Annotated in this window: 66 protein-coding genes and 1 riboswitch (1 of these 67 cut by a window edge); of the genes, 15 read left to right on the forward strand and 51 right to left on the reverse strand. The window is 37.9% G+C overall.

Annotated features, from left to right (window positions below):
• Positions 1–67: 67 nt before the first annotated feature.
• Entirely contained in the window at positions 68–1,354 is a 1,287-nt protein-coding gene (locus tag KSK37_RS08905) for a citrate synthase (RefSeq protein ID WP_088358779.1), read from the reverse strand.
• A gap of 77 nt (positions 1,355–1,431) precedes the next feature.
• Positions 1,432–2,727: a phosphopyruvate hydratase gene (eno, locus tag KSK37_RS08910; RefSeq protein ID WP_217200958.1), complete on the reverse strand. Its 1,296-nt coding sequence runs from the start codon at positions 2,725–2,727 to the stop codon at positions 1,432–1,434.
• A gap of 173 nt (positions 2,728–2,900) precedes the next feature.
• Here eno and KSK37_RS08915 point away from each other — a divergent pair, with 173 nt between their 5' ends.
• The gene (locus KSK37_RS08915; protein WP_217200960.1) at positions 2,901–3,332 is read left to right on the forward strand and encodes a hypothetical protein; all 432 of its coding nucleotides are present in this window, start codon (positions 2,901–2,903) and stop codon (positions 3,330–3,332) included.
• A gap of 91 nt (positions 3,333–3,423) precedes the next feature.
• Here KSK37_RS08915 and rplQ read toward each other — a convergent pair whose 3' ends face one another.
• The 28 genes from rplQ to rplC all read right to left on the reverse strand — a co-directional run bounded on the left by rplQ (position 3,424) and on the right by rplC (position 17,371).
• Positions 3,424–3,957, reverse strand: coding sequence for a 50S ribosomal protein L17 (gene rplQ / locus KSK37_RS08920; RefSeq protein WP_088358782.1), 534 nt, complete (start codon positions 3,955–3,957; stop codon positions 3,424–3,426).
• A gap of 6 nt (positions 3,958–3,963) precedes the next feature.
• The gene (locus tag KSK37_RS08925; protein WP_217200962.1) at positions 3,964–4,959 is read right to left on the reverse strand and encodes a DNA-directed RNA polymerase subunit alpha; all 996 of its coding nucleotides are present in this window, start codon (positions 4,957–4,959) and stop codon (positions 3,964–3,966) included.
• Positions 4,960–4,992: 33 nt separating this feature from the next.
• Positions 4,993–5,601, reverse strand: a complete 609-nt coding sequence (rpsD, locus tag KSK37_RS08930; RefSeq protein WP_088358784.1) for a 30S ribosomal protein S4 — start codon at positions 5,599–5,601, stop codon at positions 4,993–4,995.
• A 79-nt stretch (positions 5,602–5,680) separates the two neighbouring features.
• Positions 5,681–6,070 carry a 30S ribosomal protein S11 gene (gene rpsK / locus KSK37_RS08935; RefSeq protein WP_088358785.1) on the reverse strand — a complete coding sequence of 130 codons (390 nt, stop codon included), beginning with the start codon at positions 6,068–6,070 and terminating at the stop codon, positions 5,681–5,683.
• 12 nt (positions 6,071–6,082) lie between these two features.
• The gene (rpsM, locus tag KSK37_RS08940) at positions 6,083–6,460 is read right to left on the reverse strand and encodes a 30S ribosomal protein S13 (protein ID WP_055041710.1); all 378 of its coding nucleotides are present in this window, start codon (positions 6,458–6,460) and stop codon (positions 6,083–6,085) included.
• 9 nt (positions 6,461–6,469) lie between these two features.
• Positions 6,470–6,586 carry a 50S ribosomal protein L36 gene (gene rpmJ, locus KSK37_RS08945; protein WP_007839480.1) on the reverse strand — a complete coding sequence of 39 codons (117 nt, stop codon included), beginning with the start codon at positions 6,584–6,586 and terminating at the stop codon, positions 6,470–6,472.
• A gap of 139 nt (positions 6,587–6,725) precedes the next feature.
• Complete coding sequence (gene infA, locus KSK37_RS08950) at positions 6,726–6,941, reverse strand: translation initiation factor IF-1 (protein ID WP_031503426.1); 216 nt, start codon at positions 6,939–6,941, stop codon at positions 6,726–6,728.
• Between the two features lie 8 nt (positions 6,942–6,949).
• Positions 6,950–8,329 carry a preprotein translocase subunit SecY gene (gene secY / locus KSK37_RS08955; RefSeq protein ID WP_088358786.1) on the reverse strand — a complete coding sequence of 460 codons (1,380 nt, stop codon included), beginning with the start codon at positions 8,327–8,329 and terminating at the stop codon, positions 6,950–6,952.
• Between the two features lie 9 nt (positions 8,330–8,338).
• Positions 8,339–8,785, reverse strand: a complete 447-nt coding sequence (gene rplO, locus KSK37_RS08960; protein WP_088358787.1) for a 50S ribosomal protein L15 — start codon at positions 8,783–8,785, stop codon at positions 8,339–8,341.
• A 71-nt stretch (positions 8,786–8,856) separates the two neighbouring features.
• The gene (gene rpmD / locus KSK37_RS08965) at positions 8,857–9,033 is read right to left on the reverse strand and encodes a 50S ribosomal protein L30 (protein WP_031503420.1); all 177 of its coding nucleotides are present in this window, start codon (positions 9,031–9,033) and stop codon (positions 8,857–8,859) included.
• Between the two features lie 9 nt (positions 9,034–9,042).
• Positions 9,043–9,564: a 30S ribosomal protein S5 gene (gene rpsE / locus KSK37_RS08970; RefSeq protein ID WP_088358788.1), complete on the reverse strand. Its 522-nt coding sequence runs from the start codon at positions 9,562–9,564 to the stop codon at positions 9,043–9,045.
• A gap of 19 nt (positions 9,565–9,583) precedes the next feature.
• On the reverse strand, positions 9,584–9,931 hold the full coding sequence (gene rplR / locus KSK37_RS08975) for a 50S ribosomal protein L18 (RefSeq protein WP_088358789.1): 348 nt from the start codon (positions 9,929–9,931) through the stop codon (positions 9,584–9,586).
• Between the two features lie 17 nt (positions 9,932–9,948).
• The gene (gene rplF, locus KSK37_RS08980) at positions 9,949–10,494 is read right to left on the reverse strand and encodes a 50S ribosomal protein L6 (RefSeq protein WP_088358790.1); all 546 of its coding nucleotides are present in this window, start codon (positions 10,492–10,494) and stop codon (positions 9,949–9,951) included.
• A gap of 17 nt (positions 10,495–10,511) precedes the next feature.
• Positions 10,512–10,910: a 30S ribosomal protein S8 gene (gene rpsH, locus KSK37_RS08985; RefSeq protein ID WP_088358791.1), complete on the reverse strand. Its 399-nt coding sequence runs from the start codon at positions 10,908–10,910 to the stop codon at positions 10,512–10,514.
• A 117-nt stretch (positions 10,911–11,027) separates the two neighbouring features.
• Positions 11,028–11,297 (reverse strand): 30S ribosomal protein S14, encoded by a 270-nt coding sequence (rpsN, locus tag KSK37_RS08990; RefSeq protein WP_088358792.1) that lies wholly within the window; start codon positions 11,295–11,297, stop codon positions 11,028–11,030.
• A 3-nt stretch (positions 11,298–11,300) separates the two neighbouring features.
• On the reverse strand, positions 11,301–11,852 hold the full coding sequence (gene rplE / locus KSK37_RS08995) for a 50S ribosomal protein L5 (RefSeq protein ID WP_088358793.1): 552 nt from the start codon (positions 11,850–11,852) through the stop codon (positions 11,301–11,303).
• Between the two features lie 12 nt (positions 11,853–11,864).
• Positions 11,865–12,191: a 50S ribosomal protein L24 gene (gene rplX / locus KSK37_RS09000; RefSeq protein WP_088358794.1), complete on the reverse strand. Its 327-nt coding sequence runs from the start codon at positions 12,189–12,191 to the stop codon at positions 11,865–11,867.
• An 18-nt stretch (positions 12,192–12,209) separates the two neighbouring features.
• Positions 12,210–12,578, reverse strand: coding sequence for a 50S ribosomal protein L14 (gene rplN / locus KSK37_RS09005; protein WP_031503404.1), 369 nt, complete (start codon positions 12,576–12,578; stop codon positions 12,210–12,212).
• Positions 12,578–12,835: a 30S ribosomal protein S17 gene (gene rpsQ, locus KSK37_RS09010; RefSeq protein ID WP_088358795.1), complete on the reverse strand. Its 258-nt coding sequence runs from the start codon at positions 12,833–12,835 to the stop codon at positions 12,578–12,580. The genes rplN and rpsQ overlap by 1 nt, the downstream gene beginning before the upstream one ends.
• A 12-nt stretch (positions 12,836–12,847) precedes the next feature.
• Positions 12,848–13,036, reverse strand: a complete 189-nt coding sequence (rpmC, locus tag KSK37_RS09015; RefSeq protein WP_088358796.1) for a 50S ribosomal protein L29 — start codon at positions 13,034–13,036, stop codon at positions 12,848–12,850.
• Between the two features lie 12 nt (positions 13,037–13,048).
• Positions 13,049–13,474, reverse strand: a complete 426-nt coding sequence (rplP, locus tag KSK37_RS09020; protein WP_088358797.1) for a 50S ribosomal protein L16 — start codon at positions 13,472–13,474, stop codon at positions 13,049–13,051.
• Between the two features lie 81 nt (positions 13,475–13,555).
• Positions 13,556–14,299, reverse strand: coding sequence for a 30S ribosomal protein S3 (gene rpsC / locus KSK37_RS09025; protein ID WP_088358798.1), 744 nt, complete (start codon positions 14,297–14,299; stop codon positions 13,556–13,558).
• Between the two features lie 7 nt (positions 14,300–14,306).
• Positions 14,307–14,708, reverse strand: a complete 402-nt coding sequence (gene rplV / locus KSK37_RS09030; protein ID WP_088358799.1) for a 50S ribosomal protein L22 — start codon at positions 14,706–14,708, stop codon at positions 14,307–14,309.
• A gap of 2 nt (positions 14,709–14,710) precedes the next feature.
• The gene (gene rpsS, locus KSK37_RS09035) at positions 14,711–14,989 is read right to left on the reverse strand and encodes a 30S ribosomal protein S19 (RefSeq protein WP_088358800.1); all 279 of its coding nucleotides are present in this window, start codon (positions 14,987–14,989) and stop codon (positions 14,711–14,713) included.
• 2 nt (positions 14,990–14,991) lie between these two features.
• On the reverse strand, positions 14,992–15,813 hold the full coding sequence (gene rplB, locus KSK37_RS09040) for a 50S ribosomal protein L2 (RefSeq protein ID WP_088358801.1): 822 nt from the start codon (positions 15,811–15,813) through the stop codon (positions 14,992–14,994).
• Between the two features lie 17 nt (positions 15,814–15,830).
• Entirely contained in the window at positions 15,831–16,121 is a 291-nt protein-coding gene (rplW, locus tag KSK37_RS09045) for a 50S ribosomal protein L23 (protein ID WP_088358802.1), read from the reverse strand.
• A gap of 3 nt (positions 16,122–16,124) precedes the next feature.
• Positions 16,125–16,754, reverse strand: a complete 630-nt coding sequence (gene rplD / locus KSK37_RS09050) for a 50S ribosomal protein L4 (RefSeq protein ID WP_088358803.1) — start codon at positions 16,752–16,754, stop codon at positions 16,125–16,127.
• Entirely contained in the window at positions 16,745–17,371 is a 627-nt protein-coding gene (gene rplC, locus KSK37_RS09055) for a 50S ribosomal protein L3 (protein ID WP_088358804.1), read from the reverse strand. Before rplC ends, rplD begins: the two co-directional genes overlap by 10 nt.
• A 951-nt stretch (positions 17,372–18,322) precedes the next feature.
• Between rplC and KSK37_RS09060 the strand changes: the two genes are divergently transcribed.
• Positions 18,323–18,727: a hypothetical protein gene (locus KSK37_RS09060; RefSeq protein ID WP_217200964.1), complete on the forward strand. Its 405-nt coding sequence runs from the start codon at positions 18,323–18,325 to the stop codon at positions 18,725–18,727.
• A 78-nt stretch (positions 18,728–18,805) separates the two neighbouring features.
• On the opposite strand, the gene KSK37_RS09065 is transcribed toward KSK37_RS09060, so the two are convergent.
• The 7 genes from KSK37_RS09065 to KSK37_RS09095 form a co-directional block, all read right to left on the reverse strand.
• A complete protein-coding gene (locus tag KSK37_RS09065) occupies positions 18,806–21,031 on the reverse strand; it encodes a zinc-dependent metalloprotease (protein WP_217200966.1) in 2,226 nt (741 codons plus the stop codon).
• A 324-nt stretch (positions 21,032–21,355) separates the two neighbouring features.
• Positions 21,356–21,838, reverse strand: coding sequence for a low affinity iron permease family protein (locus KSK37_RS09070; protein WP_088358807.1), 483 nt, complete (start codon positions 21,836–21,838; stop codon positions 21,356–21,358).
• A 254-nt stretch (positions 21,839–22,092) separates the two neighbouring features.
• On the reverse strand, positions 22,093–22,398 hold the full coding sequence (gene rpsJ / locus KSK37_RS09075) for a 30S ribosomal protein S10 (RefSeq protein WP_031503579.1): 306 nt from the start codon (positions 22,396–22,398) through the stop codon (positions 22,093–22,095).
• A 19-nt stretch (positions 22,399–22,417) separates the two neighbouring features.
• On the reverse strand, positions 22,418–24,535 hold the full coding sequence (gene fusA, locus KSK37_RS09080; RefSeq protein ID WP_088358808.1) for an elongation factor G: 2,118 nt from the start codon (positions 24,533–24,535) through the stop codon (positions 22,418–22,420).
• Positions 24,536–24,541: 6 nt separating this feature from the next.
• A complete protein-coding gene (gene rpsG, locus KSK37_RS09085) occupies positions 24,542–25,018 on the reverse strand; it encodes a 30S ribosomal protein S7 (RefSeq protein ID WP_088358809.1) in 477 nt (158 codons plus the stop codon).
• 26 nt (positions 25,019–25,044) lie between these two features.
• On the reverse strand, positions 25,045–25,458 hold the full coding sequence (gene rpsL / locus KSK37_RS09090) for a 30S ribosomal protein S12 (protein WP_015806756.1): 414 nt from the start codon (positions 25,456–25,458) through the stop codon (positions 25,045–25,047).
• A gap of 114 nt (positions 25,459–25,572) precedes the next feature.
• Positions 25,573–27,183, reverse strand: coding sequence for a glycosyltransferase family 39 protein (locus tag KSK37_RS09095; RefSeq protein ID WP_217200967.1), 1,611 nt, complete (start codon positions 27,181–27,183; stop codon positions 25,573–25,575).
• A 75-nt stretch (positions 27,184–27,258) separates the two neighbouring features.
• Between KSK37_RS09095 and KSK37_RS09100 the strand changes: the two genes are divergently transcribed.
• From KSK37_RS09100 to KSK37_RS09120, 5 genes are all read left to right on the forward strand, one after another.
• Positions 27,259–28,890, forward strand: coding sequence for a leucine-rich repeat domain-containing protein (locus KSK37_RS09100; RefSeq protein ID WP_217200969.1), 1,632 nt, complete (start codon positions 27,259–27,261; stop codon positions 28,888–28,890).
• A gap of 93 nt (positions 28,891–28,983) precedes the next feature.
• On the forward strand, positions 28,984–30,162 hold the full coding sequence (pncB, locus tag KSK37_RS09105; RefSeq protein ID WP_217200971.1) for a nicotinate phosphoribosyltransferase: 1,179 nt from the start codon (positions 28,984–28,986) through the stop codon (positions 30,160–30,162).
• Between the two features lie 41 nt (positions 30,163–30,203).
• Positions 30,204–30,677 carry a YciI family protein gene (locus tag KSK37_RS09110; protein WP_088359427.1) on the forward strand — a complete coding sequence of 158 codons (474 nt, stop codon included), beginning with the start codon at positions 30,204–30,206 and terminating at the stop codon, positions 30,675–30,677.
• A 103-nt stretch (positions 30,678–30,780) separates the two neighbouring features.
• A complete protein-coding gene (locus tag KSK37_RS09115) occupies positions 30,781–32,298 on the forward strand; it encodes a DNA recombination protein RmuC (protein WP_217200972.1) in 1,518 nt (505 codons plus the stop codon).
• 18 nt (positions 32,299–32,316) lie between these two features.
• Positions 32,317–33,084 (forward strand): TrmH family RNA methyltransferase, encoded by a 768-nt coding sequence (locus tag KSK37_RS09120; RefSeq protein ID WP_217200974.1) that lies wholly within the window; start codon positions 32,317–32,319, stop codon positions 33,082–33,084.
• 59 nt (positions 33,085–33,143) lie between these two features.
• On the opposite strand, the gene KSK37_RS09125 is transcribed toward KSK37_RS09120, so the two are convergent.
• Positions 33,144–33,431, reverse strand: coding sequence for a hypothetical protein (locus tag KSK37_RS09125; RefSeq protein ID WP_217201324.1), 288 nt, complete (start codon positions 33,429–33,431; stop codon positions 33,144–33,146).
• A 181-nt stretch (positions 33,432–33,612) separates the two neighbouring features.
• On the opposite strand from KSK37_RS09125, the gene KSK37_RS09130 reads away from it, so the two are divergent.
• Positions 33,613–34,782, forward strand: coding sequence for a hypothetical protein (locus tag KSK37_RS09130; RefSeq protein WP_217200975.1), 1,170 nt, complete (start codon positions 33,613–33,615; stop codon positions 34,780–34,782).
• A complete protein-coding gene (locus KSK37_RS09135; protein WP_246566405.1) occupies positions 34,766–35,350 on the forward strand; it encodes a hypothetical protein in 585 nt (194 codons plus the stop codon). The genes KSK37_RS09130 and KSK37_RS09135 overlap by 17 nt, the downstream gene beginning before the upstream one ends.
• On the opposite strand, the gene KSK37_RS09140 is transcribed toward KSK37_RS09135, so the two are convergent.
• The 6 genes from KSK37_RS09140 to KSK37_RS09165 all read right to left on the reverse strand — a co-directional run bounded on the left by KSK37_RS09140 (position 35,287) and on the right by KSK37_RS09165 (position 40,305).
• The gene (locus tag KSK37_RS09140; protein WP_217200977.1) at positions 35,287–35,874 is read right to left on the reverse strand and encodes a 5-formyltetrahydrofolate cyclo-ligase; all 588 of its coding nucleotides are present in this window, start codon (positions 35,872–35,874) and stop codon (positions 35,287–35,289) included. The two genes, KSK37_RS09135 and KSK37_RS09140, sit on opposite strands and share 64 nt — an antisense overlap.
• A 2-nt stretch (positions 35,875–35,876) precedes the next feature.
• Positions 35,877–36,107 carry a ferredoxin gene (locus KSK37_RS09145; protein WP_088358818.1) on the reverse strand — a complete coding sequence of 77 codons (231 nt, stop codon included), beginning with the start codon at positions 36,105–36,107 and terminating at the stop codon, positions 35,877–35,879.
• Positions 36,107–37,354, reverse strand: coding sequence for a peptidase U32 family protein (locus KSK37_RS09150; RefSeq protein WP_217200979.1), 1,248 nt, complete (start codon positions 37,352–37,354; stop codon positions 36,107–36,109). Before KSK37_RS09150 ends, KSK37_RS09145 begins: the two co-directional genes overlap by 1 nt.
• Positions 37,354–38,709, reverse strand: a complete 1,356-nt coding sequence (trhO, locus tag KSK37_RS09155; protein WP_217200981.1) for an oxygen-dependent tRNA uridine(34) hydroxylase TrhO — start codon at positions 38,707–38,709, stop codon at positions 37,354–37,356. The genes KSK37_RS09150 and trhO overlap by 1 nt, the downstream gene beginning before the upstream one ends.
• An 87-nt stretch (positions 38,710–38,796) precedes the next feature.
• Positions 38,797–39,957, reverse strand: coding sequence for a GlmU family protein (locus KSK37_RS09160; RefSeq protein ID WP_217200983.1), 1,161 nt, complete (start codon positions 39,955–39,957; stop codon positions 38,797–38,799).
• Between the two features lie 96 nt (positions 39,958–40,053).
• Entirely contained in the window at positions 40,054–40,305 is a 252-nt protein-coding gene (locus tag KSK37_RS09165) for a type B 50S ribosomal protein L31 (protein WP_088358822.1), read from the reverse strand.
• 185 nt (positions 40,306–40,490) lie between these two features.
• Between KSK37_RS09165 and KSK37_RS09170 the strand changes: the two genes are divergently transcribed.
• From KSK37_RS09170 to KSK37_RS09190, 5 genes are read left to right on the forward strand one after another with little or no spacing between them, the layout of a single operon-like run.
• Positions 40,491–41,873 (forward strand): hypothetical protein, encoded by a 1,383-nt coding sequence (locus KSK37_RS09170; protein WP_217200984.1) that lies wholly within the window; start codon positions 40,491–40,493, stop codon positions 41,871–41,873.
• A 3-nt stretch (positions 41,874–41,876) separates the two neighbouring features.
• A complete protein-coding gene (locus KSK37_RS09175; protein WP_217200986.1) occupies positions 41,877–42,203 on the forward strand; it encodes a nucleotide pyrophosphohydrolase in 327 nt (108 codons plus the stop codon).
• Between the two features lie 9 nt (positions 42,204–42,212).
• The gene (locus KSK37_RS09180) at positions 42,213–43,445 is read left to right on the forward strand and encodes a 3-phosphoshikimate 1-carboxyvinyltransferase (RefSeq protein ID WP_217200987.1); all 1,233 of its coding nucleotides are present in this window, start codon (positions 42,213–42,215) and stop codon (positions 43,443–43,445) included.
• A 4-nt stretch (positions 43,446–43,449) separates the two neighbouring features.
• Positions 43,450–44,238 (forward strand): SDR family oxidoreductase, encoded by a 789-nt coding sequence (locus KSK37_RS09185; protein WP_217200989.1) that lies wholly within the window; start codon positions 43,450–43,452, stop codon positions 44,236–44,238.
• A 46-nt stretch (positions 44,239–44,284) separates the two neighbouring features.
• Positions 44,285–44,935, forward strand: coding sequence for a hypothetical protein (locus KSK37_RS09190; RefSeq protein WP_217200991.1), 651 nt, complete (start codon positions 44,285–44,287; stop codon positions 44,933–44,935).
• 113 nt (positions 44,936–45,048) lie between these two features.
• Here the strand turns inward: KSK37_RS09190 and KSK37_RS09195 are convergent, their stop codons facing one another.
• From KSK37_RS09195 to KSK37_RS09225, 7 genes are all read right to left on the reverse strand, one after another.
• On the reverse strand, positions 45,049–45,663 hold the full coding sequence (locus tag KSK37_RS09195) for a phosphatase PAP2 family protein (RefSeq protein ID WP_217200993.1): 615 nt from the start codon (positions 45,661–45,663) through the stop codon (positions 45,049–45,051).
• A 54-nt stretch (positions 45,664–45,717) separates the two neighbouring features.
• The gene (metF, locus tag KSK37_RS09200; protein ID WP_217200995.1) at positions 45,718–46,677 is read right to left on the reverse strand and encodes a methylenetetrahydrofolate reductase [NAD(P)H]; all 960 of its coding nucleotides are present in this window, start codon (positions 46,675–46,677) and stop codon (positions 45,718–45,720) included.
• 200 nt (positions 46,678–46,877) lie between these two features.
• Entirely contained in the window at positions 46,878–49,535 is a 2,658-nt protein-coding gene (gene metH, locus KSK37_RS09205; RefSeq protein WP_217200996.1) for a methionine synthase, read from the reverse strand.
• Between the two features lie 79 nt (positions 49,536–49,614).
• Positions 49,615–50,625, reverse strand: a complete 1,011-nt coding sequence (locus KSK37_RS09210) for a homocysteine S-methyltransferase family protein (protein ID WP_217200998.1) — start codon at positions 50,623–50,625, stop codon at positions 49,615–49,617.
• A gap of 190 nt (positions 50,626–50,815) precedes the next feature.
• The gene (locus KSK37_RS09215; RefSeq protein WP_217200999.1) at positions 50,816–51,976 is read right to left on the reverse strand and encodes a trans-sulfuration enzyme family protein; all 1,161 of its coding nucleotides are present in this window, start codon (positions 51,974–51,976) and stop codon (positions 50,816–50,818) included.
• 19 nt (positions 51,977–51,995) lie between these two features.
• Complete coding sequence (locus tag KSK37_RS09220) at positions 51,996–53,537, reverse strand: ACT domain-containing protein (RefSeq protein ID WP_217201001.1); 1,542 nt, start codon at positions 53,535–53,537, stop codon at positions 51,996–51,998.
• Positions 53,538–53,539: 2 nt separating this feature from the next.
• On the reverse strand, positions 53,540–54,484 hold the full coding sequence (locus tag KSK37_RS09225; protein WP_217201003.1) for an alpha/beta fold hydrolase: 945 nt from the start codon (positions 54,482–54,484) through the stop codon (positions 53,540–53,542).
• A 54-nt stretch (positions 54,485–54,538) separates the two neighbouring features.
• Positions 54,539–54,643, reverse strand: a riboswitch (SAM riboswitch).
• A gap of 110 nt (positions 54,644–54,753) precedes the next feature.
• Here KSK37_RS09225 and KSK37_RS09230 point away from each other — a divergent pair.
• A protein-coding gene (locus tag KSK37_RS09230) for an MGH1-like glycoside hydrolase domain-containing protein (RefSeq protein ID WP_217201005.1) crosses the window boundary here: on the forward strand, positions 54,754–56,433 show its 5' portion. 951 nt of this gene lie beyond the right edge of the window; only the first 1,680 of its 2,631 coding nucleotides appear in the window; its start codon is at positions 54,754–54,756; its stop codon lies off the right edge, out of view.

Consider the following 56,433-nt stretch of genomic DNA (forward strand, 5'->3'; position numbering starts at 1 on the left):
CTGAGATATGCGCCAAAAAAAATCCCCTTCAAAATAAATTGAAAGGGATTGTATAAGAATTTGCAAATTATCTTGCATTCAAATCAATATAATCGCGTTTTTGCGAGCCTTGATAAACCTGTCTCGGTCTTCCGATAGGGTCGTTGTGCAGACGCATTTCTTTCCATTGCGAGATCCATCCCGGCAGTCTTCCTAATGCGAACATTACGGTGAACATTTCGGTTGGAATTCCCAATGCTCTGTAAATGATTCCTGAATAGAAATCTACGTTTGGATACAATTTTCTGCTTACGAAATATTCATCTTCGAGTGCTACTCTTTCCAACTGCATTGCGATGTCCAGTGCTTTATCTTCAATTCCTAACGAGTTCAGGATGTCATCCGCCGCTTTTTTAATAATGGTAGCTCTAGGATCGAAGTTTTTGTAAACTCGGTGTCCAAAGCCCATCAAACGGAAGTTATCGTCTTTATTTTTCGCTTTCTCAACATATTTGGCAACGTCGCCGCCGTCTTTTTCGATCATTTCCAGCATCTCGATTACAGCCTGATTTGCGCCACCGTGAAGCGGACCCCAAAGTGCAGAAATACCCGCGGAAACTGAAGCAAAAAGACCTGTATGAGCGGAACCAACCATTCTTACGGTAGATGTAGAACAGTTTTGTTCGTGATCTGCGTGAAGGATTAATAATTTATCCAATGCTCCAACTACGACAGGATCCAATTCGAATTCTTCGTTTGGTCTGCGGAAACACATTTTGTAGAAATTCTCAACATAATTAAGACTGTTATCTCCGTGATTGATTGGTAAACCTAATTTTTTTCTGTAAGTCCAGGCACAAAGGTGTGAGAATTTAGCGATCAGCATTTCTGCTGCGTGATCTAAGTCTTCTTTAGAAGTTACATCAACTGCTTTTGGATTAAAAGCGGTAAGCGCTGAAGTAAGGGAAGACAAAACTCCCATTGGGTGCGCGGAACGCGGGAAAACATCGATAAGACGTTTCATTTCATCCGCAACGAAATTATATTTTTTGATTCCCTTTTCGAAACCCTGAAACTGGTCGTTTGTAGGTAATTCGCCGTGAAGCAAAAGATACATTACTTCGGTGAAGTTGGATTTTTCGGCAATCTGTTCGATTGGATAACCTCTGTAATACAGCTCGCCATTATCACCATCAAGATAGGTAATATCGCTTAATGTTGCTCCTGTGTTTTTGTATCCTAAATCTAATGTAATTAAACCAGTCTGGTCTCTAAGCTTTGAAATATCGATTCCTCTATCCCCGATAGTGCTATCTATAATGGGATATTCGAAAGATTTCCCGTCATAGTTCAATACAACTTTGTTATCTGACATTGTTTTTAATTTTTTACTAATTTATGAATATTGATAGAGAACGGCAAATGATTTTAGCCGTCCTCCATTTATTTTATCTATGATCTTTTTATTTTAAAAGCGTCCAAACCTGGGAATACTGCAGTTTCTCCCAAAGCTTCTTCGATTCTCAGTAACTGGTTGTATTTTGCCATTCTGTCGGAACGGGAAGCAGATCCTGTTTTGATCTGTCCACAGTTCATCGCTACTGCTAAATCAGCAATTGTAGAATCTTCCGTTTCTCCGGATCTGTGAGACATTACTGAAGTGAAACGGTTATGTTGCGCCATTTGAACAGCAGCCATGGTTTCAGAAAGAGAACCGATCTGGTTAACTTTTACCAATATAGAATTCGCGATTCCTTCGTTTACTCCTCTTGACAATCTTTCAACATTGGTTACAAAAAGGTCATCACCAACCAACTGTACTTTGTCACCGATTTTATCAGTTAACATTTTCCAGCCTTCCCAGTCGTTTTCCTGCATTCCGTCTTCGATGGAAATGATTGGATATTTGGCAGCAAGTTCCGCAAGATAAGAAACCTGCTCGCTGCTGCTGAACTGAGCTGCGTCCGGCGTCTGGAATTTTCTGTAATCGTAAATGCCGTCTTTATAAAATTCTGAAGCTGCACAGTCTAAAGCAATCATGACATCACCGCCCGGTTTGTAACCTGCTTTTTCAATAGCCTGAAGCAAAGTATCCAAAGCATCTTCAGTTCCGGTAAATGTAGGTGCAAAACCACCTTCGTCACCTACTGCAGTAGATAAACCTCTTGAATGAAGAATTGATTTAAGGCTGTGGAAAATCTCAGTACCTTTTCTTAGAGCGTGAGAGAAAGAATCAGCTTTTACCGGCATTACCATGAATTCCTGAAATGCGATAGGGGCATCTGAGTGAGAACCGCCATTGATGACGTTCATCATCGGAACGGGAAGTGTATTTGCGTTAACACCGCCAACATACTTGTAAAGCGGCATTTTCAATTCATTGGCAGCAGCTTTTGCAGCAGCAAGCGAAACACCGAGAATAGCGTTTGCTCCAAGATTTCCTTTATTTTTGGTCCCGTCAAGTTCGATCATAATCTGATCGATGAAATTCTGGTCATAAACCGGAAGTCCTACCAATTCGGGAGCGATTACTTCTCTTACATTTTCAACAGCCTTCAGGACCCCTTTTCCCATATAATCGGAACCGCCATCACGTAATTCTACTGCCTCATGTTCCCCTGTAGATGCTCCGGAAGGAACTGCAGCACGACCCATCGCGCCACTTTCTGTGAAAACATCCACTTCGATTGTAGGATTACCTCGGGAATCCAAAATCTGCCTTGCTTCAATGTAAGAAATGTAACTCATTGTTTAATTTTTTAACTTTTAATTTTGAATTACAAATTTAATGAAAATAGAACTATTTTTTGGGTTTCAGCACATGATTTTATTAATGTTTGCGTTAAATTTTAGTTAATTACGGCGGATATTTTAAGTTAAGAAAACTAATCGTAAATTTGATTGTAATAAAACAATCAGTTATGAAAAAAATAATTTATTTAGGCGCAATAGTGGCACTTTCAGCAAACTTCAGCTGCAAGAAATCCACAGAAGGAAACAAAAGTGTTATCGTCACCGAAAGTCAGGAGAAAGAATTAAATACGGAAAACGGGAAAACCGACAGTTCATATTCGAGTTCTACAGTAATCAAAGACGAAAAAGGCATTAATGAGGAACATACGGACCGCTACGTAGCAGAAGACGGATCTTCAGCGCTGGTGACTTTTAAAAACACCGGTAAAGAAAACACCATCAGCATCCGAAGCAATAATAAAACGATTTCAGCACCACGAAAGGCAGAAAAGGGAGAAGGAGTTTACGGTAATTATGATTTTCAGATCGTGTCGAAAAATGACAGCATAACGATTAGCCAGGGAAACAATATTATTAGGCTTAAAAAGGCGAGAAAATAGGTTTACTGCAGATTAAATAATTGAAACAGGAAAATAAAAAAGCCGTTCAAAAAAATTGAACGGCTTTTTATGTATAAAAAACTTTGGAGTATTACTCAGCAGTTTTTTCTTCTGTAGAATCAGCAGCTTCTGCTGTAGGCTCTTCAGTTTTAGCTTCAGCTTTTGGAGCTTCCTTTACTTCAGCAGCAACTGCCTCAGCTTTAGGAGCAGCAGCTCTTCTGCTTCTTCTTGTTACTTTTTTCTCTTCAGCATTCGGGTTGTAAAGTTCATTGAAATCTACAAGTTCGATCATTGCAGTATCTGCAGCATCGCCCGGTCTGAATCCAGTTTTGATGATTCTTGTGTAACCACCGTTTCTTTCTGCAATTTTAGGAGCAACTGTTCTGAATAATTCAGTAACTGCTTCTTTGCTTTGCAGGTAAGAGAAAACTGTTCTTCTGTTGTGAGTTGTATCTTCTTTCGCTTTTGTTAAGATAGGTTCAACATATACTCTTAAAGCTTTCGCTTTAGCAACAGTAGTGTTGATTCTTTTATGCTCAATAAGAGAACAAGCCATATTAGAAAGTAAGGCACTTCTGTGTGAAGCGGTTCTTCCTAAGTGATTGAATTTTTTACCGTGTCTCATTGTTTGTTATTTATCAGCGTCTAATTTATATTTAGCAACGTCGAAACCGAAGTTAAGACCTTTTGCATGCACTAATTCTTCTAATTCTGTTAAAGATTTTTTACCGAAATTTCTGAATTTCATCAAATCAGACTTTGTATAAGAAACCAGTTCTCCTAAAGTTTCCACTTCAGCAGCTTTCAAGCAGTTTAGCGCTCTTACAGAAAGATCCATATCTGTTAATTTAGATTTAAGGAGCTGTCTTGTATGTAAAGTTTCTTCGTCGTATTGGATGGATGCTTTTACGGCTTCAGTTTCCAGGGTAATTCTCTCATCGGAGAACAGCATGAAGTGATAGATTAATATCTTAGAAGCTTCAGTTAAAGCATTTTGAGGGCTGATGGAACCATCAGTTTCAATATCCAAAACAAGTTTTTCGTAGTCTGTTTTTTGCTCTACACGATAGTTTTCAACACTGTACTGCACTTTCTTGATCGGCGTAAAGATAGAGTCAATCGCAATGGTACCGATAGGAGCATTGTTGGATTTGTTTTGATCCGAAGGAACATAACCTCTTCCTTTTTCGATGTTGAATGTGATTTCAAATTTAACATCTTTATTAAGATTGCAGATCACCAATTCCGGATTCAAAACATCAAATCCCTGAATTGCTTTTCCTAAATCTCCTGCCGTCACAGTATTCTGTCCGGAAACTTTAGCAGTAACCACTTCTGCCGCAGCAGTTTCGGATTTAGCTTTAAGTCTTAACTGTTTGAGGTTCAGAACAATTTCTGTTACGTCTTCAATTACACCGGGAATCGTTGAAAATTCGTGCTCTACGCCTTCTATTTTGATAGAGGAAATAGCATATCCTTCAAGAGAAGAAAGCAATACTCTTCTCAAAGCATTACCGATGGTAAGTCCGAAACCTGGCTCTAATGGTCTGAATTCAAATTGACCTTTGAAATCATCAGAGTTAATAAGGATTACTTTATCGGGTTTAATAAATGTTAAAATTGCCATATAATTTGGGGTTGAGCAAAAATTTGAAAAAAATTATTTAGAGTAAAGTTCGACGATCAACTGTTCTTTGATATCTTCCGGGATTTGGATTCTCTCCGGAGCTGATACGAAAGTACCTTGTTTTGTTTCGTCGTTGAACTGTAACCACTCATAGTTTGCTTTAGAAGCCAATGAATCAGCGATTACCTCAAGAGATTTAGATTTTTCTCTTACTGCAACAACGTCTCCGGCTTTAAGCAAATAAGAAGGAATGTTTACTAATTCTCCATTTACTGTGATGTGTCTGTGAGAAACCAGCTGTCTTGCTCCTGCTCTTGTTTTACCAAAACCAAGCCTGTAAACAACATTGTCTAATCTAGATTCACATAACTGTAAAAGAACTTCACCAGTAACGCCTTTTGCTCTTTGCGCTTTTTCGTATAGGTTAGCAAATTGTCTTTCTAAAATACCGTAAGTATATTTAGCTTTCTGCTTTTCCATTAACTGAACAGCATACTCAGATTTCTTTGATCCTCTTCTTTTATTCACACCGTGTTGTCCCGGCGGTTGGTTTTTTCTTTTCTCGAAGTTTTTATCATCTCCGTAGATTGCAACACCAAATTTTCTTGCAATCTTAGTTTTAGGTCCAATATATCTTGCCATAATTCTTTAGATTTAAAGATTCAGGATTCAAGATTCAAGATTTCACAATTTTGAATTTCAAATTCTGAAAGTTCAATTGTTATACTCTTCTTCTTTTTGGTGGTCTACATCCGTTGTGTGGCATTGGAGTCACGTCAACGATTTCACTAACTTCAATACCTGAATTGTGAATAGTTCTGATTGCAGATTCTCTACCTGCACCAGGACCTTTCACAAACACCTTTACTCTTCTAAGCCCAGCTTCGTGCGCTACTGTAGAGCAATTTTCTGCAGCCATCTGAGCTGCGAAAGGAGTATTCTTTTTAGAACCTCTGAATCCCATTTTTCCGGCAGATGCCCAAGAGATTACTTCTCCGTTTTTATTCGTCAAAGAAATGATGATATTGTTGAATGATGCCTGGATGTGAGCTTCCCCAATCGCTTCAACTTTTACTTTTCTTTTTTTAACTACTTTAGTCTGTTTTGCCATAATTCTTACCGATTATTTACTTGCTTTTTTCTTGTTAGCAACAGTTTTTCTCTTTCCTTTTCGGGTTCTAGAATTGTTTTTTGTTCTCTGGCCTCTTAAAGGTAATCCTAGTCTGTGACGTATTCCTCGTTGGCAACCAATGTCCATCAATCGTTTGATGTTCAGTTGTGTTTCAGAACGCAATTCACCTTCTACTTTGATGTTTTCAGTGATGTAGTTTCTGATCAATGCCAATTCATCGTCATTCCATTCGTTGACTTTCTTGTCTTCGCTGATGCCGGCTGCTTTCAGGATTTCGGATGAAGTGCTTCTTCCGATTCCGTAGATGTAAGTTAAGCCGATAACGCCTCTTTTGTTTTTTGGTAAATCAATACCGGAAATTCTCGCCATAATTTAATTTTAGCCTTGTCTTTGTTTAAATTTTGGGTTTTTCTTGTTGATTACAAACAGAACGCCTTTTCTGCGAACGATTTTGCAATCAGCACTTCTTTTTTTGATAGATGCTCTAACTTTCATTTGTTTTGGTTTAATTTTCCAACGGTTAGATGAACTCCAAGTGATTCCACCCCCTTTTGTTTAAATATTTAAATGACTAATAAAACCGTTATGATTTTATTCGTTTTCTTATTATAATAATTTCCAGATCTCTCTGTAATTAGTATCTAAATGTGATTCTTCCTTTCGATAAATCGTAAGGAGAAAGTTCTAATTTTACCTTATCACCAGGTAAAAGTTTAATGTAGTGCATTCGCATTTTACCTGAGATATGAGCAATTAATACATGCCCATTCTCAAGTTCAACGCGGAACTGCGCATTCGAAAGAGCTTCCGTAATGACGCCGTCTTGTTCTATATGTTTCTGTTTAGCCATTTATCTGATTACAGGTTTGATGTTCTGGATAATTTCGATTGCATCAGGCCATCATAATGGTGGTTCAGCAAATACGTGTTGATTTGTTGAACAGTGTCCAGGATTACTCCCACCATAATTAACAGCGATGTACCCCCAAAAAAGAGGGCGAATCTATCCGTCTGAACAAACGCTCCGTGCACTATTGCCGGAAGGATTGCAAAGATAGCTAAAAACATTGATCCAGGCAAGGTAATTTTTGACAAAATATCATCGATATAATCTGCGGTCTCTTTACCGGGTCTTACTTTAGGAATCAATCCGCCATTTCTCTTTAAATCGTCTGCCATCTGATTCACCGGAATGGTGATCGCTGTATAGAAGAAAGAGAAAATAATAATTAACAATGCAAACAGTACATTGTACTGCCAGCTGAATACATTTTTGAATCCGGCAAGGAAGGTATTGGTCTCATCAACTTTCGTTAAAAGTCCCGGAACAAACATTAAAGCCTGGGCAAAAATGATCGGCATTACTCCCGAAGCATTCACTTTAAGTGGAATCCACTGTCTTGCACCCTGCATTAAATTTCTGTTTGCACCGCCTCTTGCCTGTGCTCTGCTTACATACTGAATAGGAATTTTTCTTACCGCAACCGATAGTACAATTGCCAAAAGAACTACGAGCATCCAGAATAACACTTCAATTAAAATCATGATCGTTCCTAAACCGCCTTTACCGGTTTGTGTAGCGATTTCCTGGATGAATGATCCCGGAAGATCTGCCAAGATCCCCACCATAATCAAGATTGAAATACCGTTTCCGATACCTTTATCCGTAATTTTCTCTCCTAACCACATTGCAAATACCGAACCTGCTACTAAAATTACGATGCTCGGAAGCCAGAACATAATGGAGTCCGGATGTACATAATATGCCGAAGCAAACTGCGCATGCGGCAGGAACATCTGTGTAATTGAAGTAAGGTAAGAAGGTGCCTGCACCAAACAAACTGCGATCGTTAACCATCTTGTAATCTGGTTCAAAGTATTTCTGCCGCTTTCACCATCTTTCTGAAGTTTCTGAAGATAAGGAATAGCCATACCCATCAGCTGAACGATGATGGATGCAGAAATATAAGGCATGATACCGAGAGCCATAATAGAAGCTCTACTGAATGCACCTCCCGTAAACGAAGAAAGCAACCCAAGAAGACCTGCTCCCTGCTTGTTGCCACCTTGGTTCTGGTAATGTTCCAAAAGATTCCCTACCTCGGCCATGTTGATGGCAGGTAGGGAAATATAAGATGCGAATCTATACACGAGGACCAATCCAAGGGTAAAAAGTATTTTCTCCCTAAGTTCTTTAAGACTCCAAATGTTTTTTAGTGTTTGTATAAATTCTTTCATTCCTAATAATTATAGAGTAATTGCTTTACCTCCTGCCTTCGAAATAGCTTCTTCTGCAGATTTCGTGAATTTGTGTGCAGAGATTGAAACTCCTGATTTCAATTCTCCTCTACCCATAATTTTCACGATCTCGCTTTTTTTAGCTAATCCGTTTTCCACTAAGATGTCTTTAGTGATTTCGGTGATGTTTTTCGCATCAGCCAAAAGTTGGATGGTATCAAGATTGATTGCTCTGTACTCTTTTCTGTTTACGTTGTTGAAACCGAATTTAGGAAGTCTTCTTTGCAAAGGCATCTGTCCACCTTCAAAACCGATCTTCTGAGAGTATCCGGCTCTGGCTTTCTGACCTTTGTGACCTTTTGCTGAAGTACCACCTTTTCCGCTTCCCTGTCCTCTACCAAGTCTTTTTGAATTGTGAGTTGCACCCGATGCAGGTCTTATATTATTTAAATTCATTATTTTAAAATTAAAGGTTAAGGTTAAGGCAGAGGTTGAGCTTTAACTCAACCTAATCCTTTTCCTAAAAATTATTTTTGAACTTCTACTAAATGACTTACCGCAGCTACCATACCTAAGATAGATGGTGTAGCTTCGTGTTCAACAACTTGGTGAAGTTTTTTCAATCCTAATGCTTCAAGCGTTCTTTTTTGGGTTTTAGTTCTACCAATAGCGCTTTTTACTTGTTTTACTGAGATTTTTGCCATTGTTTTATATTAACCGTTAAACACTTTACTTAATGAAACACCTCTTAATTTTGCGATGTCTTCAGGTCTTCTGATATCCAACAATGCTTTGAAAGTAGCTTTCACTACATTGTGCGGGTTAGAAGAACCTTTAGATTTTGACAAAATATCGTGTACCCCTGCAGACTCCAATACCGCTCTTACCGCACCACCGGCGATTAGCCCGGTACCGTGGGAAGCTGGTCTAAGATAGATATCAGCACCACCGTATCTTGCAGAAGACTGGTGAGGGATGGTATGATTGATAACAGGAACTTTTACTAAATTTTTCTTTGCATCTTCTACTGCTTTTGCAATAGCTGAAGCAACTTCTTTAGATTTACCTAAACCGAAACCTACAGTTCCAGCTTCGTCTCCTACAACAACGATTGCAGAAAATCCGAAAGCACGTCCCCCTTTGGTTACTTTGGTAACTCTGTTTACTGAAACGAGACGATCTTTAAGTTCTAATCCTCCCGGTTTTACTTTTTCTATATTATCTAGTCCTAACATATTTTCCGAAATTTAATGATTAGAATTTTAGTCCGCCTTCTCTCGCACCGTCAGCAAGAGCTTTCACTCTTCCGTGGTATACGAAACCGTTTCTGTCGAACACTATATTTTCAATACCTGCAGCTTTAGCTTTTTCAGCGATTGCTTTACCAACTTCAGCAGAGATTTCAACTTTATTGCCTTTTGCGTTCAGACTTCTTGAGGAAGCAGATGCTAAAGTTTTACCGTCTTTATCGTCGATTAATTGCGCGTAAATTTCTTTATTACTTTTGTAAACAGATAATCTTGGCAATTCTGAAGAACCTGAGATTTTTCCTCTCACTCTTCTTTTAATTCTATTTCTTTTTTCTAATTTGCTTAGTGCCATTTTCTTAAGTTTTAAAATTAAGCAGATTTACCAGCTTTACGTCTAACAATTTCTCCAACGAATCTAACTCCTTTTCCTTTGTACGGTTCAGGTTTTCTGAAAGATCTGATCTTAGCAGCTACCATCCCAAGAAGTTGTTTGTCGTATGAAGACAAAGTAATAATAGGGTTTTTACCTTTTTCAGATAAAGTATCTAAAGTAATTTCTTTTGGAAGATCCATCACGATACCGTGGGAGAATCCTAAAGCCATATCCAGTCTGTTACCTTGGTGTGAAGCTCTGTATCCTACCCCTACCAATTCCAGTTTTTTTGTAAAACCTTCGGCAGTTCCCTGGATCATGTTATTGATTAACGCTCTATAAAGACCGTGTAATGCTTTGTGTTGTTTTGATTCGGACGGTCTTTCTAAAGTAAGTATTCCGTCTTCTTGTTTTAGAGTGATTCCTTCACTGATCTGCTGTGTAAGTTCTCCTTTCGGTCCTTTCACAGTTACCAAACCGTCTTTTTCGGTTACGGTAACATTAGCGGGAATTTCTATAATTGATTTACCAATTCTTGACATTTTCCTTTGATTAAAAATTAATAAACATAGCAGATTACTTCTCCACCAACTTTTTCTTGTCTGGCTTTTTTATCTGTCATTACTCCTTTTGAAGTTGAGATAATAGCCACTCCCAAACCGTTCAATACTCTTGGCAGTTCCTCAGAACCTTTGTATTGTCTCAAACCTGGTCTAGACGCTCTTTGGATCGACTTGATTGCTGGTTTGTTAGTTTGTTTGTCATACTTTAAAGCGATTTTGATATTTCCCTGAACAGCGTGATCTTCGAACTTATAGTTCAAGATATAACCCTGGTCAAACAAAATTTTCGTAATCTCCTTTTTGATTTTCGATGCAGGAATGTCCACCACTTTATGGCCTGCGCTTTGTGCGTTCCTTACTCTGGTTAGGAAATCTGAAATTGGATCTGTTACCATTTTTCTATTTTAAATTATTGGTTTATGACAGTTAGTTTTGTTTCTGGTGCTTCGCTTTTAGCTGGGCTGGTCGCTCGTCACCAGGAACAACTTTACTGTCTCGATTATTCTAAATTGTTACCAACTAGCTTTTTTAACACCTGGGATAAGACCTTTGTTGGCCATTTCTCTGAAAGTAACTCTGGAAAGTCCGAAAGTTCTCATGTATCCTCTTGGTCTTCCTGTTAATTTACATCTGTTGTGTAATCTTACAGGGGAAGCGTCTTTAGGCAATAACTGAAGTGCTGCGTAATCTCCGGCTTCTTTCAAAGCTTTTCTTTTCTCAGCATATTTTGCTACTGTAGCTTCTCTTTTGCGCTCACGCGCTTTCATTGATTCTTTAGCCATCTTTTAATTCTTTTTAAAAGGCATACCAAAATGCGTTAATAATGCTTTTGCTTCTTTGTCAGTTTTCGCGGTTGTAACGAAAGTAATGTCCATCCCCTGGATTTTTTTTACTTTGTCGATTACGATCTCTGGGAAAATGATCTGCTCAGTGATTCCTAAGTTGTAATTTCCTCTTCCGTCGAAACCGTCAGCTTTGATACCAGAGAAATCTCTGATTCGCGGTAAAGCTGAAGAAGTAAGTCTGTCTAAGAACTCATACATTTGATTAGCTCTTAAAGTTACTCTTGCTCCTACAGGCATTCCTTTTCTTAGTTTAAAGGCTGCTTCATCTTTTTTAGATAAAGTTCCTACTGCTTTTTGACCGGTGATTGCTGTAAGTTCTTCGATTGCATAATCCACAATTTTTTTATCGGCTGTAGCAGCTCCTAAACCTTGTGAAATAACGATTTTTTCTAATTTAGGTACCTGCATAACAGATTTGTACCCAAATTCTTCCATCATCGCAGGAACAATCTTTTCTTTATATATTTTCTTTGGTCTTACTATATATTCCATCGTCTTTTATAATTATAAAGTTTCCCCGGTTGTTTTAGCAACTCTTACTTTTTTATCACCTTCCACTTTTACTCCTGTTTTGGTAGCTTTACCGTTTTTGTCGATCAATGCTACGTTAGAAATATGGATAGATGCTTCTTTCTCTACAATTCCGCCCTGTGGGTTTCCTGCTGATGGCTTGGTATGTTTTTTAACGATATTTAAACCTGCAACAATTACTCTTGCGTCTTTGCCTTCTTTTCTGATCACTTCAATAACTTCACCTTTTTTACCTTTAATTTCTTTCTTACCGGTAGTGATGATTACGTTATCTCCTCTTTTGATTTTTAACTTTGTCATTTTCTGTAAATTTTAAAATTAAAGTACTTCAGGAGCTAATGAAATGACTTTCATATATTCTTTATCTCTCAGTTCACGGGCAACAGGTCCGAATACACGGGTACCTCTCATTTCGCCGGCTGCGTTAAGAAGAACACAAGCGTTATCGTCGAATTTGATGTATGAACCATCTTTTCTTCTTACTGCTTTTTTCGTTCTTACTACAACTGCTTTAGAAACAGTTCCTTTTTTTGCGTTCCCCTGTGGTGTAGAATCTTTGATAGTAACTACGATCTTATCACCAACTGAAGCGTATCTTCTTCTGGTTCCTCCCAGAACTCTGATAACTAGTACTTCTTTTGCACCTGTGTTATCAGCAACTTTTAATCTTGATTCGGTTTGTAACATTACTTAGCTTTTTCAATGATTCTTACTAATCTCCATCTCTTACTTTTACTTGTAGGTCTTGTTTCAGTAATTAATACTGTGTCGCCTTCAGTACACTCGTTGTTCTCGTCATGAGCGGTATATTTTTTCGTCTTAAGAACGAATTTACCGTACATCGGGTGTTTTACTCTCGTAGTTTCACTTACAACAATGGTCTTTTCCATTTTATTGCTGGAAACAATTCCGATTCTTTCTTTTCTTAAATTTCTATCCATGATAAAATGAAATTCTTATTGTTGTTTTAGTGTTAATTCAGTTTCAAGACGTGCGATTGTTTTTCTCATGTCTCTGATTTGAATAGGATTTTCAATCGGGCTGATTGCGTGTGACAATTTCAGTTTATTGAAATCTGCCTTTACTTCAGCTAATTTGTTTTGAATGTCTCCTGCGCTTAGATTTTTGATGTCAGCTTTTTTCATAATAATTTCAGATTATTGAGGTTGAACAAAATCGTTAGCGACTACAAATTTGGTAACTACCGGTAATTTTTGAGCGGCAAGTCTAAGTGCTTCTTTCGCAACATCGTAAGGAACACCTCCAACTTCGAACATAATTTTTCCTGGTTTCACTACAGATACCCAATATTCTACGGCACCTTTACCTTTACCCATCCTTACTTCGGCTGGTTTTTTGGTAATTGGCTTATCCGGGAAAATTTTGATCCATAGCTGACCTTCTCTTTTCATATATCTTGTAGCAGCAATACGCGCTGCTTCAATTTGTCTTGCAGTGATCCAAGCACCTTCTGTTGCTTTGATACCGAAGGTTCCGTAAGCGAGTTGATTCCCTCTTTGGGCAATCCCCTTCATCTTCATCTTGTGAACTTTACGGAATTTGGTTCTTCTTGGTTGTAACATAATTTCTTAAATTTTAGATTTTAGATTTTAGCTTTTAAAAAAGTAACGGTCATTTAAAACTGTCCTCTAAAATTTTATTAATTATTTTCTATCTCTTGGTCTTCTATCGCCTCTGTCCCCTCTGTCATTACGATCATTTCTGTCGCCTCTTCCTCCAGCTGCTTTCTTTTGTTGTCCTACTAATGGGGAAAGGTCTCTTCTACCGTATACCTCACCTTTCATGATCCAAACTTTTACTCCCAATTTACCGTATTGAGTAAGTGCTTCACCGATATGATAATCGATATCTGCTCTAAAAGTTGACAATGGAATTCTTCCGTCTTTGAAAGATTCGCTTCTTGCCATCTCCGCTCCGTTCAATCTACCAGAAATCTGTACTTTGATTCCTTCTGCTCCCATTCTCATGGTGCTTTGAATTGCCATTTTCACGGCTCTTCTGTAAGAAATTCTGTTTTCAATCTGTTTTGCGATACTGTCAGCAACTAATACTGCATCAAGTTCAGGTCTTTTGATTTCGAAGATATTGATCTGGATGTCCTTATCGGTAATCTTTTTTAATTCTTCTTTTAATTTATCAACTTCCTGTCCTCCTTTACCGATGATCAATCCCGGTCTGGCTGTAGTGATTGTTACTGTTACTAATTTCAGGGTTCTTTCAATATAGATTTTTGAAATACCGCCTTTAGATAATCTTGCTTCAAGGTATCTTCTGATTTTGTAATCTTCAGCGATTCTGTCGCCGTAGTTTTTACCACCAAACCAGTTTGAATCCCATCCTCTGATGATACCTAATCTGTTACCAATTGGATTTGTCTTCTGTCCCATACCTTGATTATTTGTTTTCTTTAGTACCTAAAATTAACGTAATGTGGTTTGATCTTTTTCTGATTCTATGGCCTCTACCTTGTGGTGCAGGTCTTAGTCTCTTCAATTGTCTTGCACTATCAACCATAATTTCTTTTACGATTAAGTTTGCTTCTTCAATATCAGCACCTTCATTTTTCGTTTGCCAGTTAGCCATTGCAGAAAGAAGAACTTTCTCCAATTTGTTAGAAGCATCCTTTTTTGAAAATTTAAGGATAGCTAAAGCTTTATCTACTTCAACTCCTCTGATGATATCAGCAACTAATCTCATCTTTCTTGGAGAAGACGGGCAATCATTATGTAACGATTTTGCCACATCCTGGTTTGCTATTTTACGTGCTAATGCACTTTCTCTTTTTCTTGATCCCATGATTATCTACCTCCTTTATTTTTGTTACCACCGTGACCTCTGAAAGATCTTGTCGGAGAAAATTCGCCTAACTTGTGACCTACCATGTTTTCAGTTACATATACAGGGATAAAAGATTTCCCGTTGTGTACTGCGATGGTTTGTCCTACGAAGTCCGGGGAGATCATTGATGCTCTGGACCAAGTTTTAATTACTGTCTTTTTATTAGCTTCTATATTAGCCTGAACCTTCTTATCTAAAGTATGATGGATGAAAGGTCCTTTTTTAAGTGATCTTGCCATAATTATTTTCTTTTAGATACGATAAATCGGTTAGACGCTTTGTTTTTCTTTCTTGTTTTGTAACCTTTAGCCGGTTTACCGTTTCTAGATCTTGGGTGACCACCTGATGATTTACCTTCACCACCTCCCATTGGGTGATCTACAGGGTTCATTACAACCGGTCTTGTTCTAGGTCTTCTTCCTAACCATCTGCTTCTACCTGCTTTACCTGAAACGGTAAGCTGATGGTCGCCGTTGGAAACAGATCCGATCATTGCCATACATTCAGTAAGAATCATTCTGGATTCTCCTGAAGGTAATTTTACGATCGCGTATTTACCGTCTCTTGAAGTTAACTGTGCTGAAGATCCTGCACTTCTTGCCATTACTGCTCCCTGACCAGGTCTCAGCTCGATACAAGAAACAACAGTTCCCAAAGGAATGTTCTTCAATTTCATTGCATTACCTACGTTAGGCTCTGCAGTTTCCGCAGCGATTACTTTCTGGTCCACTTTGATACCGTTTGGAGCGATGATATATCTCTTCTCTCCGTCTGTGTATTCTACTAGCGCGATGAAAGCAGTTCTGTTCGGATCGTACTCTACAGTTTTTACCGTTCCTTCAACATCAAACTTGTTTCTTTTGAAGTCGATAATTCTGTATTTTTGTTTGTGTCCACCTCCGGTGTAACGCATGGTCATTTTACCAGTATTGTTACGACCACCTGACTTTTTAATACCAACAGTTAGAGACTTCTCTGGTTTGTTGGTAGTAATTTCCTCAAAGTTGTTAACAACTCTGAATCTCTGTCCCGGGGTGATAGGTTTTAATTTTCTAACAGACATTACTATTGATTATTTAATTAATTCGTTGCAAAAATATCAATCACTTCACCTTCAACAAGGGAAACAACTGCTTTTTTCAATTTGTTGGTTTTCCCAACCTGTAATCCTTTTTTGGTGTGTTTCGAGGAAACTTTAGGAGCGTAAATCATTGTTCTTACGTCTGCTACTTTTACACCGTAAGCTTCTTCTATCGCTTTTTTGATTTGGATTTTATTCGCTTTTGTATTCACAAAAAAAGAATAAGCTCCTCTCAAATCTGTAAGATAGTTTGCTTTTTCTGAAATGATAGGTTTAATAATAATAGACATGATTTATTTTCTTAAGTTTTCCTGAAATTTTTCGATAGCACCTTCTAAAAATACAATCTCGCCAGCGTTTACTAAATCATAAGAACTGATCTCGTTATAAGTCAAAACTTTAGTTTTAGGTAAATTTCTTGATGACAGATATACATTCTTGTTAGCTTCCGGTAAAATATAAAGAGATTTTTTACCTTCAAATCCTAATGCATTGTTCAGTGTGATAAATTCTTTAGTTTTCGGAGCTTCAAAGTTGAAAGCTTCTAAAACTTTAATTGAATTGTCTCTCATTTTCTGAGAAAGCACAGATTTTTTTGCTAATCTTTTCAAAGCTTTGTTCAGTTTGAATCTGTAGTCTCTTGGTTTTGGACCGAAAACTCTACCTCCACCTCTGAAAGTTGGCGATTTGATATCACCGTATCTCGCAGATCCAGATCCTTTTTGCTTTTTAAGCTTTCTTGTAGAAGCAGTAATTTCGCTTCTTTCTTTTGATTTATGTGTTCCCTGACGCTGAGCAGCAAGGAATTGTTTCACTTCTAAGTAAACCGCGTGCTGATTTGGCTCAATTCCGAAGATTGCCTCATCTAACTGAACTGTTCTTCCGGTTTCTTTTCCTGATGTATTGAATACTACTAGTTCCATTTTCTGATAATTACATAAGAATTTTTTGCTCCCGGAACAGCACCTTTTACTACTAAAAGATTTTGTTCTTCATCTACTCTTAACACTTCAAGGTTTTGAACGGTAACTTGCTTACCACCCATTCTACCTGCCATACGCATTCCTTTGAATACTCTTGACGGGTCGGAACCTGCACCAATAGAACCTGGGGCTCTAAGTCTGTTGTGCTGTCCGTGAGTCGCTTGCATTACCCCACCGAAGTTGTGTCTTTTAACAACCCCCTGGAAACCTTTTCCTTTTGAAGTTCCTGTAACGTCAACATACTCGCCTTGCGCGAACAGATTAACTTTTACTTCATCTCCTACAGATAAGTTGTCTACGAATTCATGATAGAATTCTACCAACTTAGCTTTTGGAGCAGAACCAGCCTTTTTAAAATGGCCAGCTAACGCTTTACCAACGTTCTTTTCACTCTTGTCATCGAAACCAAGCTGAGCAGCTTTGTACCCATCTTTTTCTACGGTTCTGACCTGTAAAACCGAGCAAGGACCTGCCTGAATAACAGTACACGGCATGTTTTTGCCGTTCTCGTCAAACAAGGAAGTCATCCCGATTTTTTTACCAATAATACCTGACATTGTTTATATATATTATTTAAAATTCACTATTATCAATCGAGGTTTAGGTGATTTCTATTTCTGAAATAGGCATACTTCTTCCCTAAATTGAGTGTGCAAATGTATGAAGTTTTTTTGAATTGACAAACAGGCAGTTAAAAATATTTTGATATTTAATACAAAAAACTTCAGATACTCTGAAGTTTTTGAAATGTCTGACTGTGAAACGGTTAATTATAACCCGGCAAATTTTCAACTTTAAAAATAAACTGACTGAAATTTGAGTAAAAACTGAATCTTTCAGGAAATCGGAAAGAGCTACTGGTCTTCTTTTTTTATTTCTTTCTTTATTCTAAGATTAGCATCTTTCAATTCCTCATCGTATTTCGCAACGTCGTTCGAGTATCACATATGCAAATCATAAAATAGGTCCTAAATGCAGTTTGGGAAGTTGACCGGACAATTAGTCATTAAAATTCGTGAAGAAAAAGGAACTCAACATTTATTCGATCAACTGTAAACTTGAGAACTAATTTTGAGAAATGGAAGATGTTGAAATTCTGAGGTTAATGAAGATTGCGACTGGACTACGGGAATTAGTAAAGAAACCAATCACAGATTTTTCGGTAGGAAGAGCTCACTTGTACTTTAAGATTTAATCAAGTAAAAAAAGCAAACTGTCGGAAATTCCATCGGTAAAAAAGTATATTTAATCTGCTACTCCACTTCTTCCCGTTTAGAAAAAACGATTGAGATACGATTTTGGACATTCCTACTTTAAAACTATCTGGAAAATATCGATCTTTACCATATATAAAGCAGAGATTTCTGACCAACAATTAAAAGAAGTGAAAAAACATTTAAACAGAAACTACCCAATTAATATATTGCATAGCCAAAATCATACTTCGAAAGCTTTACATGGAACCTGTTCTTATCATAATCACTTTAGAGAAAAATTAAATTAAAAATATGAAAATTATATTGCTACTACACTGCTGTTTCGTTTTGCTCCTCAATTGTCAAACTGCGACATTTCAAAAAAACAGTAATAATCAAAATCCAGATCAATCTTTTGTTGGAACCTGGAGCGGAGCTTTACCCAACAGTAAAAGTCCAATTCATAAGAGTTGGCAAATTACAAGAAAATCAGATGGAAGCTTTACTAAATCTGAAATTTTGTCCATCAAAGGAAGAATGCAAAAAATAAACAGAAAAGGTACCTGGTGGATAAAAGATGGGATGTATTATGAAAAGTATGACTTAGATGAAATCTACCAAATTATGGAATATAAGTTACTGAAAGATCATAAAATTCAATTCACATCGAAAGAAGATGGTTCTGTTTCTGTAGAATCGCCAGAACTACAGAAATAGATTTCCAATTGATTGTTAAAAAAAAATGGCTGCTTCCCTTATGGTGAAGCAGCCATTTGTATCCACGAAAAGCTCTAGTTATTTTTTAATAAATTTAGTTTTGGTTACACTGCCATCATTTGCAAATGAAATCACGTAGGATCCCTTTAGTAAACTGCTTACATTGATCTCCCCGTCATCAATCTGTCCTTTTGCGACTAATCTTCCTGTTGCATCATAGATTGTATAAGTCGATTTTGCCGAAATGTTTTTAACGAAAAGAACATCAGTTGCAGGATTAGGATAAATTTGAACTATATTTTTCCCAATTTCTGAGGTTGCAAGTGCTGCGGTTAAAGTTACCTTATTCACTGCGTAAAATACGTTTCCGATTGCAGAAACTCTTACGTAAGGAGTCGAAGCCCCTAAAGATGAAGGGAAAGTAACAGCCGCTGTTCCATTATTGGGAGCAGAAGCAGAAAGAACTGTCCAAGTGGCACCGTTATCAGTAGTATAATCAATTTTTACATTTGCAACATTGTATGGAGCAGCTGTAGTCCCTGAAACAACCCAAGTCACATTTACAGGACTTCCAGCAGCACCAGAAGCTGCATTTACTTTAAAAGCTGCGGCGGCACCTACTACAACAACCTGATTTGCAGAGACTGTTTGAGCTTGTCCTCCAATTTTATTATCGCGTACGGTAACACGGAAATTGGTAGTTCTTGCTACAGTAGAAGCAGCCTCAAAATCGGCTGTATTTTTTACAGCACCACCTAATACAGTAGATAATTTGGGGAAATATCTGGTTGGTGAACTTACTGCAGGCAAAGATCTAAAGCTAGCTCCAGAAGCAGTATTTCCGATATTTGATTTTGTAACACCATTACTCAGTTTACTATAATCTACTTGTTCCCAAGAATAGGTAAGTGCATCCATATCTGGATCAGTAGCCACTGCGGTGAGAACAAATGCAGTTCCTTTTGGAATTGTATAAGTGGTAGACATTGGCGTAATTACTGGTGGATTATTTGAAATAGGTGTTTCTACATCAACACTAGTTGCAGCAAGAACAGCTTGAACCTGATCAATACTTACACTATGAAAGTAAGGGTCAGAATGCGCTTGTACATCGGTAGTAGAACCTGTAATACCTGCATATCCCATAATAGTAGAACCAGAACCTGGCTCCATTTCTTTATTTAAGTAATTTTCATAAAAACTGTATGTATGGCTATCACCTAACTGATGGCCCATTTCATGTGCTACATAATCAATGTCAAAATTATCACCGAAAGGCTGATTATCTGCCGGAGAGGTAATACCACTTCCTTTGTAATTATCTGGTGATAAATAGGCATAACCACAATCTTGCGGATCTGCGGGATAAGAGGTAAAAGCGGTATCATTACTTCCGATACAACCGATACATCCAGCATTACCACCACCACCAGTCGCGCCGAATAAATGACCAATGTCAAAATCATTATCATTAACCCCAAAAGCTCCATTATGCAGGGTGTTCATCAATTCATAATTCCATTTGCAAAATTCTGAGGCAGGGCTGAAAGGGTCTGTTGCAGCATCAGTGAAAATTAAATTGGGAGCATTAATAACATTTAGATGTAAATTAAACTCTTGTTCAAAAACCCCATTAACCCTCGTCATCGTTGCATTGATTTGAGCTAGTGCACCTGCTGTCCCATTAAAGTACGTCGTGTATTCTCCTGTTACTGCCATTGCAAGTCTCAATGTATGGAATTTTTTGTTATTGGACTTACCCTCGGCATCATCCATGAATTTCTGTAATCTAGCAACAGAAGCAACACCCTCTTTGGTTTTGCAGGCAAATGCATGTCCTTCTTTACTGGTTTTGCTGTGTAATGAGTAAATCGATTTCTCACCGTTGGCTGCTTCGATAAATTCATATTTCCCGTTGCTGATCATCATCGACTGAAAATCATTGGGAGCCACACTGAAGCGGATGTATTTAGAAGGATCATCTATCCCGGTTCCTACATAAGATCCCAGTTGGTACTGCGCAGCGACAGCTTCATCAAAAACCGGAAAACTATTTACTGCAAACCTTTCCATTTTACCTTCAGCATTCGGAATTTCAATCGTTACAGGTTTGCTCAGGTCACCCACTTTCTGGGCAGACAAAAGTTGCATCCTGATCTTGTTCATGTCTAATTTGTAATAGACAGAATTGTCGCTTTTTCTAGTGATAGATTCGTTTCCTGCTGTTTTGCTCCATTGCGCCTTTGCAGTGAAAGAACATAAAGTAAGTAATCCTAGAAATAAAGAAGTAATATTCTTATTCATGTTAAATTTTTAAGGCGACAAATGTAAATAAAAACAGTCTATATTTTTAATAAAATATTGAAATATCTATCATATTTATTACACAAGTATTATTTAAATAAATTAAACCTTACAGAAAAGTCCAACGGTTATGAAAAATAAAAAAGTCCCATCAAAAAATGAATAGTATTTTGATATTTAATGCAAAAAACTTCAGGGTATGCTGAAGTTTTTGGAATGAACTGAATTTGAAACGGTTAATTATAACCCAGCAAATTTTCAACTTTAAAAATAAACTGACTGAAATTTGAGTAAAAACTGAATCTTTCAGGAAATCGGAAAGAGCTACTGGTCTTCTTTTTTTATTTCCTCCTCTATCCTCCGGTTCCGCATTTTCAGCTGCTGATTGTCTTCCGCGGCATCAATGGAGTGTGACATATGCAGATCCTCATCCTCCTCGGCGAGCGATGACAGCTTTTCATAATATTTATGCAGCTTATCGAGTTCCTTTTCGGTCAAATCCTCGATATCGACGATTCTGTTGCTTGCTTTTTCATGGGCTGCAATCAGTTCGTTCAGTTTGATCTGTATGGCTTTAGAATCTTTATTCTGCGCTTTCTGAATGAGGAAAACCATGAGAAAGGTAACGATCGTTGTACCGGTGTTGATCACCATTTGCCAGGTCTCAGAAAATTTGAATATAGGACCCGTAGCCGCCCAGATAATTACCAAAATTGTAGCGCCGATAAAAGCGCCGGCACTTCCGGTAAATTTACTTGCCCAATTCGCAAAATCGTCAAAAAAACTTTTGTTCTGTCCGTTTTCCATTTGTATTAATTTTTGATCACGAAGTGTGCGAACAAATAGTGTGCTAATATTATCCGTCCTAAAATGTACTGCAATCCGAAATATGACAGCTCTCAAGTAAGATTAAGGAAAAAACAAAGCAGCTGTATGTTTTTGGTATTAAAAATAGAATTAATAAACCGGAGGATTTTATCAATAAATCCTGATCCCCGAAAACAAAAAAAATTCCCTCTTCTTTCGAAAAGGGAATTTCTATCATAGCAAAGTGCAAATTATCACACTTTAATTTCTACGTCAACTCCTGAAGGAAGCTCTAATTTCATTAGGGCATCTACAGTTTTAGAAGAAGAAGAATAGATGTCCATCAGTCTTTTGTGAGCTGAAAGCTGGAACTGTTCTCTTGCTTTTTTGTTTACGTGCGGAGATCTCAATACGGTGAAGATTCTCTTGTTCGTTGGCAAAGGAATCGGGCCGTTTACCACAGCGCCGGTTGCTTTTACCGTTCTCACGATTTTCTCAGCAGATTTATCTACTAAATTGTAATCGTAAGATTTTAATTTTATTCTGATTCTTTGTGACATTTTAATTTAGATTTAAAGATTAACCTCTTGCTTTTTCGATTACAGATTCAGCTACGTTTGAAGGTGCTGCTTCGTATTTCTCGAATTCCATAGAAGATGTAGCTCTACCTGAAGAAAGTGTTCTCAATGTAGTTACATAACCGAACATTTCAGAAAGCGGAACGAATCCTTTGATTACTTTCGCATTGTTACGGTCATCCATACCATTTACAGTACCTCTTCTTTTGTTAAGGTCACCTACGATATCACCCATGTATTCTTCTGGAGTTACCACTTCAATTTTCATGATTGGTTCCATGATTACAGGTTTAGCTTTTCTACCAGCTTCTTTGAAGCCCATCTTCGCTGCAAGTTCGAAAGAAAGTGCATCTGAATCCACAGGGTGGAAAGATCCGTCTTTCAAAGTTACTTTGATACCTTCAATTTCGAAACCTGCTAAAGGACCATTCTTCATCGCTTCTTTGAAACCTTTTTCTACGGAAGGAATAAATTCTTTAGGAATGTTACCCCCTTTGATTTCATTGATGAATTCAAGACCTGGTTTGTTGTCATCAGCCGGAGCCAATTCGAACACGATATCAGCAAATTTACCACGTCCACCAGATTGTTTTTTGTAAACTTCTCTGTGGTTAGCAGACATTGTAAGGTTTTCTTTGTACTCTACCTGTGGCTGTCCCTGGTTAACTTCAACTTTGAACTCTCTTCTCATACGGTCAACAATAATGTCGAGGTGAAGTTCACCCATACCGGAGATGATTGTCTGTCCTGAAGCTTCGTCAGTTTTAACCTGGAAAGTAGGATCTTCCTCAGCAAGTTTTGCTAAAGCGTTACCCATTTTATCCTGGTCAGCTTTAGTCTTAGGCTCTACCGCGATACCGATTACAGGATCAGGGAATACCATAGATTCAAGAACGATAGGATGTTTCTCATCACAAAGGGTATCACCAGTTTTGATGGATTTAAATCCAACTGCTGCACCAATATCCCCAGCTTCGATGAATTCAATAGGCTCTTGCTTATTGGCATGCATCTGGAAGATACGGGAGATTCTTTCTTTATTGTTTGATCTTGTGTTCAAAACGTAAGATCCAGCATCAAGTCTTCCTGAATAAGCTCTGAAGAATGCAAGTCTTCCTACGAAAGGATCTGTTGCAATTTTAAAAGCTAATGCCGCGAAAGGCTCAGTAACTGAAGGTTTTCTGGAAATAGGCTCATCTGTTCTTGGATCTGTACCGTCGATTGCCTCCTTGTCCATTGGTGAAGGAAGATATCTACAAACAGCATCAAGCATGAACTGTACTCCTTTGTTTTTGAATGAAGAACCACATGTCATCGGAATGATGCTCATATCCAAAGTTGCAGCTCTAAGTGCAGCATGAATTTCCTCTTCAGTAATGGAGTTTTCGTCTTCCATAAACTTCTCAAGAAGATTTTCGTCATATGCAGCGATTTCTTCAATCAGCTGTGCTCTGAACTGCTTCACTTCGTCAGCCATCTCAGCCGGGATCTCTACGATATCAAAAGTAGAACCATGATTTTCATCGTGCCATACAATCGCACGGTTTTTCACTAAATCTACAACACCTTTGAAATCAGCTTCGTCACCGATTGGCAATACGATTGGAACTGCATTAGAACCAAGCATTTCTTTTACCTGCTTACAAACGTTCAGGAAATCAGCTCCCTGTCTGTCCATTTTATTTACGAATCCCATACGTGCAACTTTATAGTTGTCCGCAAGTCTCCAATTGGTTTCAGACTGAGGTTCTACTCCATCTACTGCAGAGAAAAGGAATACAAGTCCGTCAAGTACACGAAGGGAACGGTTTACCTCTACGGTAAAATCAACGTGTCCCGGTGTATCGATAATGTTGAAGTGATAATCTTTGGCTTCCGGAAGAGCTTTTCCCTGCTCAGTTGGGAATTTCCAGTCTACAGTTACTGCTGCAGATGTAATGGTAATCCCTCTTTCAGCTTCCTGCTCCATCCAGTCGGTAGTAGCACCACCTTCATGGGTTTCACCAATTTTGTGATTCTTTCCGGAATAAAATAAAATTCTTTCTGTAGTGGTGGTTTTCCCTGCATCAATGTGCGCAGCGATACCAATGTTTCTTGTAAGTTTAAGATCTCTTGCCATTTCAGATTAGAATTTAAAGTGTGAAAATGCTTTGTTTGCTTCAGCCATTCTGTGAGTGTCTGTTTTCTTTTTGTAAGCAGCACCTTCTTCTTTTGCAGCAGCGATAACTTCAGCAGCTAATTTCTGAGCCATTGATTTATCGTTTCTTGCTTTTGAATATTTAATTAACCATTTCATTGCCATAGAAATTTTTCTGTCAGCTCTGATTGGCATTGGAATTTGGAAGTTAGCACCACCGATTCTTCTTGAACGTACTTCTACGTGAGGCATTACGTTGGTTAAAGCATCTTTCCAGATCTCCAAAGAAGTTTTTTCGTTTTCTCCTTTTTTACTTTCTACAAGGTCTAAAGCATCATAGAAAATTTTGAATGCGATAGATTTTTTACCATCCAGCATCAAATTGTTTACAAATCTCGTTACCAGCTGATCATTAAATTTAGGATCCGGTAACAACGGTCTTTTTTTCGCTTTCGTCTTTCTCATTGTTTCGTTTCTTTAAAAATTAATGATTACTTTTTCTTACCTTTTGCTGGTGCTGCAGCTGCCTGACCTGGTTTTGGTCTCTTAGCTCCGTACTTCGATCTTCTCTGTGTTCTGCCGGCTACTCCAGCGGTGTCCAAAGCTCCACGAACAATGTGATAACGTACTCCCGGTAGGTCTTTCACCCTTCCTCCGCGTACCAATACTATCGAGTGCTCTTGAAGATTGTGTCCTTCGCCCGGGATATAAGCGTTGACTTCTTTACCGTTAGAAAGTCTTACCCTTGCAACTTTTCTAAGTGCAGAGTTAGGTTTCTTAGGTGTGGTAGTATATACTCTTGTACATACACCTCGTCTTTGTGGACAGGAATCAAGTGCAGCCGATTTACTCTTCTTGGTAAGTGCGACTCTTCCTTTTCTAACTAATTGTTGAATAGTAGGCATTTAATTGCTTTTTATTTTAGGGTGCAAAACTAATGATTATTTTTTAATCTACAAAACACAATTATCTAATTTATAAGAATTTGCGATTTGCGTTTCATCATAATCATTTTAGTGTCATTTCTGATATATATAAAACCATTGCTTTACATTACTATCAAGATTAAATTTGGAAAGATTTCTCTGAAGAGGCGCCACCTCTTCAGGTTTTAAGGCATAGAAAACAATCCTGCTGATAGCCGGTCCATAATTTGCGAAAGATGTCCATGAAGAAACAGGAATCCAATTTGCTGGCGGGCTTCCCGGAAACCATTCAGGGTAAATTACAGCAATTCCGCATTTTTTTTCTTTGGCATAATCTGTAATATACTTTTTGTTTTCTGTAATGTAACGCTCCCGCGAATGATGCTTATTATTAATTTTTATTGTTGCAATATCTGTACTTCCAAGGCCCACCATATCCAACAGCTGCACATGACTGAAATAGGAAATGGCACCGATATCATTAGCCAATACTTTTTCTCCTTTGTAATATTCCCCCAAAAACCTGGACATTTCTATTTGCTGCTCATTGATACCTTTGCTTGAGTATTTCAGCGGTAAATGATGATAAACAAAACGGTATGCAGAAACCATAATCACAACGGTCACGCTGCCAATCATTAAGAGATCAGATAAATTAACTTTTATGTTTTTGAATGAAAATCCTTTAAAAAAGTCAGCAATAATCGGGATAATGACCAGTAATACAGCAATCATCACGTAATTCTCGTACCTATATTTCAGGAAAGCAAAAAGAGAATGCAAAACCGCCATCGAAACCACCGTTATGATTAATGTTTCAGATTTAAAAAGCACAGTGATTTTTGACTTTCTGTATTTATTAATTAAATAAACCACAATAATTACAAACGGAAAGAAAAGACATTTATAAAAACTGGAATTAAGCAAAATTCCTTTCTCCAGAATATTCCATATACTATATAAGAAATGTTCATCTGAAGGATAACTTCCCTTTATCATGACAGAATTGGGAAAAAAGTATCCGCCACTTTTTACAGAGATTAAGCCGAAAATAACAATAGGCAAAAAGCCGGTGATCAAAACCAACACCGATTTCCAAATTTCTTTTCTCAGCGAAAGTGCCAGAGCTAAACTCACTGTAAAAAACATGCTTTCAAACCTTATAACCGAAATGAAAAATACAACAGCAAGCATTTTCAAAAAGTCTCTTCGATCGAAATCAGAATTTACGTTTTGATGAATTAGATAAACTGCCACAGTTATTAAGAACATGTGAAGCGTATGCTCCATACCCAATAAAGCAGAAAAATATAACATAGAAAAAGGAAGAAGCAATACAATTGCCCACTTCATCTCGCGCTCCCCATAATTTTCTTTGAAATACCTGTACACCATATATACAGTGAGGTATCCAAAAAAGACGTTAATAATTAATGGGTAATATTCCCAGTCTCCAAAGACTTTTATTAATGCAGTAAGTAACAATGTGTATAGTATGGAGGAAGAGGCGCTGTCAAAGCCACTGGTGTTAACACTCCATATTCCATAATCTGCAAAATTCCTTGCTAAAGCTAAATGAATATATACATCATCAATAGGATAAATATAGCGATGACCTTCCGGCAACTGCCACCAACCAAGAAAAAAATAAAAACCAGTGACAATTGTGAAAATTAGTAAAAACGCATATAAATACTTCCTCATGGTGCAAATATGCAAAATTTAATTCCTTATCTCAACTTTTACTATATATTTGTACTCCGAAAACACAAATATCTGATGAAAAAAATTCTACTTTTTTTATTCTTTTCGCAATTCTGCTTTTCCCAACAATGGAGCATCTCATTTGCCGAAAGATCAGCCCTTATAAGCATCTACAATTCCACTTCCGGTGAACAGCTGTGGAGCCAAAAATGGGACCTCACAAAAGATCCAAAAACCTGGTACGGAATTAAAATAAAGAACGGAAACGTTACCGAAATTAATCTACGCGGGAATGCACTGAAAGGCAGTTTTCCATCAGTGTCCGGATTTTCAAAACTTCAGAAGCTGGATTTAAGTTCCAATCAGCTTTACGGAGATATTTTGCCGGCGATTTCTTCACTTACTAATCTAGTCCGTTTAGACATCAGCAATAACAGATTAACCGGTGATCCTACCACTGCTATTCTTCCGCTTTCAAATCTTCAGGAAATTTCTGTCGGCAACAATCAGTTTGTCTTTGCGGACATCAATACCTTTCTGCAGAATTTTCCTTCCCTAAAAGTCCTGGATCTTTCGCATACCAGTTTAACTGCAGTTCCACAAAACATTTCAACTCTAACCAATTTAGAGTCGCTGAACTTAAGCAATAATACGCTCTCACAAAATTTCAGCAAGTTGTCGCCGCTGATTAAACTTACGGAACTCAATCTTTCCGGAAATCAGCTTACAAGAATTCCGACAGAACTCGCCTCTTTAACGTCACTCACTTCTTTGGATGTAAGCCACAATTTATTTTCAACTAATTACGCAACAGTTTTAACCAGTCTAAAAAAACTCGAATGGTTATCACTGGGAAGCAACCAGATCACAATGTTCCCGGCTGAGCTTACTCAGTTGAAAGATTTAATACACCTTAATATTTCTGACAATAAAATTTCCGGCGGTTTTGAAAGCTTATTGCCTTTAAAGCAGCTGGAGCAGATCTATCTGGATAAAAATTTAATTTCGGGCAATTTTCCTCCGGCGCTTCTTCAGTTCGAAAAACTTCAGATGGTTTCGCTTACAGGAAATCAGCTTTCTGGGGAAATCCCGGAAAATATTCCGGCACTTACTTTTCTGGAAAATAACAGATTTACCAAGCAGGAAATTAAAAATTTCATTCTTAGAGAAAAAGCGCTGGCCGATTTCACTTACTCGCCTCAACGTTATGATGAACCGAAAACGGTCTACGCATCTTTAGGCGGTTCAGCTTCTTTGCCGCAGTCGATTTCCGGGAGTGATTATCAGTTTGCCTGGTTCAAAAATCTTGACCAAAAAACCGCTGCCTCGGCAGAAAGTTATTACATCAGCCGTGTGGAGGAAGAAGATTATACCGATTACATCTGTGAAGCTTATGTTTTCGAGAAACTACCGCGCGAACTGATGGAAATTTCCTTTTTCAGAGAACCTGTGACACTGGTGAAAGATTTGGCAACCGCGGAAATAAACCGTGATTTGGTTGTTTATCCTAATCCGGCCACAGATTTTATCAATATTAAAACTACAAAATTAGATATCGAGAAAGTATTTATTTTTGATTTGAGCGGCAAACTTTTAATTTCAGAAAAATCAAGAAGAATAAACATAAGCCACTTACCTTCTGCTACTTATGTTATTTCCATTAAAACTTCCGACGGATTAAAATCTTTCAAATTCATCAAACAATAAATTACACATTGACTTCATATTTACAAAAATCGTCTTTTCAGAGGCGATTTTTTGTTTTGAATATTTACATTTGTTAAAACATATTCTCCTGAAATGAATGAAGTTCGGCTTAAATCAATCCTCGACAACGATTTCTATAAAATCACGATGCAGAATGCGGTGATCAAACTTTTTCCTAACGAAAGAGTAAAATACGAGTTTATCAACCGCGGAAAACATCTCTTCCCCGCGGGCTTTGATACTGAACTCAGGAAATGCGTGAATGCAATGGCGGAACTGAAGCTCACCAAGGACGAAAAAGAATTCCTCCGCATCACCTGTCCATATCTCGATTTGCCTTACCTTGATTTCCTGGGCGGTTATCATTATGATCCAGCAGAAGTTCAGATTCGGCAGACAGGAAACGACCTCAGCGTTACTGTTGAAGGCGAATGGTACCGTACGATCTTATGGGAAGTCCCTCTTTTGGCTTTAATTTCCGAACTGTATTACGCAATGCACGGTATGGAAAGAGATTCCGACGAAAGTGTTATCATGAATACGCTCGAAAAAGCCCGTGAACTGAATGATTTAGGAGTAACTTTCGCTGAGTTCGGAACCCGTCGGAGACATTCCTATAAAGTGCATGATTTGGTAATGGATGCTTTGACGCAAAATAAATCCTCAAAATTCACCGGTTCCTCTAATATACATTTTGCGATGAAATATGGCGTAAAACCGATCGGTACTCACGCGCACGAATGGTTTATGTTTCACGGTGCCGAATACGGTTTTAAGATGGCCAACGCACTTTCTTTGGAACATTGGGTGGATGTTTACCGGGGAGATTTGGGCGTTGCGCTGTCTGACACTTATACTACAGACGTTTTCTTTCAGCAGTTTGACAAAAAATTCGCGAAACTTTTCGACGGCGTCCGTCACGACAGCGGCGACCCAATCGAATTTGCGTACAAAACCATTGAACATTATAAAACTAACGGCATCAATCCTTTATTTAAATATATTATTTTTTCCGACGGATTAAATATGGAAAAAGTTGCAGAAATCACCCACGCCTGTAACGGAAAAATCGGGATCTCTTTCGGAATCGGAACCAACCTGACCAACGATGTGGGGCTGAAACCCATGAACATCGTTATGAAACTCATCGCGGCAAAATCAATCAATGGCGATTGGATTCCTACAGTAAAACTTTCCGACGAGCACGGAAAATACACAGGTGACCCCAAAATGATTGAACTGGCGAAAGAATTTCTGAGAATTAAAGATTAAATCACTTGCCGAAAATAGAAAACAAACCAAAACCAAATACCATGAAAATTCTGATTTCTGCTCTGATATTTTGCGCTTTTACTCTTTGCAGTGCACAGCAAACCGTTCAGCAAAATCCTAAATTTGATCAAAAACTTGCCGATTCTTTAGGAGCTGACCGGTTGGGAATGAAAAATTATATGCTGGTCATTCTTAAAACAGGCCCGAAAGACAAAGAAATAACCGATAAAAGCAAACGCGAAGAATTGTTTAAAGGACATTTTTCTAACATGAAGGAAATGGGAAAATCCGGGAAACTGAAAATGGCAGGCCCATTTGCTACCAGTAACAAACTAGGTTACCGGGGAATTTTTCTTCTTGATGTAAAAACCGAAGACGAAGCCAGAACGCTCATACAAAATGATCCCACGATAAAAAACGGAATTTTCGATGTAGAAATTTTACCCTGGTATGGTTCTGCAGCTATTCCGATGCACCAGAAATATCACGAGAAAATTGCAAAAGAAAACCCTTAGAAACTTTCAGAATAAACCTTCCTTCAACTCTGTTCTGGAATAATTTGTAAGAACTTTCCCGCAAAACAAAAAAAACAATATTTTTTCTTCCTATTTTTGAAATATGGAAATCACGACTTTATTTACTGGTATTATTCTCGGTGCAATTCTGGGTGCCGTAATTTTATATTTCATCTTAAAATCTGCAAATGTTCCCCGAAAAGATTTTGACGAACTTAATTATAATTTCATCCGCACAAATGCTGATTTACAAAACTCAAACCTGAAAAACAGCGAATTAGACCAAATTATTCAATTCGAAAAACAGACAAATCTTCAGCAAACTGAGACAATTAATAACCTGAAAAGCAATCTCGCTCAACTATCAGCTGAAAATAATGCACAGCAACAAAAAATTAGTGAACAGGCAGAAATCAATAATTTTCAGACTTCGGAAATTAAAAATCTTCAGGCCGAAAAAAACAATCTGATTGCCGCAAAATCTCAGCTTACCGCTCAAAACGAAAACTTGCAGAAACTTCTCGACAGTCAGAAAGAAGAAATTTCAAAAATGCAGGAAATGGCAAAAGCTGAGTTTCAGAACCTTGCCAATAAAATTTTAGAAGAAAAAACCGAGAAATTCACCACTCTAAACCAAAATAATTTAAAGACGATTCTTGAACCTTTTCAGGAAAAAATGCAGGAACTGAAAAACAAAGTCGGTGAAACTTATGATAAAGAAGCTAAGGAAAGATTTTCTTTAGGCGAAAAAGTGAAAGAGCTCGCAGAACTGAATCAGCAGATTTCTGAAGATGCCAAAAAATTAACCCGCGCTTTAAAAGGTGAAAGCAAAACCCAAGGAAACTGGGGCGAAATGATTTTGGAAAGCATCCTTGAAAAATCCGGTTTGGTAAAAGGAAGAGAATATTTCCTCGAACATGAACTTCGCGACGAAGACAACAAGGCTTTATTTTCTGAATTTTCCGGCAAGAAAATGCGTCCTGACGCAGTGATAAAATATCCCGATGAAAGAAATGTTATCATTGATTCAAAAGTTTCCTTAACAGCATTTACGGAATTGGTTGATGAAAATGATTCCGAAATCTATCACATCAAAGTTAATCAGCATCTTTCTTCAGTGAAAAACCACATCAACCAGCTGAGCCAGAAAGCGTATGATGATTACGGCAAATCGCTGGATTTTGTGATGATGTTCATTCCCAGCGAACCGGCTTATATCGCGGCCATGCAGGCCGATCAAAACCTGTGGAATTTCGCCTACGAAAAAAGAATCCTGCTCCTGAATCCAAGCAATTTAATTACTTCTTTAAAGCTTATCGCCGACTTATGGAAACGCGAATACCAAAGTAAAAACGCGATGGAAATTGCAGAACGCGGTGCAAAACTCTACGATAAATTTGTAGGCTTTATTGATAATCTTGAAAAAGTCGGCAAAAATATCGATCAGGCCAAAAATGTCTATGATGAAGCTTTTAAACAGCTTTCTACAGGAAACGACAATCTTGTTCTGCAGACTCAAAAACTAAAAACTCTGGGCATCAAAAACAAAAAAGAACTTCCAAAAAGTCTGCTGGAAGCAACGGAAACCGAAAATCACATCAGTTTTTTCAAAGAAAACTAAAAATACTATTTTTGCAGAATGCTAATTGAAAGTCTTCACAACGAAAAAATAAAAAATTTAACCCGTTTAATAAGCGACAACCGCTTCCGGAAAAAATCCGGTGTTTTTGTGGTGGAAGGAAAACAGGAAAATGAAAGAGCCGTGAAATTCGGTTTTGAGATTCAGGAGTTTTTCATCTGCGAAAGTATTTTTGATGAGGACTTTCCGAAAGGGAAAATCCACCTGGTTTCAGAAAAAGTTTATGAAAAACTGGCATACCGGGGAACTTCCGAAGGAATTATCGGGGTGTATAAAACAAAAAGTGCCGAGCTTAATGAGTTTAAACCCAACAGCAATTCTTCGGTTATCATTGTGGAGAGCGTTGAAAAACCAGGAAATCTTGGAGCAATTCTCAGAAGTTGCGAAGCATTCGGGATCGATGCATTAATTGTTACCGATGCAAGAATAGATTTTTATAACCCAAATGTAATCCGGTCAAGTGTGGGCTGTTTATTCGGAATGAACGTTTTCCAATCCAGCAACGAGGAACTTTACGGATTTCTGCAGAAAAACAGCTTCTCAATATTCACCACTTTGATGGATGAAAGCGCAGAAGATCTTTACAAGAAAGATTTTAAGGGAAAAAGTGCATTACTTTTCGGTACAGAACATTCAGGCCTCAGTGACTTCTGGATCGGAAAAGGAAAAAACACACTAATTCCGATGGCAGGAAGTATAGATTCACTGAACCTGAGCAATGCAGTAGCTATCAGCTGTTACGAAATATTAAGACAAAAGCTTCAGTAATAGCAAAAAAAAACCGCTTCTCTGAGAGAAACGGTTATTTTGTTAAGCGTAGCTAATAATTATTTAGCGTCTTTAGCAGCATCTTTAGCAGCATCAGCAGCACCTTTAGCAGCTTCAGCAGCTCCTTTAGCAGCGTCAGCAGTAGTAGCAGCAGCACCTTGAGCAGCATCAACAGTAACAGCAGCAGCAGAATCAACAACAGCAGCAGCAGAATCTACAACTACAGCAGCAGAATCAACAGTTACAGCAGCAGAATCAGCAGCGTTAGCAGTTTCTACAGTTTCAGTTTTTTTACAAGCTACAAGAGCTAAAGCAGCGATACCAGCTACGAATAATGACTTTTTCATAATAAAATTAAATTTAATTGTTTTGTTATATTCTAATTTGTTGTTCTCATTTATCATTTCGAACAGGACAAAGGTATAGCGACATTTAAATTTGTTTTAGAAAATTAATTGTAATATATTTGTAAAACTGTTTTACAAAAAACAGATATTGATAATCAATACATTACGTAAAATTTAGCAATTGAGCGATTTAGATTTATTACACTTTGAACAGCTGAAAACGGAGGTACAAACTCAATATTTGGTGAATCACACTCCTTCTTTCGAAAATATTTCGAAATGGAAAGGTATAGATATCATTTATTTTCAGGAAGACCTGCGGAAAAAAGCCAAAGGTAACATCAGTGAAAAGTCTTTTTATACCTATTTCAAAAACTCCCCGGTTACTAAACTTCCACGGATCGACATGCTCAACATTCTCTCTGTTTATGCAGGTTATGTATCTTGGTACGACTTCAAGAAAAACCATCTTTTTGCAGACGAAATCTTGAAAGATTACGAAGAGAATATGGATTTGGAAGCGGAAGAACCGCAAAAAGAATCCGAAAATCTTCGAATTTCAGAATCTGAAAGCAAAAAAAGTGAAAGCACACCCGTTTTGGCTGAAAAAGATAACAATTCAGTTAGCGAAAATCTGGATTTACAAAAATCAAATACTGTAAATCAATTAGTTAAAGAAAAAACTACAAATTTATCAACTTATGATACGGCGGAGCAAAAATCAACTTTTTCTCTTGTAAAAAAATATATTTGGTTGGGAATATCGGCAATTCTAGCAGTTCTGGTTGGTCTTTTGGGTTTCAAGGATGAACTGTTCAGTAAAAAATACTATTACAGTTTTATTGATGCTGACCGAAACTCAAAAATCAATGCGGAACTTCAGGTTCAGATTCTCAAAGAAAATGAATCACCTATACTTTATGTCGCAAAACCGAACGAGCCGTTTGTTTATACGACGAAATCGAAAACACTAACAATGGTCGTTTCTTCTCCTTATTACAGAACAGATACCATTCAGAGAAATCTGGAAACTGCGCCGGAGGCGGAAAACATCGAACTGAAGCCGAATGATTACGCAATTATGCTTTTCTATTATTCCAAATCATTAAAAGATTTAAAGAAGAAAAGGGTAAGTTTAAATTATTTAATTAGTGATAATGCATTAATCTACCAGGTTTTTGACAATCAGTTTTATGGTGTGGAAACGATGGACAAACAGCGGTATATCAATCTGGTAACCTTACCTTCCACTTCCCTGGAAAAACTCGATGTAATTGATACTCAAGCTGATAAATCAGGAAAAATAGTAATGATCAAATTTAAAATTGACACTGATGATGAAAAAAAGTAACATAGTAGGCGTACTTATCGTTTTGTTTTTTGCGCTTATTGCCTGCAAAAAAGAGAAAACTGAAGTTTCCGATCTTGAAAAATTGAGAAATAACACCAATAAAGTTTCGTATCCTGTAGCAAAAATGGACAGCGCACAGGCGATTTCTTTTATTACAAAACAGAAGATACAGGAACTTCTGGACCTTTCTACGCTCTATACTTCCGGAAACCGTGACACTGAAATTGATTCCGTAATTTATGCGCAGATGCAAAGCTATTTCGCTGAAAACGATTCGAATAAACTAAAACCGATCCTAAAACAGCTTGACAGTTTTAAAGTAAAAACAGCAAAGGTTGGAAATATTTTCGTGAAGAAGGAAATCAAAGGACACGATACTTTAGATTTCGCAAAATTCGATGTGGAATATTTCGATCATAACGATAAACTGATCGGTAAATTCCAGAAAAATGCACAGTATATGCTGAAGCTTTCACCTGTGAAATTCAAAAAAGAATTTAAATTTTACTTTGTAGATTTTGACTCGGTTCCGGCGAAAGACAGCACTGCAGTAGGCGTGACCAAATAATCCAACGGAATATCGTTTTTCCAGACATCATCAATTTCTTCGTCAGGATTAAAGAAACCTATCCCAACTTTTACGGATTCCGGACTGATATTTTCAAAAAAACCGTCATAATAACCTTTGCCGTAACCTACTCTATTGCCGTGAAAATCACAATACAATAATGGAGTAATGACAAAATCAAAGTTTTTCTCGCCTGAATCTTTATTGCTTTCAGGCTCAGAAATTCCCCAGGAGTTTTTAATTAAAGGCGTTTCAGAACTAATTTCCACGGAAATCAGCTTATTCCGGAAAATTTTAGGAACAAAAACTCTTGCCTCACTTTCAAAAGCTTTATCTAAAAACAGCTTAGTATTTACTTCCCCTTTTTCAGGAATGGATAGAAAACAATGTATTTTCTTGCTTTCAGACAGTTTGAATTCACGGATGAAATTTTCAAAAATAGTTTCAGATAAAAGCGAAATCTGCTCCTGCGAAAGGTTTTCCCGCTTTTTCACATACTTTTTTCTCAGTTCAGCTTTTGTCATTTTTAAATTTCTTTTACCGAAATAATTTTTACAGGACAGGCTTTCGCAGCTTTATCACAAGGTTCCAAAGCCATATGATTAGGAGTTTTCAAGGTATAAAAACCCTTTCTGTCTTCCGTCTTTAAAAGCACTGATTTGCCGTCTTTTTTTGACATCCTGAAATATTCCGGTGCGAATTCTGCACAATAATTACAGCCGATGCATTTTTCGCGCTGAAGCGTAACGATAATCATCAGTTATTCTCAACGATTTTATACAGTTTATCGCTCGGTCTCATTCTGAAATCTGTTTTAAAGGTAATGATATCCGACTTCGAGGCTTTCTCAGCATGTGGTTTTTGATCAACCTGCATGGCTTCAAGAACCATTTCCTGCGAACCTGTAGTCGGTCCCTGAATCAAAATTCGATCTCCAACAGCAATATCGTAAGCTTCAATCAAAAATTCCGCGACATCCGATTTTGGATAGAAATGTCGGCCTTTTCCAATATAAACTTTCTTCTGCGTTGCACTGGAGCCGGAAGTATCGGACCATTCTCCCAATTCCTGGCCTAAATAATAACCATCCCAAAAACCTCTGTTATAAACGGTTTCAAGCTGCTTCATCCACTGCTCCACTTTTTCGGGACTGAATGTTCCTTTAGCAACAGCATCTATTGCTTCTCTGTAACATTTAGTCACCGTTGCGACATACTCCGGAGCTCTTCCGCGGCCTTCAATTTTTAAGACTTTCACGCCTGCTTCAACAATCTGATCCAGAAAACTGATTGTGCAGAGGTCTTTTGGTGACATCATGTATTCGTTTTCCAGTTCGATTTCGAAGCCGGTTTCCTGATCGATGACGGTATATTTTTTTCTGCAGTTCTGTTTGCAGGCGCCTCTGTTTGCGGAAGAATTTGCAGAATGCAGACTTAAATAACATTTTCCGGAAACAGCCATGCAAAGCGCACCGTGCCCGAAAATTTCTATTTCAACCAATTTTCCGGAAGGCCCTTTCACCTCATCCTTATCAATTTGGTCGCAGATTTTTTTGATTTGAGTTATGCTTAATTCCCGGCTCATTACCATCGTATCGGCGAAAAGCGCGTAGAATTTCACGGTTTCAATATTCGTGATATTGATTTGGGTCGAAATATGTACTTCAAGCCCAATCTGTCTCGCATAGGAAATCACTGCCTGATCCATCGCGATTACTGCTGTAAGATCTGCAGCTTTTGCTTTATCTAAAAGCGTTTTTATTAAAGATAAATCGTGATCGTAAATAATCGTGTTTAAAGTAAGATATGATCTTACCCCTTTTTCAGAACATCTTCTTGCAATTTCAGGCAGGTCGTCGATCGTGAAATTCATCGAAGCTCTGGCTCTCATATTCAGCTGTTCCACGCCAAAGTATACAGAATCTGCGCCGTTATCCAGTGCCGCCTGAAGAGATGTAAAATCACCAGCAGGAGACATTAACTCTATTTTTCCTGATGCTGTCATTATCCTAAAATTTTATATAATTTGTCAGATAACCTGATTCTGAAAGGGACTTCGAAAGTAATTTGATCTCCTTTTTTTGCTGTTTCACACGGACCTCCGTTGGCGAAAATTTCGGTAATCGTAAATTCCTGCTCTCCCGTTGTCGGACCGGAAATCAGCACTTTATCACCGATAGAAAGTTCATTGTTATCAATTAAAAACTGAGCTATTTTTGACTTCGTATAATAATGCTCGGCCTTTCCAACCAATATTTTTTTAACGGATATTTTCTGACGGATATTTTTCGTGCTTACTTTTGCCAAAGGCTTATCCGGTAAATCCCCAGACTTTTTAAATTTCAAGGCATCGGATTTTCCTTTTTTGAAAATTTTATTTCCAACCTGTAATCCTTTTCTCAGTTTTGCCTGTTCTTCCAAAGGCAAATGGATTGTTTCCAAACATTCTGTCGAACAGCAGTTTTCCATGGCGGCTTTACATTCGTCGCACTGAATAAACAGCAGGTGACAGGCATCGTTAAAGCAATTAGTATGATTGTCACACGGTTTTCCGCACTGGTGACACTGTGAAACAATATCATCAGTAATTCTCTCGCCTAAACGGTGGTCAAACACAAAGTTTTTACCAATGAATTTACTTTCAATATTTTCTTCTTTGATCTGACGTGCATATTCTATAATTCCGCCTTCGAGTTGGAAAACATTTTTAAAACCCTGATGCTTGAAATAAGCACTGGCTTTCTCACACCGGATTCCGCCGGTACAGTACATCAGCAGATTTTTGTCTTCCTTAAAATCCTGCAGCTGCTCATTGATGATCGGCAGACTTTCTCTGAAAGTTTCTACATCCGGAGTAATCGCCCCTTCAAAATGACCGACTTCACTTTCGTAATGATTTCTAAAATCGACAACAATGGTATTGGGATCTTCGAGTAAAGTATTGAATTCTTTGGCTTTTAAGTGAATTCCTTTGTTGGTGACATCAAAGGTTTCATCATTTAAACCGTCAGCGACAATTTTATGCCGCACTTTTATCGTGAGCTTTAAAAAAGAATGATTATCCTGCTCAACAGCGACATTTAGGCGGATCCCTTTCATGAAATCATAAACTTCCAGCGTATCGCGAAAAGCTTCAAAATGATCTGCAGGAACACTCATCTGAGCATTAATACCTTCATGGGCAACATAAATTCGGCCCAGCGCATCGAGTGCGTTCCAGGCTATAAATAATTCGTCGCGAAATTTTTGGGGATCTGAGATTTTGGCGTACGCATAGAAAGACAAAGTAAGGCGCTGCTTACCGGCTTCATCAATTAGTTGAGCTCTTTCTTCTGCGCTTAAGGTGTTATACAGTTGCATGCTATAAACGGTTTAAGTGAGAAAATTTTTGCAAAGATAAGAATTTCAGACTTAAGGAAAAAAGCATTCACCGCCAGCTTTCAAGAGTTAATACTCGGTGTAGATATATTTTAAAATATTTCTGTCTTCTTCAGTAAAAGCAACTTTCCTTCTTGCCATCGCCAGTTCCGCAACTTCATAAGCTTTTTCGAGTTTGAATTTTTCATCGCCTTTCATTCCGCCCCAGGAGAAGCTTTCAATTAAATTTGGCGGAAAGCCGCTTTTGAAAATATTCGCAGCAACCCCAACCACCGTTCCGGTATTAAACTGAGTATTAATCGCCGTTTTAGAATGATCGCCCATAATTAATCCCGCAAACTGCAAACCTGTGTTTACGAATCTTTTGGTTCGGTAATTCCACAGTTTCACTTCAGCGTAATTGTTTTTAAGATTCGAAGAATTGGTATCTGCTCCGAGATTACACCATTCTCCAATCACTGAATTTCCAACAAAACCGTCGTGACCTTTATTGGTATAACCGAAAATCACGATATTATTCACTTCGCCGCCAACTTTTGAATAAGGTCCAATTGTTGTGGCTCCGTATATCTTCGCCCCTAAATTAAATTTCGATTCTTCGCAAAGCGCGATAGGACCGCGGAGATTGCAGCCTTCCATCACTTCCGCATTTTTGCCGATGTAAATCTTTCCCGTTTTGGTATTTAAAGTAGAAAATTCAACTGATGCACCTTCTTCAATAAATAAATCCGTTTTATCGCCCAGAAATCCGTTGGTAGATGAAAGTGCAGCGGATGTTCTTCCTTTTGTCAATAATTCAAAATCGTAATTAATTGCCTTTTCATTGTAAGAAAATAAATCGGTCGGTTGCTTAAAGAAAAGAATTCCTTCATAGACATCTGTCATTTTCTCAATCTGGTTCAGAGAAAAATTTTTCATATTGATTCTCGCGGCGAGAAGTTCGTTCTCATAAACCAGAGCTTCACCGAGTTTTAAATCCTTTATCTGCTGCAAAACATTCTCGTCCGGAAGAAAATTCGGAGTTATAAACAGACTTTCACGCTCTCCAGGTTTGTTGAATTTATCCTGCAAATAGTCTTCTGTGATATACGAAACTTCGTTTATTTCCAGAAGTTTCTGCCATCTTTCAGAAAAGGTAAGAATCCCGCAGCGCATTTCAGCAATCGGTCTTGTGAAAGTGAGCGGTAAAAAATCTTCCCAAAACTGGGCATCAGAAAAAACAATTTGCATAAAGTAAGTATTTAAAGTTCCAGAATTTCAAATTTACAAATAAAAAAAGTCTTTCAGAAACCTGAAAGACTTTAATATCTTTAAAAAACTCAAGAATTATTTTGAGAATTTTTTGTATTTGTTCATGAATTTGTCAACTCTACCTGCAGTATCAACCAATTTCACTTTACCAGTGTAGAAAGGGTGAGAAGTTGAAGAGATCTCCATTTTAACTAATGGATAAGTTTCGCCTTCGAATTCGATTGTGTCTTTGGTATCTGCTGTAGATTTGCAAAGAAATACCTCGTCGTTACTCATGTCTTTGAAAACAACAAGTCTATAGTTTTCCGGGTGGATTCCGTTTTTCATAATAAAAATTTTAATAAATTAAAGTTTTGCTTCAGAAATAGTAATGGATATTCCTCTGCTAAATTTTTAGACCGCAAAAGTACAAATATATTTTTAATTTGCAAACACCCAGTCTGATAATTTTAAAATTTTTAGGTTCAACATTTTTAATTAAATTTGAGACTTATATCTTTTATTAACTTTCAATGAATAAATTCAAACTCATATTCGCTTTTTCGTTTTGGTGTCTTTTAACGGCTGTTGCCTGTAACAGAGACGACATCAGCTTCGAAAGCCCTTCACAACTTCTTCGGTTTTCTGCCGATACCGTTTTCTGCGACACTGTTTATAACCAGGTCCGTTCTGAAACTTACGCAGTGAAAATTTACAATGACGAAGATAAAGACGTTATGATTCCGAAAATTTCTCTGGAAAAAGGGGCAACTTCATTATACAGAATCAATGTAGACGGGAAAGCGGGGACAGATTTCACCAATATTCCTTTGAGAAAAAACGACAGTCTTTATGTTTTCGTGGAAATTGCGCCGGTAGCAAATGCTACGGAAGCTATTGCTGAAGACCGTATTCAGTTTCAAACTCCGGCAGGAAACCAGCATGTAACGCTATTCTCGGTAGTTCAGGATGCGGAATTTTTTATCCAAAGCGCGTCCAATCCTAATGTTTTGAATACCAATACTAATTGGACAAACGAAAAAGCCAAAATAATTTTCGGCGACTTAACACTTGAAGATGGTAAAACATTAGATATCCAAAAAGGAACGAAAGTTTATTTTCATAAAAACAGCGGTTTGAAAATTTCTAAAAATGCGACGCTGAATGTTATGGGAGATTTAGGCCAGGAAGTTGTTTTCCGCGGGGACCGAAACGACACAAGATATGACACGATCCCGAAAAACTGGAACGGAATTCAATTTGAAACTGGTTCAAAATTAAATATGAATTACGCGAAGGTTATGGGCGGAACCCGGGGATTGGAAATGACCGAAACCGACGCTCAAATAAAAAATACCATCATTCACACCCATCAGGAATACGGAATTTTCGCAGTGAAATCGAATATCAATGCTTCAAATTTAGTGATGAACAACTGCGGTGAAGCAGATCTGGGAATTTTTAAAGGCGGAACTTACAATATTACTCATTCCACTTTGGCCAATTACTGGGACTTTAATTCCGCGCTTCCAGGTCTGGGAATTTACGCAACAAATGAGTATCAGAACGGAACTGCAGTGGAAAACGGCCCTTTAACTCTAAAGGTTAATAATTCTATAATTTATGGAAGTGCAGAAAACATGGTTGAACTGAAACCAATTTCCGGGCAAACTTTCACGACAGAATTTAATTACAGCTTACTGAAATACGGAGGAAAAGCATCTTATGCCATTACGAATTCAGTTAAAAATGAAGATCCGAAATTCGTTAATTACTTTACTCAAAAAATGAACTTGAGAGTAAAAGACGACTCTCCTGCAAAACAAAAAGGAAATCCAGCTGTTGCAGCCCTTTTCCCTTTGGATATTGTGAAAGTTTCCCGAACATCTTCTCCAACAATAGGTGCTTATCAATAAATTATGGAAATCACGAATCTCCAGAAGGAAGTTGATGAATGGATAAAAACCGTTGGTGTACGTTATTTTAACGAACTCACCAATATGGCGATGCTTACGGAGGAAGTGGGCGAAGTTGCCAGAATTATTGCCAGAAGATACGGCGAACAGAGTGAAAAAGAAAGTGATAAAACCAAAGATCTCGGTGAAGAACTTGCCGATGTTTTATTTGTAACTTTATGCTTGGCAAACCAAACCGGAACCAACCTTCAGAAAGCCTTTGACAAAAAAATGAAGCTGAAAACCGAAAGAGATTCGGAAAGGCATCAGAATAATAAAAAACTGAAATAACCTCTTTTAATGTTTTTAGAAAAATCCAGATTAATAGGAAATAAGACGATAGAAATCAGCGGTTCGAAAAGTATTTCGAATCGCTTATTAATTCTGCATCAGCTTTTTGAGAATATCAGCATTAGAAATCTTTCGAATTCTCAGGATACTCAGCTTTTGCAGAACGCTTTAAACAGCAATGATGAAGTTATCGATATTCACCATGCCGGAACTGCCATGCGTTTCCTTACCTCTTTTTATGCAATTCAGGAAGGGAAAACCGTTACTTTAACCGGTTCGGAAAGGATGAAAAACAGACCGATAAAATTTTTGGTTGAAGCTTTGAGAGAATTGGGTGCCGATATTGAGTATCTCGAAAAAGACGGATTTCCGCCTTTAAAAATCACGGGTAAAAAACTGGAACGAAATTCGGTTACAATTCCCGCAGATATCTCGAGCCAGTTTATTTCTTCGCTGATGCTCATCGGTGCCAAACTTGAAAACGGTCTGACAATACATTTAGCAGGGAAAGTAACTTCAAAACCTTACCTCGAAATGACGCTGAAAATTCTGAGAACGGTAGGCATCAACAATCATTGGGAAGGAAATATCATTAGTATTGAACCCAGCATTCACACCGATAAACTTTCACAAAGCGTTCCTTTTGTTGTTGAAAGCGACTGGAGCTCCGCATCATACTTTTATTCACTGGCAGCTATTTCACGAGAAACTGTCAATTTAAAAAGCTTCAAACCCTATTCATTGCAGGGCGATTCTGCGCTCAAAGAAATTTACTGGAACTTTTTTGGAGTAAATACGATTTCTGAAGGTGCCGAAGCCAAAATTTCCCTTCTCCCTGAACATTACTTTAATTTTCCTGAAGAAATTGTTCTTGATATGAATGACTGTCCGGATATTGCGCAAACACTTTGTGTCACTGCAACCGCGCTGAAAATCCCTTTTGAAATCACCGGTTTGGCAACTTTAAAAGTAAAGGAAACCGACCGTCTTCTTGCTTTAAAAAACGAACTTTTCAAAATAGGATGTATTGCTGAAATTACAGAAGACACAATATGTTCAGTAAAATATTTCGAGCCAAACGATAACATTTCCATAGAAACCTACAACGATCACCGGATGGCGATGAGTTTTGCGCCGTTCTGCCTCATTAGAGATTTAAGAATTGAAAATGCGGACGTTGTAGAAAAGTCTTATCCTGATTTTTGGGAAGATTTCAAAAAACTCACTGAAAAAACAGACTAAGAAAATGACAATAATTATCACAGGAACGTCCACCGGAATCGGTTTTGCTTTGGCTGAATTTTTTGGTAAAAAAGGGCATCATGTTTTCGGGCTGAGCAGAAAAAATGTAGAATCCAGCTATTTCACAACAATCCCCACAGATATTACGGACAACACTCAAGTTCAGAATGCGGTGACGGAAATTTTAAAAACAGAAAACCGCATCGATATTCTGATCAATAATGCAGGAATGGGAATGGTAGGTTCTGTGGAAGATTCGAGCCAGGAAGAAATCCTAAAACTGTTCAATCTGAATTTAGTGGGTTCTGTACAGATGATGAGTGCAGTTTTGCCTAAAATGCGGGAACAGAAACTGGGTAAAATCATCAATATTTCGAGTATTGGTTCTGAAATGGGCTTGCCTTTCCGCGGGTTTTATTCAGCCTCAAAATCGGCGCTGGACAAAGTTACAGAAGCGATCCGTTATGAAGTTTCACCATGGAGCATCGATGTATGTACGCTTCATTTAGGCGACATCAAAACAAAAATTGCCGAAAACCGGGTGAAAACTAAAGTTTCTGAACCATATCAAAAAACATTCGAAAAGATTTATGCCATCATGAATGCTCATGTTGATGACGGCACAGAACCTCTGGAAGTGGCTGAATATATCGAAAAGCTTCTCGCTAAGAAATCATGGAAAGCTCATTATTATTTCGGAAAATTCGGACAGAAAATCGGCGTCCCTCTGAAATGGATTTTACCTCAAAATTTCTATGAGAATCTGATGAGGAAGTATAGTAAAATGGATTGATATTCTAATGATTTTATTTTATCTTTACCTACTAAAATCATAATTTATGAAGAAATTAATTTTATTTATTTTGCTTATTTCGAGCGTCACTGCTTTTTATGGACAGCAGTCATATAAAATCTATACGGGTCCTCTTTTATCTGTGGACAGAAATTCGGGTAAGCCAGAACAAAATATTGTTGGAACGCCTTATTTCAATGTCAATTTTATGTCGGCTATTATTGGTAATACGAACGAAAAAGCACCAATTCGTTATGATGCATATTTGGACAGAATAGAAGTTTTGGCTGATGAGAAAGTTTATGAAGTTCCTAGGCATGAAGATGTTTCTCTCTTTAAATTCGAAATGCTTAATACTCCTATTATTTATGTTAAAGAGACTGATGGCTATTATTTCAGATTAGTTGACGGAAAAAATCAGTTATTAAAAAAAGAAAAAATAAAACTTAAGGAGGTAAGAACATCCATTGAACCAAATTCATTAATAAAAGAGGGATACATTAAATTTGAAAAACAAAATCCCACCTATTTCATCAAAACAGATGAAAAAGTCTTACCGATTCCAAAAAGCGTGAAAGAATTACTAAATATTTATCCAGCTCATAAAGAAGAGTTGGAAGCGTTTATTAAGGAAAACAATATTAAAATGAAACAGGAGGAATCACTAATAAAAGTAGTGAAATTTATGAACAAATAAACTTACGCTCCTCCGATTTATTTATATTATAAGGTTTCACCTAAATGGATTTTACCTCAAAATTTCTATGAGAATCTGATGAGGAAGTATAATAAAATGGATTGATTAGTCCTCTAAGCACTCAGCGGATATTTTATTCTGAACCAATAAATCAGAAAAAAAAGCCACGAATACCCCAAACAAAAACCCGCCAAAACATCGCTTGGATAATGGACCATCAGATAAATCCGGCTGATTCCGATACTCAGCGAAAGCAACATCAGAAAAAACATCATCAGTATTTTTACCGTTTTAGGAAAATTGCTTAACCAAACAAAGTAAGCCAAAGTTCCGTACAGGATAAAGCTTAAAGTGGCATGGCCGCTGGGAAAACTGTAGCCCGATTCTTTATACAGCAAAGGATACGGAGGTCTCGGCCTTTGGAAAAAAATCTTAATTAAATAAATCAAAATCATTCCGCCGGCACCGGCAACAAAAGTAAATATTGCTTTTCTGTAATATTTAAAAATCAAAAGCATCACAATAAGAAAAGGATACACCAACTGTACAAAAACTGTTGAACAGAAGTGGGTAATGGCGTACATCAATGGCGTAAGTCCGTTCCGGATGATGTATGTTTTGAAAAATTTGAAAACCCAGAGGTCAACTTCCTGTTCTTTTTCGAGAACCACTTCATTGGTTATAGCCACAAATAAGAACAACGCTCCCAGAAAAAAAATAAAACTCAAAATAAGTTTTGAGGAGTGATTTTTAAAAAGTTGAAAATTCATTTTACAAATCTATCAAAAAATTTCGCGTGCAATCCTCTTAATATTTTCACTTTTCCCCATCGAATAGAAATGCAGCACCGGAACTCCAAAATCCATCAGTTCGCGGCACTGGTTAATCGCCCATTCAATTCCAATCTGTTTTACTGCGGTGTTGTCTTTTGCTTTTTCTACTGCGGAAATCAAATCTTCCGGCAGATCAATTTTGAAAACTTTTGGCAGCATCTGTAAATGACTTTTAACTGCAATTGGTTTTATTCCCGGAATTATGGGAACATTAATCCCAATTTCCCTCGCCTGTTTTACAAATTCAATAAATTTTTTATTGTCGAAAAACATTTGCGTTACGACATAATCCGCTCCAGCGTCCACTTTTTCTTTGAGCCATTTTAAATCATAATTCATTGACGGCGCCTCAATGTGTTTTTCAGGGTAACCCGCCACACCGATACAGAATTTATTTTGCTCATCGCAGATTTTTCCGTCATCATGAAGATATTTTCCGCGACCGAGATCATTCATCTGATTTACCAGATCCATCGCATTTTTATGTCCGCCCGGCGAAGGTTCAAAATACTGCTGCCCTTTCATAGCGTCACCACGCAACGCCATTACATTTTCGATTCCCAGATACATACAGTCGACCAGCAAATATTCGGTTTCTTCCATCGAAAACCCTCCACATAAAACGTGAGGAACGGTATCCACATTATATTTATGCTGAATGGCAGAGCAGATTCCCAGAGTTCCGGGACGCATTCTGGTGATTTTACGCTCCATCAGGCCGTTTCCTTTGTCGAGATAAATATATTCTTCGCGTGAGGTGGTCACATCAATAAACGGAGGTTTAAACTCCATCAGAGGGTCAATGTTTTTATAGAGATCCTCGATGCCGATTCCTTTTTGGGGAGGAACAACTTCGAGGGAGAATAATGTTTTACCGTTTGCGTTTTTTATATGTTCTGTAATTTTCATTTTGTAGTTGTGATCGAAGCCAAGCAATCTCTCAGTCTTTAATTATTATATTTTTGAAGCTTTTTCCCGCTGTCCGTTATATCTTTTTTGCCAGAAATATTTGTCCTTAATTGAAAAATTTTGCTGGCAAAAAAGGATGCCACTTCCATCGGGGCTAGGGTTTTTCGTTTTTTTTAAATATTTTTATTATTGTGCGGGAATTACGCCAGATTCGGGCTTAGCCATTTTCTGGCAAATTCCAAATCGATATTTTTCCTTTCTGCAAAGTCTTTCAGTTGGTCTTCGGCGATTTTTCCCACGCCGAAATATTTGGCTTTTGGATTCGCAAAATAATATCCCGAAACTGCAGCTGTCGGAAACATCGCGAGGCTTTCGGTGAGTTCTACTCCAATATTTTCTTTCACTTTCAGCAAATCCCAAATGGTAAGTTTTTCCAAATGATCCGGACAGGCTGGATATCCCGGTGCCGGACGGATCCCTGAATATTTCTCTGCAATTAAATCTTCGTTTTCCAAGTTCTCATTTGCTGCATAACCCCAGAATTCCGTTCGGACTTTATGATGCAAAAATTCAGCAAAAGCTTCTGCAAGCCGGTCAGCCAAAGCTTTTACAATAATCGCGTTATAATCATCCTGATCATCGTAATATTTCTGAGCCAATTCCTCCGTACCAAAACCGGTGGTAACGCAGAAAGCCCCGATATAATCCATTTTTGCGGAAGTTTTCGGCGCAATAAAATCGCTCAGAGCCAGATATTCCTTGCCTTCTGACTTTTTGTGCTGCTGGCGAAGCGTCCTGAAGATCGCCAATTCATTTCCGTTTTCGTCATTCACCTCAACATCATCATTTTCAAGCGAGTTTGCAGGGAAAATCCCGAATATTCCTTTTGCAGTAAAGAGTTTTTCCTCCAGAATTTTATTTAAAATTTTCTGTGCATCACTGAAAAGTTCTGTCGCATGTTGACCCACAATCTCATCGGTTAAAATCTGCGGATATTTTCCGTAAAGTTCCCAACTTCTGAAAAAAGGTGTCCAGTCCACAAAATCAAGAAGTTCCTTTAAGTCCTGATTTTCGATGATGTGAATGCCGAGCTGATTAGGAGTTTTAATTTCTTCTTTTTCCCAGTCTATTTTGAATTTCTGATTTCTGGCTTCTTCGATGGTAATATATTCTTTGTCAGTTTGCCTGTTAAGAAACTTCTCTCTGAAATCTTCGTAATCGATCTTCAGATCAGCTTTAAACTGTTCGCTGTTTCTATCCAAAAGCTGGGATACAACGCCAACGGCACGGGAAGCATCGTTAACATGAACTACAGGCTGCGAATATTTTGGGAAAATTTTCACCGCCGTGTGAGCTTTAGACGTCGTTGCACCGCCGATCATTAATGGGAACTTTAAGTTTTTACGCTGAAGTTCATCCGCGACATGCACCATTTCGTCTAAACTCGGCGTAATTAATCCACTTAGACCAATAACATCCACCTCGTGTTCGATCGCTGCCTGAATGATCTTCTCAGCAGGAACCATCACTCCCAAATCCACGATTTCATAATTATTACAGCCCAAAACTACGCTCACAATATTTTTACCGATATCGTGAACATCGCCCTTTACGGTTGCCATTAAGATTTTTCCGTTCGCTTTCTGGGTCTGGTCTTTTTGAGCTTCAATAAAAGGCTGCAAATAAGCCACAGCTTTTTTCATGACTCTGGCGGACTTCACAACCTGAGGAAGGAACATTTTTCCGCTTCCGAAAAGATCGCCTACAACGCCCATTCCGGTCATTAAATTAATTTCAATAACATCCAAAGGTCTTGAAGAAAGCTGTCGAGCTTCCTCTACATCTTCAATAATGAAACGGTCGATTCCTTTCACTAGTGCATGTGTTATGCGTTCCTGCAACGGCTCTTTCCGCCATTCGAGTTCTTCTGTGACTTCTTTTTTTGTTGATTTTACCCTTTCAGAATATTCAAGAAGTCTTTCCGTAGCGTCATCACTCCTGTCAAGCATTACATCTTCAACCAATTCCAATAAATCTTTTGGGATTTCGTCATACACTTCCAGCATCGATGGATTCACGATTCCCATATTCATTCCTGCCTTAATCGCGTGATACAGAAAAACTGAATGCATGGCCTCGCGCACCCGGTCGTTTCCGCGGAAAGAGAAGGAAACATTGGAAACACCGCCGCTTACCGAAACATTAGGAAGATTTTCTTTTACCCATTTCGTGGCCTCAATAAAATCGAGTGCATTTTTCCGGTGCTCTTCCATTCCGGTGGCAACGGGAAAAATATTAAGATCGAAAATAATATCTTCCGAAGGAAAACCTATTTCGCTCACCAAAATATCATAAGAGCGCTTGCAGATTTCAATCCGTCTGTCATAATTATCTGCCTGTCCGTTTTCGTCAAAAGCCATTACAATTACCGCAGCGCCGTAACGTTTTATTTTCTTTGCGTGATTTTTAAATTCTTCCTCTCCTTCTTTTAAACTGATTGAATTCACCACACATTTTCCCTGAACAACCTGTAAACCGGCTTCCAGTATTTCCCATTTTGAAGAATCAATCATGATCGGAATTCTGGAAATATCCGGTTCCGAAGCAATTAGGTTTAAAAATTTAACCATGGCGGCTTTTCCGTCCAGAAGTCCGTCATCAAAATTCACATCGAGAATCTGTGCTCCGCCATCAACCTGATGCCGCGCAATATCGAGTGCTTCAGAGAAATTTTCTTCTTTGATTAAACGGAGAAATTTTTTAGAACCCGCGACATTAGTTCTTTCCCCAACGTTAATAAAATTGGATTCGGGAGTTATAATTAAAGGTTCGAGACCTGAAAGTTTTAAGTATTTCATAATTAATTTACCAACTTATCAATGTAACGGTTTACCAATATTTTAAGACTACAAACATTGATGTTACATTTTTAAATTATTAGATCGTTACATTAATTTTTCTGGGTTCATAATTTTTTACCAAATCAGCGATTGCTTTGATATGTGGCGGCGTGGTTCCGCAGCAGCCACCGATGATATTGATTAAACCTTTTTCGGCATATTCTTTAATCTGCGCAGCCATAAACTCCGGAGATTCGTCGTATTGGCCGAAAGCATTCGGAAGTCCGGCATTCGGGTAGGCTGAAATATAAAACTCAGAATTATTCGAAAGCGTTTCCAAATAAGGAGTAAGCTGCTCTGCACCAAGCGCGCAGTTGAAACCTACGCTTAAAAGATTTAAATGAGAAACTGAGATGAGAAAAGCTTCCGCGGTCTGTCCGCTTAAAGTTCGACCGGAAGCATCGGTAATCGTTCCGGAAACCATGATTGGAATTTCTATTTTTCTTTCCTCCTGAATCTCATCAATGGCAAAAAGAGCGGCTTTAGCGTTCAGCGTATCAAAAACTGTTTCGACTAAAAGAATATCCGAACCGCCATCTAAAAGAGCTTCTGACTGCTGTTTGTAAGCAATTCTTAATTCGTCGAAAGTAATCGCACGAAATCCGGGATCATTAACATCCGGACTTAAACTTGCTGTTTTATTGGTTGGTCCAATAGAACCCGCAACAAATCTTGGTTTCTCCGGATTTTTTGCGGAGAATTCGTCGCAAACTTTTCTTGCAATTTTTGCTGACTCATAATTGAGTTCGTAAACCAGATCTTCCATGTGATAATCTGCCATGGCGATGGTGGTTCCGGAAAAAGTATTGGTTTCAATAATGTCGGCACCGGCTTCAAGATATTTGCGGTGAACTTCCTCAATCGCCTGAGGCTGAGTTAGCGACAGCAAATCATTGTTTCCTTTAAGTGGATATTCCCAATCTTTGAATCTTTCGCCGCGGTAATCTTCTTCCTCAAATTTGTACCGCTGAAGCATTGTTCCCATCGCTCCGTCGAGTACGAGGATTCGTTCGGAAATGGCTTTGTATAACTGTTCTGAATTTTTCATTTTAATTTTTTATTGTTTTAACCGAAGGCCGGGAGATCTATTTTAGCCCCGATCGAAGCGGCATCCTTTTTTGCTTTTTAAAGAATTTCCTTTGAAAACACATCCCAAAAAGCAAAAAAGATACAGCGGAGAGCGGGACGGGTATTTCTTAGGAGCGGGAATATTCCTGCTTCTGATCTTTCTCCTATTTCTAATCTAAAGCCTGTTTCAAATCCTCAATAATATCGTCTACATGCTCTAAACCAACCGAACAGCGCACCAAACCAGCTGTAATTCCCACTTCATTTCTCTCCTCTTCAGAAAGTTTTGAATGCGTTGTGGAAGCAGGATGCGTAACAATAGTCCTGGTGTCCCCAAGATTGGCGGACAGCGAACACATTTTTATTTTATTTAGAAAATTTCTGCCGGCTTCGATGCCACCTTTCACTTCAAAAGCCACGATGTTTCCGCCCAGTTTCATTTGATTTTTAGCAGTTTCGTAATTGGGATGCGATTTCAGGAAAGGATATTTCACCAATGAAACATTGGGATGAGTTTCGAGAAATTCTGCCACTTTTTGGGCGTTTTCGCAATGTTTCTCTACCCGAACCGCAAGTGTTTCGAGGCTTTTGCTTAAAATCCAGGCGTTGAAAGGCGACATTGCGGGTCCGGTATTTCGGGCGAATAGATATATTTCCCGGATCAGATCTTTTCTGCCGACTGCAATTCCGCCCAAAACGCGACCTTGCCCATCAATTAATTTTGTCGCCGAATGAACCACCAAATCTGCCCCGAATTTTATCGGCTGCTGAAGATAAGGCGTCGCAAAACAGTTATCAACGATGAAAATGAGGTTGTTTTTCTTAGCAAATTTTCCTAAAAATTCTAAATCCAAAACTTCAATGGCCGGATTGGTTGGCGTTTCGACATATAGAATTTTGGTGCTTGGATTTAAATATTTTTCTAAATCGGTTTCGTCTGCTTTAAAATAGGTCGTTTCAATATTCCATTTTGGGAAATATTTTGTAAAAAGCGTGTGAGTAGAACCAAAAACTGACTGACAGCTCAGAATATGATCACCTGAATTCAATAATGCTGCAAATGCGGAATAAATCGCCGCCATGCCTGTTGCAAAGGAATATCCGTCTTCTGCGCCTTCCAGTTTCACTATTTTTTCGGTGAATTCATTCACATTTGGATTTGAAAAACGGCTGTATAAATTTTTCTGCTTTTCCTCCGCAAAACTCGAACGCATATCTTCAGCATCCTGAAAAACGAAACTTGAAGTTAGATATAAAGGTGTTGAATGCTCATCAAACTGTGAACGTTCAGACTGAATGCGGATTGCGCTGGTTTCAAAATGTTCTGACATATTATTTTGAGTGGTTTTATTATTTATTTTCTGAAAGTCTTAAAATATCTCCGAAAACGCCTCTTGCGGTAACTTTCGCTCCGGCTCCGGCTCCCATAATTACGATCGGATTTTCGCCATAACTTTCGGTATAGATTTCAAAGATAGAATCGGAGCCTTTCAATTGTCCAAGTGCAGAGTTGGCGGGAACGGAAACCAATTTCACATCCAGAAGTCCTTTTTCCTGCTGCAGATCGCCATGTAAATCACCAACGAAACGCAAAACATGGTTTTCAGCCTGGCCATTTTTGATGTTTTCAAAGACTTCGTCCAGTTCATTTAACTTCGAAGAAAACTCAGAATTACTGATATTTCTTAATTGCTTTGGAACTAAGTTTTCTACGTCGATGTCTTTAAATTCATTAATTAAATCAAGCTCTCTTGCGAGAATCAGCAGTTTTCTAGCAACATCGTTTCCTGATAAATCTTCTCTCGGATCCGGTTCAGTAAATCCTTTTTCCATTGCTTCTTTCAGAATGCTTGAGAATTTCTCCTCGCGCACCGAAAAATTATTGAAAATGTAACTCAGTGAACCTGAAAATACGCCTTTAATTCTAGTAATATTTTCACCCGACAAATGCAGAAGTTTAATGGTGTCAATTAATGGCAAACCCGCTCCAACATTAGTTTCATAAAGATATTTTTTATTCCGTTTCGCCAGAATGTGGCGGAAATTCCGGTAATCTGAAATTGGAAGTGTGTTGAAGATTTTGTTTGAGGAAACAAGATCGAAACCGTTTTCCGCCAAAACCGGATAGTTTTTCACAAACTCTTTGCTCGCTGTATTGTCAACAACGATCAGATTTTCCAGTTGATTTTGCTGCGAAAAAGAAATTAATTCCGAAATTTCTGACGGCCGTTCCGCAACCAGAATTTCATCATTCCAGTTTTCACTGAAACCTGCTTTATTAAGGGCGATCTTTTTTGAATTCGCCACCGCAATAATTTTCAGATCTATTTTCTTTCTGTTTCTGATTTCTTCGGCACTTTCCAAAACCTGTTCTATCAAGGTTTTTCCAACATTTCCGTGACCGATAATTGCAAGATGAACAGTTTTCGGTTTCGCGAAGATTTCCGCCTCGATGATATTTTTTGCTTTTTCATCCTGTGAAGAGGTGACAACAATATTTACGCGGTCTTCGGCTGAAACCTGATTCAGGATCAGCGGGAATATATTGTTTCTGGCAAGTTCAGACATTATTTTATTAAAATCTTTGGAAACAAAACCAATTACAGAAACATTATTAATGCTGTAAATAAGGTTTACTTTTCCGGATTTTCTTTCCTCTTCAAACTCGTTAATTAAGCAGTTCACCGCTTTTTCCGCATCAGTATCACTTACCAAAACCGAGATTCCGTTTTCAATTGCCTGTTGCGAAATTACTCCTACACTTATTCTTGCATAAGTCAGTGCTTTGAAAATTCTTCCGTCCACGCCTACTTCACCGAGGAAATTTTTACCTTCAAATTTGATGATCGCGCGGTTTTTCAACACTTTTATCTGATTATTATTCTTTGTCATTTTTACTTAATTATTTTTTCTAAAATTTCCTTCAGCTGTTCATATTCCATTAAAAAGGCATCGTGTCCGTGCATTGATTTTATCTCGTGGTAAAAAGTATTTTCTTTTGTTTTGCTAAGATGATCATAACATTTTTTCATTTCAAAAGCAGGAAAAAACAAATCAGAATTCACAGCAACAAAATGGATATTTGCTTTGATATTTTTAAGCATTCTTTTATCAGCATCAATTTTTATCAAAAGATGATTCATCAAATGATACGCGCGTAAACTAAACCTTTCGTTTAATTTTTTTCCGTGATAATTGAGCCAGTCATGAGATTTGAAGATTTCCTTTTCGGTGTCAAATTCATTTTTGAAACGGACGTTCAGCGATTCCGGTGTACGGTAACATAACATTGCGTGGATTCTTGCTTTCTGTAAAGGTTCCTGTTCTGAGGCGAGCAAAAATTTCTGAATCAGACACTGCGCATGCAGCCAGTCCGAAGTTTTGAAATCGCAGGCAATGGGGATAAAATTCTCCGCCAAATCCGGCTGTGTCGCTAACATTTCCCATCCAATTGCACCGCCCAAAGATCCGCCGATAAGCGTATGAAGTTGGTTGATATTTAAGGAACTCAAACCTTCTAAAAAAATATTTGCGATGTCAATAGTTTTGAAATCTTCATAATTTTCAATTAAAATTCCGTCAAAACCATTTCCGGGAATATTGAAACAGATTACAGTAAATTTTTCGGTATCAATAATTTTTTTCTTGCCCACTAAAGTTTTCCACCACCCTTTTTCGCCTGAAACATTGGAGTTTCCGGTTAAGGCATGATTGATGAGAATAATGGGTGCAGAAAATAAATCCCGACCGAAAATCTGATAGCACAAATTAATATCAAGGATTTTTCCTGATTTTAATTTAAAGTTTTGAAGAATGATATTTTGTAGCGGAGTTTCCAATTTATAAATAAAATTAAAATTGAAAATGCTACCTGAAATGGGTAAAATAAGTTCGTGTTATCTGCATCGCCAAAGCGAATAGAATGTAGCACCTTCTCCGTTTCCGAAGGGTTGCCAAGGTTTCATTGAGTCTAATCTCTCCACCTTTCTTGATAACATTTTCAATATGTAAATGAACAAAATCTATGGCAAAGATATGTAATTTTTTGGATTTCTGTAAAAACACGGGAAATAATAATTTCATAATTTCGCAACTGAAATATGATTTTATGACCGCAGAGAAACAGAGAATCCTTGATGAAAGCTGGAAAAAATGGGGGCCTTACGTGAGTAACCGCCAGTGGGGAACCGTTCGGGAAGATTACAGTTCCAACGGGAATGCATGGGGATACACCAATTACAATGATGCTTTAAGCCGCGCATACCGATGGAATGAAGACGGCATTGCCGGGATTTGTGATAACAAACAGCGGTTATGTTTTGCGTTTTCTTTCTGGAACCGTAAGGACAAAATGATCAAGGAACGCTTCTTTGGTTTGAGCAATCACCAGGGAAATCACGGTGAAGACATCAAGGAAATTTTCTATTATCTGGATAATACACCCACGCATTCTTACATGAAAATGGTGTATAAATATCCAATTAATGAATTTCCTTATGATGAATTAATTGCTGAGAATGCACGGCGAAGTAAAAAAGAACCGGAATTCGAAATTGTAAATACTCAAATTTTTGATAACAGGGAGTATTTCGATATTTTTATTGAGTATGCTAAAATTAATCATGACGATTTTCTGATCCGTGTCACAGCGGTTAACAGAAGTGATAAAAAAGCTCAGCTTGTCATTCTTCCGACCGTATGGTACCGTAATGACTGGAGCTGGGGATACGGGGATTATCAGCCTCAACTAAAATCCTCGGTGAATGGAATTATCGAAATTGAACATGAAAGCATCTCGATAAAAAAACTTTACGCGAGGGATAAAAACACCAAAGCATTCTTCTGTAATAACGAAACAAATTCTCCAAAACTTTTTAATTCCCCTTCCGAAGCTCGGTTTTTCAAGGACGGGATTAATGATTATCTCATCCATGGAAAAGCAACCGCAATCAACCCGGAAAGAACCGGAACTAAAGCCAGCTTTTTCATTGATGCAGAACTTGATGCTGGGGAAAGTCAAAGTTTTGATTTCCGGTTAAGCCCGCATGACATGGAAGATACTTTCTTTGATTTTGATGAAATTTTTAGTTTAAGAAAAAATGAAGCTCAGGAGTTTTATGATGAATTTCAGACCGACATTCCAAATGAAGAAGAAAAAAACATCCAGAGACAGGCTTTTGCAGGACTTTTGTGGAACAAACAGTTCTACTATTACAACGTTTCCAAATGGCTGAAAGGCGATCCTAATTATAAAGCAGACAGAAATTTCCATCATCATGTAAGAAATACCGAATGGGGACATATGCAGAACAAAGATATTATTTCCATGCCCGACAAATGGGAATATCCGTGGTTTGCAACCTGGGATCTGGCTTTTCACTGCGTTCCTTTTGCGATCGTGGATTCTGGTTTTGCGAAACATCAGCTTAAGCTCCTGACGAAGGAATGGTATATTCATCCGAACGGACAGCTTCCTGCTTACGAATGGGATTTCAGCGACGTGAACCCGCCTGTGCATGCTTGGTCAACTTTCAGGGTTTTTAAAATTGATGAGAAAATCAACGGAAAACCTGATATTCCTTTTCTGGAAAGTGTTTTCCAGAAACTGCTCCTCAATTTTACCTGGTGGGTGAACCGAAAAGACAAAAAAGGAAACAATGTTTTCGGCGGAGGCTTTCTCGGTCTTGATAATATTGGCGCTTTTGACCGAAATATGCAGTTTAAAAACGGCGACCATCTGGAACAGGCTGACGGCACAAGCTGGATGGCTATGTTTGCTTTGAACATG

Source organism: Kaistella soli (genome assembly GCF_019038595.1).
Lineage (GTDB): Bacteria > Bacteroidota > Bacteroidia > Flavobacteriales > Weeksellaceae > Kaistella > Kaistella soli.

Coding starts and splice junctions, on each gene's coding strand:
- KSK37_RS08905 (WP_088358779.1), bottom strand. CDS start 1,354: ATGTCAGATAACAAAGTTGTATTGAACTATGACGGGAAATCTTTCGAA.
- eno (WP_217200958.1), bottom strand. CDS start 2,727: ATGAGTTACATTTCTTACATTGAAGCAAGGCAGATTTTGGATTCCCGA.
- KSK37_RS08915 (WP_217200960.1), top strand. CDS start 2,901: ATGAAAAAAATAATTTATTTAGGCGCAATAGTGGCACTTTCAGCAAAC.
- rplQ (WP_088358782.1), bottom strand. CDS start 3,957: ATGAGACACGGTAAAAAATTCAATCACTTAGGAAGAACCGCTTCACAC.
- KSK37_RS08925 (WP_217200962.1), bottom strand. CDS start 4,959: ATGGCAATTTTAACATTTATTAAACCCGATAAAGTAATCCTTATTAAC.
- rpsD (WP_088358784.1), bottom strand. CDS start 5,601: ATGGCAAGATATATTGGACCTAAAACTAAGATTGCAAGAAAATTTGGT.
- rpsK (WP_088358785.1), bottom strand. CDS start 6,070: ATGGCAAAACAGACTAAAGTAGTTAAAAAAAGAAAAGTAAAAGTTGAA.
- rpsM (WP_055041710.1), bottom strand. CDS start 6,460: ATGGCGAGAATTTCCGGTATTGATTTACCAAAAAACAAAAGAGGCGTT.
- rpmJ (WP_007839480.1), bottom strand. CDS start 6,586: ATGAAAGTTAGAGCATCTATCAAAAAAAGAAGTGCTGATTGCAAAATC.
- infA (WP_031503426.1), bottom strand. CDS start 6,941: ATGGCTAAACAGAAACATATAGAACAAGACGGCGTCATTACGGAAGCT.
- secY (WP_088358786.1), bottom strand. CDS start 8,329: ATGAAAGAATTTATACAAACACTAAAAAACATTTGGAGTCTTAAAGAA.
- rplO (WP_088358787.1), bottom strand. CDS start 8,785: ATGAATTTAAATAATATAAGACCTGCATCGGGTGCAACTCACAATTCA.
- rpmD (WP_031503420.1), bottom strand. CDS start 9,033: ATGGCAAAAATCTCAGTAAAACAAGTAAAAAGCGCTATTGGTAGAACT.
- rpsE (WP_088358788.1), bottom strand. CDS start 9,564: ATGTTAGGACTAGATAATATAGAAAAAGTAAAACCGGGAGGATTAGAA.
- rplR (WP_088358789.1), bottom strand. CDS start 9,931: ATGGCACTAAGCAAATTAGAAAAAAGAAATAGAATTAAAAGAAGAGTG.
- rplF (WP_088358790.1), bottom strand. CDS start 10,494: ATGTCAAGAATTGGTAAATCAATTATAGAAATTCCCGCTAATGTTACC.
- rpsH (WP_088358791.1), bottom strand. CDS start 10,910: ATGGTAACAGATCCAATTTCAGATTTCCTAACCAGAGTAAGGAACGCA.
- rpsN (WP_088358792.1), bottom strand. CDS start 11,297: ATGGCTAAAGAATCAATGAAAGCGCGTGAGCGCAAAAGAGAAGCTACA.
- rplE (WP_088358793.1), bottom strand. CDS start 11,852: ATGGAATATATAGTAAGACCAAAGAAAATATATAAAGAAAAGATTGTT.
- rplX (WP_088358794.1), bottom strand. CDS start 12,191: ATGACAAAGTTAAAAATCAAAAGAGGAGATAACGTAATCATCACTACC.
- rplN (WP_031503404.1), bottom strand. CDS start 12,578: ATGTTACAAACCGAATCAAGATTAAAAGTTGCTGATAACACAGGTGCA.
- rpmC (WP_088358796.1), bottom strand. CDS start 13,036: ATGAAAAAAGCTGACATCAAAAATCTAAGCGCAGGAGACATTCAAAAC.
- rplP (WP_088358797.1), bottom strand. CDS start 13,474: ATGTTACAACCAAGAAGAACCAAATTCCGTAAAGTTCACAAGATGAAG.
- rpsC (WP_088358798.1), bottom strand. CDS start 14,299: ATGGGACAGAAGACAAATCCAATTGGTAACAGATTAGGTATCATCAGA.
- rplV (WP_088358799.1), bottom strand. CDS start 14,708: ATGGGATCAAGAAAAAGAGAAAGTGCATTAGCACGTAAAATAGCAAAC.
- rpsS (WP_088358800.1), bottom strand. CDS start 14,989: ATGGCAAGATCACTTAAAAAAGGACCTTTCATCCATCATACTTTAGAT.
- rplB (WP_088358801.1), bottom strand. CDS start 15,813: ATGTCTGTTAGAAAATTAAAACCTATCACCCCGGGACAGAGATTCAGA.
- rplW (WP_088358802.1), bottom strand. CDS start 16,121: ATGTCTATTATTATTAAACCTATCATTTCAGAAAAAGCAAACTATCTT.
- rplD (WP_088358803.1), bottom strand. CDS start 16,754: ATGGAACTAGTAGTATTCAATACATCAGGAAAAGAAACCGGAAGAACA.
- rplC (WP_088358804.1), bottom strand. CDS start 17,371: ATGTCAGGTATTATTGGTAAAAAAATCGGGATGACTTCCTTGTTTGAC.
- KSK37_RS09060 (WP_217200964.1), top strand. CDS start 18,323: ATGAAAATTATATTGCTACTACACTGCTGTTTCGTTTTGCTCCTCAAT.
- KSK37_RS09065 (WP_217200966.1), bottom strand. CDS start 21,031: ATGAATAAGAATATTACTTCTTTATTTCTAGGATTACTTACTTTATGT.
- KSK37_RS09070 (WP_088358807.1), bottom strand. CDS start 21,838: ATGGAAAACGGACAGAACAAAAGTTTTTTTGACGATTTTGCGAATTGG.
- rpsJ (WP_031503579.1), bottom strand. CDS start 22,398: ATGTCACAAAGAATCAGAATAAAATTAAAATCTTACGATTACAATTTA.
- fusA (WP_088358808.1), bottom strand. CDS start 24,535: ATGGCAAGAGATCTTAAACTTACAAGAAACATTGGTATCGCTGCGCAC.
- rpsG (WP_088358809.1), bottom strand. CDS start 25,018: ATGAGAAAGACGAAAGCGAAAAAAAGACCGTTGTTACCGGATCCTAAA.
- rpsL (WP_015806756.1), bottom strand. CDS start 25,458: ATGCCTACTATTCAACAATTAGTTAGAAAAGGAAGAGTCGCACTTACC.
- KSK37_RS09095 (WP_217200967.1), bottom strand. CDS start 27,183: ATGAGGAAGTATTTATATGCGTTTTTACTAATTTTCACAATTGTCACT.
- KSK37_RS09100 (WP_217200969.1), top strand. CDS start 27,259: ATGAAAAAAATTCTACTTTTTTTATTCTTTTCGCAATTCTGCTTTTCC.
- pncB (WP_217200971.1), top strand. CDS start 28,984: ATGAATGAAGTTCGGCTTAAATCAATCCTCGACAACGATTTCTATAAA.
- KSK37_RS09110 (WP_088359427.1), top strand. CDS start 30,204: ATGAAAATTCTGATTTCTGCTCTGATATTTTGCGCTTTTACTCTTTGC.
- KSK37_RS09115 (WP_217200972.1), top strand. CDS start 30,781: ATGGAAATCACGACTTTATTTACTGGTATTATTCTCGGTGCAATTCTG.
- KSK37_RS09120 (WP_217200974.1), top strand. CDS start 32,317: ATGCTAATTGAAAGTCTTCACAACGAAAAAATAAAAAATTTAACCCGT.
- KSK37_RS09125 (WP_217201324.1), bottom strand. CDS start 33,431: ATGAAAAAGTCATTATTCGTAGCTGGTATCGCTGCTTTAGCTCTTGTA.
- KSK37_RS09135 (WP_246566405.1), top strand. CDS start 34,766: ATGATGAAAAAAAGTAACATAGTAGGCGTACTTATCGTTTTGTTTTTT.
- KSK37_RS09140 (WP_217200977.1), bottom strand. CDS start 35,874: ATGACAAAAGCTGAACTGAGAAAAAAGTATGTGAAAAAGCGGGAAAAC.
- KSK37_RS09145 (WP_088358818.1), bottom strand. CDS start 36,107: ATGATTATCGTTACGCTTCAGCGCGAAAAATGCATCGGCTGTAATTAT.
- KSK37_RS09150 (WP_217200979.1), bottom strand. CDS start 37,354: ATGACAGCATCAGGAAAAATAGAGTTAATGTCTCCTGCTGGTGATTTT.
- trhO (WP_217200981.1), bottom strand. CDS start 38,709: ATGCAACTGTATAACACCTTAAGCGCAGAAGAAAGAGCTCAACTAATT.
- KSK37_RS09160 (WP_217200983.1), bottom strand. CDS start 39,957: ATGCAAATTGTTTTTTCTGATGCCCAGTTTTGGGAAGATTTTTTACCG.
- KSK37_RS09165 (WP_088358822.1), bottom strand. CDS start 40,305: ATGAAAAACGGAATCCACCCGGAAAACTATAGACTTGTTGTTTTCAAA.
- KSK37_RS09170 (WP_217200984.1), top strand. CDS start 40,491: ATGAATAAATTCAAACTCATATTCGCTTTTTCGTTTTGGTGTCTTTTA.
- KSK37_RS09175 (WP_217200986.1), top strand. CDS start 41,877: ATGGAAATCACGAATCTCCAGAAGGAAGTTGATGAATGGATAAAAACC.
- KSK37_RS09180 (WP_217200987.1), top strand. CDS start 42,213: ATGTTTTTAGAAAAATCCAGATTAATAGGAAATAAGACGATAGAAATC.
- KSK37_RS09185 (WP_217200989.1), top strand. CDS start 43,450: ATGACAATAATTATCACAGGAACGTCCACCGGAATCGGTTTTGCTTTG.
- KSK37_RS09190 (WP_217200991.1), top strand. CDS start 44,285: ATGAAGAAATTAATTTTATTTATTTTGCTTATTTCGAGCGTCACTGCT.
- metF (WP_217200995.1), bottom strand. CDS start 46,677: ATGAAAATTACAGAACATATAAAAAACGCAAACGGTAAAACATTATTC.
- metH (WP_217200996.1), bottom strand. CDS start 49,535: ATGAAATACTTAAAACTTTCAGGTCTCGAACCTTTAATTATAACTCCC.
- KSK37_RS09210 (WP_217200998.1), bottom strand. CDS start 50,625: ATGAAAAATTCAGAACAGTTATACAAAGCCATTTCCGAACGAATCCTC.
- KSK37_RS09215 (WP_217200999.1), bottom strand. CDS start 51,976: ATGTCAGAACATTTTGAAACCAGCGCAATCCGCATTCAGTCTGAACGT.
- KSK37_RS09220 (WP_217201001.1), bottom strand. CDS start 53,537: ATGACAAAGAATAATAATCAGATAAAAGTGTTGAAAAACCGCGCGATC.